At 66.8% G+C, this 57,671-nt stretch carries 49 protein-coding genes and 1 other RNA gene (1 of these 50 running past the window's edge); 35 read left to right on the top strand and 15 right to left on the bottom strand.

Annotated features, from left to right (window positions below):
* Positions 1-822, bottom strand: the 5' portion of a protein-coding gene (locus IU514_RS17875; RefSeq protein WP_228760846.1) for a penicillin-binding protein activator. Its footprint begins 579 nt before the window's first position; 822 of the gene's 1,401 nt are visible here — the first part of the coding sequence; the start codon lies at positions 820-822; the stop codon falls past the left edge of the window.
* 88 nt (positions 823-910) lie between these two features.
* On the opposite strand from IU514_RS17875, the gene rsmI reads away from it, so the two are divergent.
* The 17 genes from rsmI to lpxC all read left to right on the top strand — a co-directional run bounded on the left by rsmI (position 911) and on the right by lpxC (position 19,781).
* A complete protein-coding gene (gene rsmI / locus IU514_RS17870; protein ID WP_194932503.1) occupies positions 911-1,756 on the top strand; it encodes a 16S rRNA (cytidine(1402)-2'-O)-methyltransferase in 846 nt (281 codons plus the stop codon).
* 176 nt (positions 1,757-1,932) lie between these two features.
* Positions 1,933-2,294, top strand: an RNA gene (rnpB, locus tag IU514_RS17865) — RNase P RNA component class A.
* A gap of 550 nt (positions 2,295-2,844) precedes the next feature.
* On the top strand, positions 2,845-3,291 hold the full coding sequence (gene mraZ / locus IU514_RS17860; RefSeq protein WP_194932502.1) for a division/cell wall cluster transcriptional repressor MraZ: 447 nt from the start codon (positions 2,845-2,847) through the stop codon (positions 3,289-3,291).
* An 11-nt stretch (positions 3,292-3,302) separates the two neighbouring features.
* Entirely contained in the window at positions 3,303-4,253 is a 951-nt protein-coding gene (rsmH, locus tag IU514_RS17855; protein ID WP_228760845.1) for a 16S rRNA (cytosine(1402)-N(4))-methyltransferase RsmH, read from the top strand.
* The gene (gene ftsL, locus IU514_RS17850; RefSeq protein WP_194932500.1) at positions 4,250-4,516 is read left to right on the top strand and encodes a cell division protein FtsL; all 267 of its coding nucleotides are present in this window, start codon (positions 4,250-4,252) and stop codon (positions 4,514-4,516) included. The genes rsmH and ftsL overlap by 4 nt, the downstream gene beginning before the upstream one ends.
* Positions 4,513-6,444 carry a peptidoglycan D,D-transpeptidase FtsI family protein gene (locus tag IU514_RS17845; protein WP_194932499.1) on the top strand — a complete coding sequence of 644 codons (1,932 nt, stop codon included), beginning with the start codon at positions 4,513-4,515 and terminating at the stop codon, positions 6,442-6,444. The genes ftsL and IU514_RS17845 overlap by 4 nt, the downstream gene beginning before the upstream one ends.
* Positions 6,441-7,913 carry a UDP-N-acetylmuramoyl-L-alanyl-D-glutamate--2,6-diaminopimelate ligase gene (locus IU514_RS17840; RefSeq protein ID WP_194932498.1) on the top strand — a complete coding sequence of 491 codons (1,473 nt, stop codon included), beginning with the start codon at positions 6,441-6,443 and terminating at the stop codon, positions 7,911-7,913. The genes IU514_RS17845 and IU514_RS17840 overlap by 4 nt, the downstream gene beginning before the upstream one ends.
* Positions 7,910-9,316 carry a UDP-N-acetylmuramoyl-tripeptide--D-alanyl-D-alanine ligase gene (locus tag IU514_RS17835; RefSeq protein WP_194932497.1) on the top strand — a complete coding sequence of 469 codons (1,407 nt, stop codon included), beginning with the start codon at positions 7,910-7,912 and terminating at the stop codon, positions 9,314-9,316. Before IU514_RS17840 ends, IU514_RS17835 begins: the two co-directional genes overlap by 4 nt.
* Positions 9,306-10,391: a phospho-N-acetylmuramoyl-pentapeptide-transferase gene (gene mraY, locus IU514_RS17830; RefSeq protein ID WP_194932496.1), complete on the top strand. Its 1,086-nt coding sequence runs from the start codon at positions 9,306-9,308 to the stop codon at positions 10,389-10,391. The genes IU514_RS17835 and mraY overlap by 11 nt, the downstream gene beginning before the upstream one ends.
* The gene (gene ftsW / locus IU514_RS17825) at positions 10,391-11,722 is read left to right on the top strand and encodes a putative lipid II flippase FtsW (protein ID WP_194932495.1); all 1,332 of its coding nucleotides are present in this window, start codon (positions 10,391-10,393) and stop codon (positions 11,720-11,722) included. The genes mraY and ftsW overlap by 1 nt, the downstream gene beginning before the upstream one ends.
* A gap of 41 nt (positions 11,723-11,763) precedes the next feature.
* Entirely contained in the window at positions 11,764-12,834 is a 1,071-nt protein-coding gene (gene murG / locus IU514_RS17820) for an undecaprenyldiphospho-muramoylpentapeptide beta-N-acetylglucosaminyltransferase (RefSeq protein ID WP_194932586.1), read from the top strand.
* Positions 12,831-14,288, top strand: coding sequence for a UDP-N-acetylmuramate--L-alanine ligase (gene murC / locus IU514_RS17815; RefSeq protein WP_386760686.1), 1,458 nt, complete (start codon positions 12,831-12,833; stop codon positions 14,286-14,288). The genes murG and murC overlap by 4 nt, the downstream gene beginning before the upstream one ends.
* Complete coding sequence (locus IU514_RS17810; protein ID WP_194932494.1) at positions 14,285-15,283, top strand: D-alanine--D-alanine ligase; 999 nt, start codon at positions 14,285-14,287, stop codon at positions 15,281-15,283. Before murC ends, IU514_RS17810 begins: the two co-directional genes overlap by 4 nt.
* Entirely contained in the window at positions 15,280-16,026 is a 747-nt protein-coding gene (locus IU514_RS17805) for a cell division protein FtsQ/DivIB (RefSeq protein WP_194932493.1), read from the top strand. The genes IU514_RS17810 and IU514_RS17805 overlap by 4 nt, the downstream gene beginning before the upstream one ends.
* Positions 16,023-17,273 (top strand): cell division protein FtsA, encoded by a 1,251-nt coding sequence (gene ftsA, locus IU514_RS17800; protein ID WP_194932492.1) that lies wholly within the window; start codon positions 16,023-16,025, stop codon positions 17,271-17,273. The genes IU514_RS17805 and ftsA overlap by 4 nt, the downstream gene beginning before the upstream one ends.
* Positions 17,274-17,390: 117 nt before the next feature.
* A complete protein-coding gene (ftsZ, locus tag IU514_RS17795; RefSeq protein WP_194932491.1) occupies positions 17,391-18,608 on the top strand; it encodes a cell division protein FtsZ in 1,218 nt (405 codons plus the stop codon).
* Positions 18,609-18,872: 264 nt separating this feature from the next.
* Complete coding sequence (lpxC, locus tag IU514_RS17790; protein ID WP_194932490.1) at positions 18,873-19,781, top strand: UDP-3-O-acyl-N-acetylglucosamine deacetylase; 909 nt, start codon at positions 18,873-18,875, stop codon at positions 19,779-19,781.
* Positions 19,782-20,000: 219 nt separating this feature from the next.
* Here lpxC and IU514_RS17785 read toward each other — a convergent pair whose 3' ends face one another.
* On the bottom strand, positions 20,001-20,453 hold the full coding sequence (locus IU514_RS17785; protein WP_194932489.1) for a DciA family protein: 453 nt from the start codon (positions 20,451-20,453) through the stop codon (positions 20,001-20,003).
* A 7-nt stretch (positions 20,454-20,460) separates the two neighbouring features.
* Between IU514_RS17785 and IU514_RS17780 the strand changes: the two genes are divergently transcribed.
* From IU514_RS17780 to IU514_RS17770, 3 genes are all read left to right on the top strand, one after another.
* Complete coding sequence (locus IU514_RS17780; protein ID WP_194932584.1) at positions 20,461-21,384, top strand: M23 family metallopeptidase; 924 nt, start codon at positions 20,461-20,463, stop codon at positions 21,382-21,384.
* 540 nt (positions 21,385-21,924) lie between these two features.
* Positions 21,925-24,657 (top strand): preprotein translocase subunit SecA, encoded by a 2,733-nt coding sequence (gene secA / locus IU514_RS17775; RefSeq protein ID WP_194932488.1) that lies wholly within the window; start codon positions 21,925-21,927, stop codon positions 24,655-24,657.
* A gap of 66 nt (positions 24,658-24,723) precedes the next feature.
* A complete protein-coding gene (locus IU514_RS17770) occupies positions 24,724-25,716 on the top strand; it encodes a Nudix family hydrolase (RefSeq protein ID WP_194932583.1) in 993 nt (330 codons plus the stop codon).
* 16 nt (positions 25,717-25,732) lie between these two features.
* On the opposite strand, the gene coaE is transcribed toward IU514_RS17770, so the two are convergent.
* The 4 genes from coaE to pilB all read right to left on the bottom strand — a co-directional run bounded on the left by coaE (position 25,733) and on the right by pilB (position 30,316).
* Entirely contained in the window at positions 25,733-26,362 is a 630-nt protein-coding gene (coaE, locus tag IU514_RS17765; RefSeq protein WP_194932487.1) for a dephospho-CoA kinase, read from the bottom strand.
* 61 nt (positions 26,363-26,423) lie between these two features.
* The gene (locus IU514_RS17760; RefSeq protein ID WP_194932486.1) at positions 26,424-27,287 is read right to left on the bottom strand and encodes a prepilin peptidase; all 864 of its coding nucleotides are present in this window, start codon (positions 27,285-27,287) and stop codon (positions 26,424-26,426) included.
* Positions 27,288-27,307: 20 nt separating this feature from the next.
* On the bottom strand, positions 27,308-28,588 hold the full coding sequence (locus IU514_RS17755; protein ID WP_386760693.1) for a type II secretion system F family protein: 1,281 nt from the start codon (positions 28,586-28,588) through the stop codon (positions 27,308-27,310).
* A gap of 3 nt (positions 28,589-28,591) precedes the next feature.
* Positions 28,592-30,316 (bottom strand): type IV-A pilus assembly ATPase PilB, encoded by a 1,725-nt coding sequence (gene pilB / locus IU514_RS17750; RefSeq protein WP_194932485.1) that lies wholly within the window; start codon positions 30,314-30,316, stop codon positions 28,592-28,594.
* Positions 30,317-30,430: 114 nt separating this feature from the next.
* Between pilB and IU514_RS17745 the strand changes: the two genes are divergently transcribed.
* The 11 genes from IU514_RS17745 to IU514_RS17695 are packed head-to-tail and all read left to right on the top strand — an operon-like array spanning position 30,431 to position 41,727.
* Positions 30,431-31,291 (top strand): glycosyltransferase family 2 protein, encoded by an 861-nt coding sequence (locus tag IU514_RS17745; protein ID WP_194932484.1) that lies wholly within the window; start codon positions 30,431-30,433, stop codon positions 31,289-31,291.
* Between the two features lie 34 nt (positions 31,292-31,325).
* A complete protein-coding gene (gmd, locus tag IU514_RS17740) occupies positions 31,326-32,408 on the top strand; it encodes a GDP-mannose 4,6-dehydratase (protein WP_228760844.1) in 1,083 nt (360 codons plus the stop codon).
* A gap of 5 nt (positions 32,409-32,413) precedes the next feature.
* On the top strand, positions 32,414-33,919 hold the full coding sequence (locus tag IU514_RS17735) for a lipopolysaccharide biosynthesis protein (protein ID WP_194932482.1): 1,506 nt from the start codon (positions 32,414-32,416) through the stop codon (positions 33,917-33,919).
* The gene (locus IU514_RS17730) at positions 33,907-34,890 is read left to right on the top strand and encodes a class I SAM-dependent methyltransferase (RefSeq protein WP_194932481.1); all 984 of its coding nucleotides are present in this window, start codon (positions 33,907-33,909) and stop codon (positions 34,888-34,890) included. The genes IU514_RS17735 and IU514_RS17730 overlap by 13 nt, the downstream gene beginning before the upstream one ends.
* Positions 34,891-34,898: 8 nt before the next feature.
* The gene (locus tag IU514_RS17725) at positions 34,899-35,999 is read left to right on the top strand and encodes a DegT/DnrJ/EryC1/StrS family aminotransferase (protein WP_194932480.1); all 1,101 of its coding nucleotides are present in this window, start codon (positions 34,899-34,901) and stop codon (positions 35,997-35,999) included.
* Positions 36,000-36,006: 7 nt separating this feature from the next.
* Positions 36,007-36,483, top strand: coding sequence for a GNAT family N-acetyltransferase (locus IU514_RS17720; RefSeq protein ID WP_194932479.1), 477 nt, complete (start codon positions 36,007-36,009; stop codon positions 36,481-36,483).
* Complete coding sequence (locus IU514_RS17715) at positions 36,480-37,511, top strand: glycosyltransferase family 2 protein (RefSeq protein ID WP_194932478.1); 1,032 nt, start codon at positions 36,480-36,482, stop codon at positions 37,509-37,511. Before IU514_RS17720 ends, IU514_RS17715 begins: the two co-directional genes overlap by 4 nt.
* A gap of 10 nt (positions 37,512-37,521) precedes the next feature.
* On the top strand, positions 37,522-38,787 hold the full coding sequence (locus IU514_RS17710) for a class I SAM-dependent methyltransferase (protein ID WP_194932477.1): 1,266 nt from the start codon (positions 37,522-37,524) through the stop codon (positions 38,785-38,787).
* A gap of 14 nt (positions 38,788-38,801) precedes the next feature.
* On the top strand, positions 38,802-39,950 hold the full coding sequence (locus IU514_RS17705; protein WP_194932476.1) for a glycoside hydrolase family 99-like domain-containing protein: 1,149 nt from the start codon (positions 38,802-38,804) through the stop codon (positions 39,948-39,950).
* Positions 39,947-40,615, top strand: a complete 669-nt coding sequence (locus tag IU514_RS17700) for a class I SAM-dependent methyltransferase (RefSeq protein WP_194932475.1) — start codon at positions 39,947-39,949, stop codon at positions 40,613-40,615. Before IU514_RS17705 ends, IU514_RS17700 begins: the two co-directional genes overlap by 4 nt.
* Entirely contained in the window at positions 40,612-41,727 is a 1,116-nt protein-coding gene (locus IU514_RS17695) for an acyltransferase family protein (protein ID WP_194932474.1), read from the top strand. Before IU514_RS17700 ends, IU514_RS17695 begins: the two co-directional genes overlap by 4 nt.
* On the opposite strand, the gene IU514_RS17690 is transcribed toward IU514_RS17695, so the two are convergent.
* The 8 genes from IU514_RS17690 to IU514_RS17655 form a co-directional block, all read right to left on the bottom strand.
* Entirely contained in the window at positions 41,720-42,763 is a 1,044-nt protein-coding gene (locus IU514_RS17690; protein ID WP_194932473.1) for a glycosyltransferase family 2 protein, read from the bottom strand. The two genes, IU514_RS17695 and IU514_RS17690, sit on opposite strands and share 8 nt — an antisense overlap.
* Complete coding sequence (locus IU514_RS17685) at positions 42,754-42,894, bottom strand: hypothetical protein (RefSeq protein ID WP_194932472.1); 141 nt, start codon at positions 42,892-42,894, stop codon at positions 42,754-42,756. The genes IU514_RS17690 and IU514_RS17685 overlap by 10 nt, the downstream gene beginning before the upstream one ends.
* Positions 42,891-43,994: a glycosyltransferase family 4 protein gene (locus IU514_RS17680; RefSeq protein WP_228760842.1), complete on the bottom strand. Its 1,104-nt coding sequence runs from the start codon at positions 43,992-43,994 to the stop codon at positions 42,891-42,893. The genes IU514_RS17685 and IU514_RS17680 overlap by 4 nt, the downstream gene beginning before the upstream one ends.
* 101 nt (positions 43,995-44,095) lie before the next feature.
* The gene (locus tag IU514_RS17675) at positions 44,096-46,030 is read right to left on the bottom strand and encodes a YbbN family protein (RefSeq protein ID WP_194932470.1); all 1,935 of its coding nucleotides are present in this window, start codon (positions 46,028-46,030) and stop codon (positions 44,096-44,098) included.
* The gene (locus IU514_RS17670; protein ID WP_194932469.1) at positions 46,027-48,033 is read right to left on the bottom strand and encodes a tetratricopeptide repeat protein; all 2,007 of its coding nucleotides are present in this window, start codon (positions 48,031-48,033) and stop codon (positions 46,027-46,029) included. The genes IU514_RS17675 and IU514_RS17670 overlap by 4 nt, the downstream gene beginning before the upstream one ends.
* A gap of 121 nt (positions 48,034-48,154) precedes the next feature.
* Positions 48,155-48,583 carry a pilin gene (locus IU514_RS17665; RefSeq protein ID WP_194932468.1) on the bottom strand — a complete coding sequence of 143 codons (429 nt, stop codon included), beginning with the start codon at positions 48,581-48,583 and terminating at the stop codon, positions 48,155-48,157.
* A 306-nt stretch (positions 48,584-48,889) separates the two neighbouring features.
* Positions 48,890-50,308 carry a sigma-54-dependent transcriptional regulator gene (locus tag IU514_RS17660; RefSeq protein ID WP_194932467.1) on the bottom strand — a complete coding sequence of 473 codons (1,419 nt, stop codon included), beginning with the start codon at positions 50,306-50,308 and terminating at the stop codon, positions 48,890-48,892.
* 64 nt (positions 50,309-50,372) lie between these two features.
* On the bottom strand, positions 50,373-52,001 hold the full coding sequence (locus IU514_RS17655; RefSeq protein ID WP_228760850.1) for a sensor histidine kinase: 1,629 nt from the start codon (positions 51,999-52,001) through the stop codon (positions 50,373-50,375).
* 218 nt (positions 52,002-52,219) lie between these two features.
* Between IU514_RS17655 and sucC the strand changes: the two genes are divergently transcribed.
* The 4 genes from sucC to IU514_RS17635 all read left to right on the top strand — a co-directional run bounded on the left by sucC (position 52,220) and on the right by IU514_RS17635 (position 56,614).
* On the top strand, positions 52,220-53,386 hold the full coding sequence (gene sucC / locus IU514_RS17650; RefSeq protein WP_194932466.1) for an ADP-forming succinate--CoA ligase subunit beta: 1,167 nt from the start codon (positions 52,220-52,222) through the stop codon (positions 53,384-53,386).
* An 11-nt stretch (positions 53,387-53,397) separates the two neighbouring features.
* The gene (gene sucD / locus IU514_RS17645) at positions 53,398-54,273 is read left to right on the top strand and encodes a succinate--CoA ligase subunit alpha (RefSeq protein ID WP_194932465.1); all 876 of its coding nucleotides are present in this window, start codon (positions 53,398-53,400) and stop codon (positions 54,271-54,273) included.
* 310 nt (positions 54,274-54,583) lie between these two features.
* Positions 54,584-54,976 (top strand): endonuclease domain-containing protein, encoded by a 393-nt coding sequence (locus IU514_RS17640; protein ID WP_194932464.1) that lies wholly within the window; start codon positions 54,584-54,586, stop codon positions 54,974-54,976.
* 3 nt (positions 54,977-54,979) lie between these two features.
* Complete coding sequence (locus tag IU514_RS17635) at positions 54,980-56,614, top strand: NAD+ synthase (protein WP_194932463.1); 1,635 nt, start codon at positions 54,980-54,982, stop codon at positions 56,612-56,614.
* An 87-nt stretch (positions 56,615-56,701) separates the two neighbouring features.
* Here IU514_RS17635 and IU514_RS17630 read toward each other — a convergent pair whose 3' ends face one another.
* Entirely contained in the window at positions 56,702-57,559 is an 858-nt protein-coding gene (locus IU514_RS17630) for an outer membrane protein assembly factor BamD (RefSeq protein WP_194932462.1), read from the bottom strand.
* Positions 57,560-57,671: the final 112 nt, after the last annotated feature.

Raw genomic sequence — 57,671 nt, 5'->3', positions numbered from 1 at the left:
GTCGGCGCCACCGACGACCAGCACGCGCTTGGCTTTCAGGTTGAGCAGGTATTCGGCCGCGGCGAAGCCCTCATCCTCCGGCGACAGCGAGAAGCTGGCATTGCCGATCGGCGGTTCGTTGTTCGTGCGATTCAGCGCGAGCACCGGCACGGGCAAGGCGCCCTTGCCGTACAGCGCGCCGACTTCGTCGCGGCCGAGTGGGCCGACTACGAAGTCGCTGCCCTCGGCGACGGCGCGGTCGTACGCGGCAAGCGTGCCGCCGGCGGTGCCGAAGGTGTCGTAAAAGACGACTTCGGGGCGGCGGCGCTGTTCGCCGTAGTAGCCGGCCAGCAGGCCGTCGCGCACCGGCGAAGAGGCCACGGCGAGATCGCCCGACAGCGGCAGCAGCACCGCCATCCTGACCGGCGGGCGGTAGCCGTCGCTCTCGGCCGCGGGACGCTGGCCGAACTTCCAGCCGGTGCGGTCGAACGCGCGCGGCAGTGCCAGTCCGCGGCGCAGCAGCGCGCGTCCGGCGTAGTTGTAGAGCGGCTCGCCGACCGGCAATGCAGCGGCCTCGCGGCTGAGCGAGGCATCGTCGAGCTGCGACAACAGGCGATCGATCTCGGCGTCGTTGGCCTGGCGCGCGGGGCCGGTCAGCGTGGCGCCGCTGCGAGCGAGCTGCGCGGCCTGCACCACCAGGGGGTGGCCCGCGGTCACCGCCCCGCCGGCCTTGGGCGCGACGGTGCTGCAGCCGTTCAACGTCGCCGCGAGCACGAGCGCCGCGATCATTCCCTTGAGGGCGCCCCGGTGCATGGACCGGGCGCGTGCGGAGGCGTGCTTCATCTGCTCGATCATCGGTTTGGCGGGCGCCGCGGCGCGGCGTTGTCGGGGGACCGGTTACGATTCTACCCGCCCCCCATCCGGACATACGATGCACCCGGTCACTTCCACGCCGAGCGCTCCCGGCGTCCTCCACATCGTGGCGACGCCGATCGGCAACCTCGGCGACCTGTCGCCGCGGGCGCTGGACACGTTGCGCAACGTCGCCGCGATCTGCGCCGAGGACACGCGTCATACCCGCCAATTGCTGTCGCACTTCGGCCTGGACAAGCCGCTGGTCGCCTTGCACCAGCACAACGAGGACGCGCAGGCCGCGCAACTGATCGCACGCCTGCAGGGCGGGGACTCGCTGGCCCTGGTGTCGGATGCCGGCACGCCGCTGGTCAGCGATCCCGGTTTCCGCGTGGTCCGCGCCGCCCGCGCGGCCGGCATCCGCGTCTCGCCCGTGCCGGGCGCCTGTGCCGCGATCGCCGCGCTCAGCGTCGCAGGCCTGCCCAGCGACCGCTTCGTGTTCGAAGGTTTCCTGCCGGCCAAGGCCTCGGCGCGGCGCGAGCGGCTTACCCGGTTGGCCGCCGAGCCTCGAACGCTGATCTTCTATGAGTCCGCCCACCGCATCGACGAGGCGCTGGACGACATGATTGCCGCCTTCGGCGAGGATCGTCCGGTAGTGCTGGCGCGCGAGCTGACCAAGCTGTTCGAGACGGTGCTGGACGGCTCGCTGCGTGAGGTCCGCGAACGTGTGGGTGCCGACCCGAATCAACGCAAGGGCGAGTTCGTGGTGATGCTCGAAGGCGCCGGCGACGATGCCGACGCCCAGGTCGCCGAAGGCCGGCGCCTGTACGCGAAGCTGGTCGAACACCTGAAGCCCTCGCAGGCGGCCAAGCTCGCCGCCGAGCTCAGCGGCGCGCCTCGCAAGGCGCTGTACGGCGGCGAGTAGCCTGAACTGGCCGTTCAGCACCATCCGGCATGGTCCATGTTCCGCAAGTCGTAGCCCCCTTTAGTAAAGGGGGCGCCGCGACAGCGGCGGGGTTTTGGAGATGCGGAGCGGGGCCCGAAGTTTGCGCAGCAAACTTTGGGGGCAGTTCTGCTGCGAAGCAGTAGAATGCCCGCGGCGGAGTCGGCCAGGCAGTCGCGTCATTCGTCCTTCGGGACGAGTGCCGAGGAAAGTCCGGGCTCCACAGGGCACGGTGCCAGGTAACGCCTGGGCGGCGCGAGCCGACGGAAAGTGCAACAGAGAGCAGACCGCCGAACGGCGTCGAAAGACGTGCGTGGTAAGGGTGAAACGGTGCGGTAAGAGCGCACCGCGAGTCTGGCAACAGACCGGCACGGCAAACCCCACCGGGAGCAAGGCCAAATAGGGAGACAATGCCGCGGCCCGCGGTGTCTCCGGGTAGGCTGCTTGAGCGTAGCGGTGACGCTGCGCCTAGAGGAATGACTGTCCTAGACAGAACCCGGCTTATCGGCCGGCTCCGCCGCTCTTTTTGGCGCTTGCGCCAAAAAGAGCCCCAAAGTTTGCGGAGCAAACTTCGGGCCCCGAGCCAGCGCTGCCAATCCCCCGATCCGCGCCTTGCCCGGATCCGCCCCCTTACAAGGGGGCTCGGTCAGGTCGTTGATCCGCAAGGGCCGCGGCAGGTGGGTTGAGGCGCGGCACGGTCATGGGCGCGCGGCTCACCGGCTCGATAGTCGGGCCGTATTGATCGACTGGATTTGATCTCTCACGCATATGGATACGCGGATGCTGCGGAGCAGCATGGGCGGCGGGCCCGGCTGCGCCTCGTTTTCAGGTGGTTTCGGAGACCGCCTCAGCCTCAAAAAATGAGACTAAACAAAGGTTAGTGGATAAGTCTTGAATAAGACTCTGAAGTTCGTCGCAACCCATTGATGCGACAAGTGAAATTGCTTCTGGAAAGTTGTTGACAACCCTGTGCACCGTCCCTAAGGTGGGCATCCGAGGGAAAACCGGGTTTTTTGTGGTTTTTCAACGACCAAGCCGCCCGGCAGAGGCGGCCACAACACAGGTGCGGAATGTTCCAAGGCGAGACCGCCATCACGATCGACGACAAGGGCCGGCTGGCGGTGCCCACCGCCTACCGTGAGCTCGTCGCGCGTGAATGCGACAACCGCCTGGTCATCACCTACAACCCGTTCGAATCCGGTTCCCTCTACCTCTACCCCCATGGGGCCTGGGAGCGTCTGCGCGACCAGGTCAATGCGCTGCCGAAGGCCAAGGCGGTCAACCGCAGCATGCAGCTCAAGCTGGTCGGCGCCGCGGCGTTTGTCGAGCTCGACGGCAACGGCCGCATCAGCATTCCCGCCAGCCACCGCTCCGCGGTCGGCATCGAGAAGAAGGCGGTGCTGCTGGGCATGGGCGACAAGTTCGAGTTGTGGAGCGAGCAGGCGCACCACGCGCAGATCCGTCAGACGATCTCTGACGACGATCTGAGCGAGGAACTGCTCGGCCTGCAGCTATGACGGCGGGTGGCATGGAGCGCGGCGCGCTCTCCGGCCACCTCCCCGTGATGTACGCGCAGGTGCTGGAAGGCCTGCGTATCACCGGGAATGGAACGTACCTGGATGGCACGTTCGGGCGTGGCGGACATGCCCGTGGCGTGCTCGATCAACTCGGCGCCGGAGGCCGGCTGCTGGTGATGGACAAGGATCCCGAAGCGATCGCCGTCGCCGAACGCGAGTTCGGGGCCGATCCGCGCGTGGCGATCCATCGCGGCAGCTTCGCCGAACTGGCGGGCTGGAGCGAAACCGCCGCCGGGCTCGACGGCATCCTGTTCGACCTCGGCGTGTCCTCGCCGCAGCTCGATGTCGCCGAGCGCGGCTTCAGCTTCGGCAAGGACGGTCCGCTGGACATGCGCATGGACCCCGACAGCGGGCTCAGCGCGGCGCAGTGGCTGGCGCAGGCCGATGATCGCGAGATCGCCGACGTGCTGTGGACCTACGGCGAGGAGCGCCAGAGCCGCCGCATCGCACGTGCCATCGTCGCGCGCCGCAGCGAGCAGCCCCTCGTGCGCACCGCGCAACTGGCCGAACTGATCGCGCAGGTGATGCCGCGCGGCGACAGCAAGATCCATCCGGCCACGCGCAGCTTCCAGGCGATCCGCATCTTCATCAATCGCGAACTGGCCGACCTCGAAACCGGTCTCGACGCGGCGATGGCGCGGCTCAAGCCCGGCGGCCGGCTCGCCGTGATCAGCTTCCACTCGCTGGAAGACCGCATCGTCAAGCAGTTCATCGCCCGCCACAGCAAGGCGCCACCGGCCAATCGCCGCATGCCGGTGGAAGTGGCCTTCACGCCGACACTGCTCGCCATTGGCGCCGCGCAGAAGGCCGACGAAGCCGAGACCTCGGCCAACCCGCGCGCCCGCAGCGCCGTGCTGCGCGTCGCCGAGAAGCTCGCCGCCGGCGGCAGGGAGGCGGCATGACCCTGCGCCTGCTGCTGACCGTGCTGGTGGCCGCCAACATCGTCTCGGCGCTGGCGGTCGTGCACGCGCGCCACCAGCATCGCCAGTTGTTCGGCCAGCTCAGCCGGCTCGAGCGCGGCCGCGACGAACTCAACATCGAGTTCGGCCGCCTGCAGCTCGAGCAGGCGACATGGGCCGAAAGCAATCGCATCGACCAGGTCGCGCGCGACCGCCTCGGCATGAAGTTTCCCGAAGGCGGTGAAACCGTGGTGATCCGCCCATGAGCGACCGCACCACGCGCCCGCGCAACGCCAACAAGGACAACGGCGGCCGCCCGTCGCTGAAGGCGTTGCTGGCACAACTGCGTGGCGGCGGCAATGACGCGCCGCGCTCGCGCAACCGCGCCTCGTTCAATCTGCGCAACCGCCTGCTGCTGGTCGGCGGCACGCTAGGCCTGTGCTCGCTCGCGCTGGTCGGCCGTGCCTTCACGCTGCAGGTGGTCAACGACGATTTCTACCGACAGCAGGGCGATGCGCGCTTCGTCCGCGAGATCCCGATCCCGACCTCGCGCGGCATGATCACCGACCGCAACGGCGAACCGCTTGCCGTGTCCACGCCGGTCGAATCGATCTGGGGCAACCCGCAGGAACTGCTGAAGAATCCGGCGCGCATCCCAGAGCTGGCGCGCGCGCTGGGCGTGCCGCCGGACTACCTGACGCGCAAGCTGAGCCAGCGCGCGGACAAGGAGTTCCTGTACCTCAAGCGCCGCATCAATCCGGACCAGGCCCGCAGGATCCTCGCCCACAACATCCCGGGCGTGTTCTCGCAGCGCGAGTTCCGCCGCTTCTACCCGCAGGGTGAAGCGATGGCGCACATCCTCGGGTTCACCAACATCGACGACCGCGGCCAGGAAGGTCTGGAGCTCGCGTTCGACGACTGGCTGCGCGGCAAGGCTGGCGCCAAGCGCGTGATCCGCGACCGCCAGGGCCGCATCGTCGAGAGCATCGACCTGGTGCGCGCGGCCGAGCCGGGCCAGGACCTGACGCTGACGATCGACCGTCGCATCCAGTACCTCGCGTTCCGCGAGCTGCGTTCGCAGCTGCTCACCACCGGTGCCAGCAGCGGTTCGGCGGTCGTGCTCGACGTCGCCACCGGCGAAGTGCTGGCGATGGCCAACCTGCCGGCCTACAACCCCAATGCGGTCGGGCTCGGCAATCCCGAGACGCATCGCAATCGCGCCGTCACCGACGTGATCGAGCCGGGTTCGACGATGAAGCCGCTGACCGTGGCCGCTGCGCTCGAGGCGGGCACGATCACGACGCGCACGATCTTCGACACCAACCCGGGCTGGATCCCGAACGGCCGCTACCGCACCACCGACCACCATAACTATGGTGTGCTCGACACCACCGGCGTGATCACCAAGAGCTCCAACGTCGGCGTGGCCAAGATCGTCGCCAAGCTGCCGAGCCAGGGGTATTACGATTTCCTGCGCCGCTTCGGCTATGGCCGCAGCACGCACAGCGGATTCCCCGGCGAGTCCTCGGGCGTGCTGATGCCGCCCAGCCGCTGGAGCGGCACCACCAAGCAGACCATGTCTTACGGCTACGGCCTGTCGGCGACGCCGCTGCAGATCGCGCAGGCCTATGCCGCGCTCGGCAACGGCGGCAAGCTGATCACGCCGACGTTCGTGAAGGGCGAGCGCCACGAGCCCAAGCAGGTGCTCGCCCCGGCGATCGCGCACGAGATCATGCGCATGATGCAGACGGTGACCGAGCCCGGCGGCACCGCCACGCAGGCTGCGATCCTCGGCTACCACGTCGCCGGCAAGACCGGCACGGCGCGCAAGTTCAACGAGAGCGGCGGCTACTCGCGCCGCTACGTGTCGTTCTTCGCCGGCGTGGTGCCGGTGCAGAACCCGCGCTTCTCGATGGTGGTCGTCGTCAACGATCCCGATCCGGAGAAGGGCTACTTCGGCGGCCTCGTCTCCGGCCCGGTGTTCAAGAACGTCATGGACGGCGCGTTGCGCCTGATGGACGTTGCGCCGGACGACATCGACACGTGGCTGGCAGTGCAGGCCGCGGCCGAGGCCAAGCGCAGCAAGGCCAACGGCGGCAAGCCGACCGGCCCGGTGCTGCCTGCCGTCGCCGCCAATGTCACCGCACTGCCTGCAGGAACGCTGACGGCCCCCGCGCAGGGAGGCCTGCAATGAGCCGCGCGATGCTGCTGTCCGAACTGCTGCCTGACGTGCCGGGCATTTCTTCGGACCTGGCGATCACCGGTCTGGTGATGGACAGCCGCGTCGTGCGCCTGGGCGATGCGTTCGTCGCGATCGCAGGATTCGGCGCGCACGGCCTGGGCTTCGTCGAGCAGGCGCGTGCCGCGGGCGCGAGCGCGATCCTGTTCGAGCCGCCGGCCCCCGCCGGACTGCCGACGCCGGCTGATGCCATCGCCGTACCGAATCTGCGCGCGCGCCTGGGCGAGATGGCCGACCGCTTCCATGGCCATCCGTCGAAGGCGATGACGATGGTCGGCGTGACCGGTACCAGCGGCAAGACGTCGACCGTGCAGTTGCTGGCGCAGGCGCTGGAAGCGCGCGGCCGCCGCACCGGCACCATCGGCACCCTCGGTGCCGGTCTGTACGGTGCAATAGAGCCCACCGGCTTCACCACGCCGCTGGTATTGCCGATGCATGAACTGCTGGCGCAGATGCGCGACGCCGGCGCCACCGCAGTGGCGATGGAAGTGAGTTCGCACGCGCTCGACCAGGGTCGCGTGGACGCCGTGCATTACGACGTCGGCGTGTTCACCAACCTCACCCGCGACCATCTCGACTACCACGGCGACATGGACACCTATGGCGCGGCCAAGGCGAAGCTGTTCGTTCGCCCGGGTCTCGATGCCGCGGTGATCAATATCGACGACGCCTTCGGCGCGGCGCTGCTGGCGCAGCTGCCACAGACGGTGCGCGGCATCGGCGTGAGCGCGCGCGGCGACCTGCGGGGACAGGTGCGGGCCGAGGCGGTTTCGCTGGACGTGTCCGGCATCGTGTTCGACCTGATCGTCGGCGACGAGCGCCATAAGATTCGCTCACCGCTGCTGGGCCGCTTCAATGTCGACAACCTGCTGACGGTCGCGGGCGTGCTGCATGCGCTGGGCGAATCCGCCCAGGTGATCGCACAGACACTGCCGCAACTGAGCCCGATCCCGGGTCGCATGAACCGCCTCGGCGGCGATGGCCGCCTGCCGCTGGTCGTCATCGACTATTCGCACAAGCCCGACCCGCTGCAACAGGCACTGGAGTCGCTGCGCGGACACCTGCGCGGCCGCCTGATCTGCGTGTTCGGCTGCGGTGGCGAACGCGACCGCGGCAAGCGCCCGGTCATGGCCGCGATCGCCGAGGCCAACGCCGAGCGTGTCTACGTGACCGACGACAACCCGCGTGGCGAGGACGGTGACGGCATCGTTGCCGACATCGTCGCCGGCTTCGCCCATCCGGAGCGCGCCGTGGTCGAGCGCGACCGCGCCGCCGCCATCGCCCGCGCGATTGCGGAGGCCGGTCCTGACGACATCGTGCTGATCGCCGGCAAGGGTCACGAAACCTACCAGGACGTCCACGGCGTGCTGCATCCGTTCGACGACACCGAGGTCGCACGCGCGGCCCTGGGAGGGCGGGCATGAAGCCGCTGCGCCTGAGCGAGATCGCGCGCATGACTTCGGGCCGCCTGCACGGCGAGGACCGCGTCATCGACGTCGTCGCGACCGACACGCGCGCACTGCCCAAGGGTGCGCCGCTGTTCGTCGCGCTCAAGGGCGAGCGCTTCGATGGCCATGACCACGTTGACGTCGCGGCCGCGGCCGGGGCCGTCGCGGCGCTGGTATCGCGCCAGGTCGACACGCCGGTTCCGCAGGTCATCGTCGCCGATACCGAGCGTGCGCTCGCCGACTTCGCCACGGCGATGCAGCGCGAGCGCACCAGCAAAGTCGTGGCGATCACAGGCAGCAACGGCAAGACCAGCGTCAAGGCGCTGACCCAGGCGATCCTCGAGCGCGCCGGCCGTACCTACGCGACGCCGGGCAACCGCAACAATGAAATCGGCATGCCGCTGGCGGTGCTGGAAGCGCCCGATGACACGCAGTTCGCCATCTACGAGATGGGCACCGGCAAACCAGGCGACATCGCCTACCTGACCGCGATCGCGCGTCCCGATATCGGCCTCGTCAACAACGTCGCGCCCGCGCATATCGAGCGCATGGGCAGCCTGCTCGCCATCGCTGACACCAAGGCGGCGGTGTACGACGATCTGTCGTCGGGCGGAGTGGCGGTGATCAATGCCGACGATGCGTTCGCACCGTATTTCGCCGAGCGCGCACACGGCCGCCGCTTGATCCATTTCGGCCTGGACCACAGCGCCGACGTCACCGCGCGCGACATCGTGCCCGGCGACACGGGCTCGCGCTTCATGATGGTGACGCCGATCGGTGAAGCCCAGGTGGAAGTGGAGATGCCGGGCCGTCACAACGTGCGCAATGCCCTGGCCGCCGCGTCGATCGCGCTCGGTGCCGGCGTGCCGTTGGCCACGATCGTGGAAGGACTGGCCGCGGCCCGCCCGGTTGCAGGTCGACTGGTCACCCACGTGCTGCGCACTGGCGCGCGCCTGATCGACGACAGCTACAACGCAAACCCGGGTTCGCTTGCAGCCGCCATCGACACGCTGGCCGACGCCTGCCGCGCCGCCAGCGACCGCGCCTGGATGGTGCTGGGCGACATGCGCGAGCTCGGCGACGACGCCGCGGCGATGCACGCCGAAGTCGGCCGTCGCGCCAAGGCTGCCGGCATTGACCGGGTGTTCGCGCTGGGGCCGCTGAGCGCGCACACCGCGCAGGCGTTCGGCGAGGGTGCGGGACATTTCGAATCGCACGAAGCGCTCGCCGCGACGTTGCGCGACGGGATCGTGGAAGCGGGCGCGCAGCTGCGCGTCCTGGTTAAGGGATCGCGCGGCAGCGCGATGGACAAGATCGTGAAGGCGCTGATGTCGGACGAAACTCTAGGCGCGGAACAAGGGGGAACCCATGCTGCTTGAACTCGCGCGCTGGCTCGAACAACTGCAAAGTCTGTTCGGCCTGTTCGGCTACCTGACTTTCCGCGGCATCCTCAGCGCACTGACCGCGCTGGCGCTGTCGCTGTGGTGGGGGCCTGCGGTGATCCGCAGGCTCGGCCAGCTCAAGGGTGGCCAGCCGATCCGCAAGGAAGGCCCGCAGTCGCACTTCTCCAAGGCTGGTACGCCGACCATGGGCGGCGCGCTGATCCTGCTGACGGTGATGGCCTCCGTGCTGCTGTGGGGCGACCTGCGCAACAAGTACGTCTGGGTCGTGCTGCTGGTGATGCTGGCGTTCGGTGCGATCGGCTGGTACGACGACTGGATCAAGATCGTCAAGCGTGACCCCAACGGCCTGAAGTCGCGCTGGAAGTACCTGGCGCAGTCGGTGTTCGGCCTCGCCGCCGCCATCTACCTGTACGTCTACGCCGACGTGCCGGCCGCGACGACCTTCTACGTGCCGTTCTTCAAGTCGATCGCGCTGCCGCTGGCCGGCATCGGTTTCATCGCGATCGCCTACTTCTGGATCGTCGGTTTCTCCAACGCGGTCAACCTGACTGACGGACTGGATGGCCTGGCGATCATGCCGACGGTACTGGTTGCCTGCGCGCTGGGCATCTTCGCCTACGCCTCGGGCAATGCGGTGTTCTCCAACTACCTGCAGATCCCGCAGGTGCCGGGCGCCGGTGAGCTGGTGGTCATCTGCGCGGCGATTGCCGGTGCGGGACTCGGCTTCCTCTGGTTCAACACCTATCCGGCGATGGTGTTCATGGGCGACATCGGCGCACTCGCGCTCGGCGCGGTGCTCGGCACCATCGCCGTGATCGTGCGCCAGGAACTGGTGCTCGTGGTGATGGGCGGCCTATTCGTGGTCGAAACCCTGTCGGTGATGATCCAGGTCGCCTCGTTCAAGCTCACCGGCAAGCGCGTCTTCCGCATGGCGCCGATCCACCATCACTTCGAATTGAAGGGCTGGCCCGAGCCGCGCGTGATCGTGCGCTTCTGGATCATCTCGGTCGTGCTCGTCCTCGTGGGTCTCGCAACCCTGAAGGTGCGCTGATGAACGACGCCTCCATCACCAAGTCCGCGAGCCAGGCGACACGGCTCGATGCCATCGGCGGCCGCTTCGATCCGTGGCTGCTCGGCATCGCCTGCACGCTGGCGAGCCTGGGCATGGTGATGGTGGGCTCGGCGTCGATCGGCATTGCCGACAACCTCGAGGTCGGTCCGTTCTACTTCCTGACCAAGCACGCTGTGTTCCTGGCCGGCGGCGTCGCGCTGGCGGTGTGGCTGATGCGCACCGAACTCAAGACCATCGAGCAGCACAGCCAGTGGATGCTGCTGGCCTGCTTCGTGCTGCTGCTGCTGGTGTTCGTGCCCGGCATCGGCAAGAGCGTCAACGGCGCCAAGCGCTGGTTGAACCTGGGTATCTCCAGCTTCCAGGCGGTCGAGGCGGTCAAGCTGATCTACATCGTCTGGATGGCCAGCTACCTCAAGCGTTACAGCGAGGAAGTGACCGCGACCTGGTCGGCGATGCTGAAGCCGCTCGGCGTCGCCATCGCGCTGGTGGCGCTGCTGCTGATGCAGCCGGACTTCGGTTCCTCGTCGCTGGTGCTGGCGATCACCGCGGGCATGCTGGTGCTGGGTGGCGTCAACATGCCGCGCATGTTCGGCCCGGTGCTGGTCGGACTGCCGGTGCTGGCGGCGATCGCGATCGCCGAGCCGTACCGCATGCGCCGCATCACTTCTTTCACCGACCCGTTCAAGGACCCGTTCGGCGACGGCTACCAGCTTGCGAACGCGCTGATGGCGATCGGCCGCGGTGAATGGACCGGCGTCGGTCTGGGCGCATCGGTGCAGAAGCTCTCCTACCTGCCGGAAGCGCACACCGACTTCATTCTCGCGGTGATCGGCGAGGAACTCGGGTTCATCGGCATCTGCCTGGTGATTGCGCTGTATGCCGGCCTGGTGGGTCGCGCGCTGTGGCTGGGGCTGAAGTGCGTGGAGATGCGGCGCCATTTCGCCGGCTACTGCGCCTTCGGCATCGCCCTGTGGATCGGCATGCAGAGCTTCGTCTCGATCGGCGTGAACCTCGGGCTGCTGCCGACCAAGGGCCTGACGCTGCCGCTGATTTCCTCCGGCGGTTCCAGCGTGATGATGACCTGCGCCGCGGTCGGACTGCTGCTGCGCGTGACCTACGAACTCGACCGCGCCCAACGCCAGGTCGCACGCCTGCGTGGCGAAGCGCAGCAGCCGTCGGTCGGCGTGCCGGCGACGACCAATCCGCTGCCGGCCGCCGCCGTGCCGGCCGCCGCACGCACGTCCGACGCGGCGCGCGGCACCAGCCGCCTGCGCCAGCGCATCGAACCGATTCTCGGGAGGACGGCGTGAAGGTTGATCTGGCCGCCACCGACTCCGACCTGCACCCGGTGATGATCCTCGCCGGTGGCACCGGCGGGCACATCTTCCCGGGCCTGGCGGTCGCGCATGCATTGCAGGCACGCGGCGAACCGGTGCTGTGGCTGGGCGCCGACGGCGGCATGGAAACGCGCCTGGTGCCGCAACATGGCATCGCCATCGACACCATTGCCGTGAGCGGCATGCGCGGCAAGGGCCTGCGCACTTTGATCGCAGGGCCGTTCAAGCTCATCGGCTCGGTGCGCGCGGCGCGGCAGACGCTGCGCGAGCGCCAGCCGCGCGCGGTGATCAGTTTCGGTGGATTCGCCGCAGGTCCCGGTGGTCTTGCGGCGAAGCTCGCCGGCATTCCGTTGATCGTGCACGAGCAGAACCGTGCGCCGGGGCTCACCAACCGCGTGCTGGCGAGGCTGGCGCGTCACGTGCTGACCGGCTTCCCGGATACGTTCCCGGGCGCCCGCGAGGAAGTCGTCGGCAACCCGGTGCGCAACGAGATCGCCGCGCTGCCGCCGCCGGAGCAGCGCTTCGCCGGCCGTGAAGGTCCGTTGCGGCTGCTGGTGCTCGGTGGCAGCCAGGGGGCGCGCGCGTTGAATGCGGCCGTGCCGAAGGCGCTGAAGGCGCTGCACGGAACGCTGCAATTCGACGTACGCCACCAGTGCGGCGAGAAGATGCGCGAGGACGCGGTCAAGGCCTATGCCGATGCCGGTATCGACGCGTCCGTCGAGCCGTTCATCGCCGACATGGCGGCCGCCTATGGCTGGGCCGACATCGTGATCTGCCGTTCCGGCGCGCTGACGCTGGCGGAACTGTGCGCGGCCGGTGTCGGCAGCGTGCTGGTGCCGTTCCCGCAGGCCGTGGACGACCACCAGACCAAGAATGCACAGTACCTGGTCGACCGTGGCGCCGCGCACTTGTTGCCGCAGGGCGAGACCCTGGCCGAACGCATCAGCGCCACCCTCGAAATCCTCGGCGAGCGCGAGCTCCTGCTGCCGCTGGCGCAGGCCGCGCGCGCGCTCGCCAAACCCGATGCGGCCGACCGAGTCGCCGCGATAGTCCTGGAGTCCACTTCGATGAAGGAGTCGGCATGAGCGCCGCCCTGCGCCGCCGCCTGCAGCACACCGGCGATCTCGCCAAGGCCTTCCCGCGCGTGCATTTCGTCGGCATCGGCGGCGTCGGCATGAGTGGCATCGCCGAGGTCATGTGCACGCTGGGTTACCAGGTGTCCGGTTCCGACAACGCCGACAACGCCGTCACGCGCCGCCTGTCATCGCTGGGTGTCGACGTGCGCCGCGGCCATGCCGCCGCGAACGTGCTCGGCGCCGACTGCGTGGTGGTGTCGAGCGCGATCCGCGCCGACAACCCGGAACTGATGGAGGCGCACGCGCAGCGCATCCCGGTGGTGCCGCGCGCGGAAATGCTGGCCGAACTGATGCGCTTCAAGCGCGGCATCGCGGTGGCCGGCACGCACGGCAAGACCACGACAACCTCGCTGACCGCAAGCGTGCTGGGCGAGGGCGGCATCGACCCGACCTTCGTCATTGGCGGGCAGTTGCTCGCCGCGGGCGCCAACGCGCGCCTGGGCAAGGGCGACTGGCTGGTGGCCGAAGCTGACGAGAGCGACGGCAGCTTCCTGCGCTTGAACCCGCAGATCGCCATCATCACCAACATCGATGCCGACCACCTGGAAAACTACGGTGGCGATTTCGCCAACGTGCAGAAGGCGTTCGAGGAGTTCATGCACCGCCTGCCGTTCTACGGCCTGGCGGTGCTGTGCATCGACGATCCGGAAGTCGCGGCACTGGCGGCGAAGACCCCGCGCCATGTCATGACCTACGGCCTCAACGAGGCCGCCGACGTGCGCGCCGAGGACGTCGAGCAGAGCGGCGGCTGCATGCGTTTCACGCTGTGCCTGCCGGACGCGACCCGCACGCGTGTCGAACTCGCGCTGCCGGGCCATCACAACGTGCTCAACGCACTGGCGGCCGCGTCGGTCGGCTGGCAATTGGGCATCAGCCCCGAAGCGATCGCGCGCGCACTCAAGCAGTTCGCCGGCGTCGGCCGCCGCTTCAACCTGCTCGCCACGCCGGCCACCGCCAAGGGTGCGCGCGTGCAACTGGTCGACGACTACGGTCACCACCCGAAGGAACTGGAGGCGGTGTTCGCGGCTGCGCGCGGTGGCTGGCCGGACAAGCGTCTGGTCGTGGCGTTCCAGCCGCACCGTTACAGCCGCACGCGCGATCTGTTCGACGAGTTCGCCGCGGTGCTGTCGAGTGTTGACGTGCTGGTGCTGACCGAGGTCTACCCGGCCGGCGAAGCGCCGATCGCGGGTGCCGACGCGAAGTCGCTGGCGCGTGCAATCCGCGCGCGTGGACGCATCGATCCGGTCGTCGTCGGCGGCGCCGGCGATCTCGGCGGCGTGCTGTCCGACATCCTCAACGACGGCGACCTGCTGCTGATGATGGGCGCCGGCGATATCGGCCATGCCGCGCAGCAGATCGCCGCGCACGGCTTCAACGGTAGTTCTGACGGAGAGCGCAAGTGAGCCTGCAGTTCCCACCGCCGCGAGTGAGCGATCCGGCCGTCTTCGGCCGCGTCGCCGTGCTGATGGGCGGTACCAGCGCCGAGCGCGAGGTGTCGCTCGATTCCGGACGCAATGTCCTCGAGGCGCTGCTGTCGCGCGGCATCGACGCGTTCGCGGTCGATGGCATTCCGGCCCTGGTCGAAGCGATCCGCGCTGGCAGCGTCGATCGCGTCTTCAACATCCTCCATGGCAACAAGGGTGGCGGCGAAGACGGCGTGCTGCAGGGGCTGTGCGAAGCATTGCAGGTGCCGTACACCGGCTCCGGCGTGCTGGGCTCGGCGCTGACGATGGACAAGATCCGCACCAAGCAGGTGTGGCTCAGCGAAGGCCTGCCGACGCCGCGCTACGTGCGCCTGCCGCCCGGCGCCGACGTGCACGCCGCCGCGCGCGAGCTGGGCCTGCCGGTATTCATCAAGCCGTCGAGCGAAGGCTCCAGCGTCGGCGTCTCGCGCGTGCTGGCCGAGGCCGATCTCGATGCCGCGGTCGAGCATGCTTCGCGCTATCCCGGCGAACTGCTGATGGAGCAGCTGATCTCGGGCGAGGAGCTGACCGTGCCGGTACTGGGCACCGCCGACGGCCACGTCGCATTGCCGTCGATCCGCATCGTGCCCAAGGGCGAGTGGTACGACTACAACGCCAAGTACCTCGCCGACGACACGCAGTACCTGTGCCCCGGACTGGAGGGCGCGGACGAGGAAGAGATCCGCCGCATCGCGGCTGCCGCGTTCGTCTCGGCGGGTTGCAACGGCTGGGGCCGTGTCGACTTCATGCGTGACCGTGCGAGCGGCCAGCTGTACCTGCTGGAGGTCAACACCGCGCCGGGCATGACCAGCCACTCGCTGGTGCCAAAGGCGGCACGCCAGGTCGGCATCCCGTTCGAAGAACTGTGCTGGCGCGTGCTCGAGTCGAGCCTCGCTCCGGCAACCACCGACAACACGGGAGGTGTGGTGGCGTGAACGCCATGCTTCGCCTCGCCGGATGGATCCTCGCGCTGGCCCTGGTCGCGCTGCCGGTCGTTGCCGTGCTCAACGGCTGGATCGGCGCGAACCAGTGGCCGCTGACGAAGCTGCGCGTGACCGGGGAGTTTGAACGCGTGGATGCGGCGCTGCTGCAGAAGACGCTGATGCCCTACGCAAAGCGCGGGTTCTTCGCCGTCGACCTGGCAGCTGCCCGCAATGCGGTGGCGAAGCTCCCGTGGGTCGAGCACGCCGAGGTCAGCAAGCGTTGGCCGGACGTGCTGCAGGTGCAGGTGGTCGAGCACCGCCCGTTCGCGCGCTGGGGCAAGGATCGCCTGCTGTCCGAGCAGGGCAGGCTGTTTCCGGCCAAGGGGATCGTGGTGCCGAAGGGGCTGCCGCAGTTTGGTGGTCCCGAGGCGCGCGTGCCCGACGTGGTCGCGCTGTACAACGAGTCGCGCGCGATGTTCACCCCGATCGGCCTGGGCGTGCGCGAAGTGCAACTGGATCCGCGCGGGAGCTGGACGCTCGGCCTCGACAACGGCGCACAGGTCGTGGTCGGCCGCAACGAAGCCCGTGCGCGGATCGGACGCTTCGTGCGCCTGATGCCGCAACTGCTCGCGCAGCAGTCGCAGGACCTCAAGCGCGCAGATCTTCGCTACACCAACGGATTCGCACTGACGTGGGCGCCCAAGGCGCCGGCGCCGGTCGCGACGGCATCGAACAACATCAACGGCTCCATATGAATCGCAAGGGTGACAAATCGCTGATCGTCGGGCTCGACATCGGCACCTCGAAGGTGGTGGCGCTGGTCGGCGAGTACACGCCCGACAACGGCCGCCCCGGTAATCCGATCGAGGTGATCGGCATCGGTTCGCACGAATCGCGCGGCCTCAAGCGCGGCGTGGTGGTGGACATCGAGTCGACGGTGCAGTCGATCCAGCGCGCGATCGAGGAGGCCGAGCTGATGGCCGGCTGCGAGATCCGCTCGGTCTACGCATCGATCTCGGGCAACCACGTGCAGTGCCGCAACTCCCAGGGCATCGCGCCGATTCGCGACGGCGAGGTGAGTTACGGCGATCTCGACCGCGTGCTGGAGGCGGCCAAGGCCGTGGCGATCCCAGCCGACCAGAAGATCCTGCATGCGATTCCGCGCGATTACGTCCTCGACGACTCGCAGGAAGGCATCCGCAATCCGGTCGGCATGACCGGCGTTCGCCTGGAAGTGCACGCGCACCTGGTGGTCTGCGCGCAGTCGGCGGCGGCCAACATCAGCAAGTGCGTGCAGCGCTGCGGCCTGCAGGTCGACGATCTGGTGCTGAGCGTGCTCGCGTCCAGCCAGGCGGTACTGACCTCCGACGAGCGCGAGCTTGGCGTGGTGCTGGTCGACATCGGTGCCGGCACCACCGACATCGCGGTGTTCGTGCAGGGCGCGATCGCGCACAGCGCGAGCCTGCCGATCGCCGGCGACAAGGTGACCGAGGACATCGCGCACATGTTGCGCACGCCGACGCCCGAGGCCGAGCAGATCAAGGTCCGCTACGCGTGCGCGCTGGCGCAGATGGCGACTGCGGAGGAAAGCATCCAGGTGCCCAGCGTCGGCGACCGTCCGCCGCGGCGCATGCCGCGCGCTTCGCTGGCGCAGGCAGTGCAGGCGCGCTACGAGGAAATCTTCGAGATGGTGCAGGCCGAGCTGCGCCGCAGCGGCTTCGAACAGCACGTGCGCGCCGGCATGGTCCTGACCGGCGGCGCCGCAAAGATGGAAGGCGTGGTCGAGCTGGCGGAGGAAATGCTGCAGATGCCGGTGCGCGTGGGCATCCCGCAGCACGTCACTGGCCTGGGCGAGGTGGTGGGCAACCCGGTGCACGCCACCGGCGTCGGCCTGCTGCTGATGGGCAGCCAGATCGAACACCCGCGCCGCCCGGTGATCTCCACCGGTCGCGCAGGGACGTTCCTGAGCAAGCTGAAGAACTGGTATCGCGGCGAGTTTTGAGCGCAAGGGCGGACAAGGAGATTCGGAGCAACGCTTCGCTTCCGCCTGGTGGTAAGGGCAACGGCAGTACCGAAAGACCTGGATCGACAACTAGCAACACATAACGAGGACGACGACATGGCACATTTCGAACTGGTTGAAAAAATGGCCCCGAACGCGGTGATCAAGGTCATCGGCGTGGGCGGTGGCGGCGGCAACGCCGTGGCGCACATGGTCAACGGCAGCGTGGACGGCGTGGAGTTCATCACCGCCAACACCGACTCGCAGGCGATCAAGAACTGCGGCGCCAAGCTGCAGCTGCAGCTCGGCGGCAACGTCACCAAGGGCCTGGGCGCAGGCGCGAATCCGGAAGTCGGCCGCCAGGCCGCGCTGGAAGATCGCGAGCGCATCATGGACGCGCTGCAGGGCGCCGACATGGTCTTCATCACCGCAGGCATGGGCGGCGGCACGGGTACCGGCGCAGCGCCGGTCGTGGCGCAGCTCGCCAAGGAGATGGGCATCCTGACCGTGGCCGTGGTGACCAAGCCGTTCCCGTTCGAAGGCCGTCGCCGCATGCAGGTCGCGCTGAAGGGCATCGAGGAACTGAGCCACCACTGCGACTCGCTGATCACCATCCCCAACGAAAAGCTGATCACCGTGCTCGGCCGCAACGCCACGATGATCCAGGCCTTCCGTGCCGCGAACGACGTGCTGCTCGGCGCGGTGCAGGGCATCGCCGACCTCATCGTGCGTCCGGGCCTGATCAACGTCGACTTCGCCGACGTGCGCACCGTGATGAGCGAGATGGGCCTGGCCATGATGGGTACCGGCGCCGCCCGTGGCGACGACCGTGCCCAGGCTGCCGCTGAAGCGGCAATCCAGAACCCGTTGCTGGACGACGTCAACCTGTCCGGCGCCAACGGCATCCTGGTCAACATCACCGCCGGTCCGGACTTCACGATGGCCGAGTTCGACGAAGTTGGCCGCACCATCGAGAACTTCGCCTCCGAAGACGCCACCGTCGTCATCGGCACCGTGCTCGATCCGGACATGCAGGACGAGGTCAAGGTCACCGTCGTGGCGACCGGCCTCAACCGTGCGGTGGCCCGCCAGTCTGTGCGCGGCAGCGAGCGCGAAGCGCATCGCGCGCCGATCCAGCTGGTCCGCAATGCCACCACCGGCCTGCCGGAGTTCTCGGCGATGGACGCCGTGGCCCCGGCGGCACCGAGCTTCGGCGGCAGCCTGCGCGGCAGCAGCGTGCGTTCGTCCGAACCGGCGGCGCCTGCCGTGGCCGATTTCGGCAGCGACAGCAGCTACCTGGATATCCCGGCGTTCCTGCGCCGCCAGGCCGACTGATCTTCACGTAACTCGTACGTCCTCACGCCCTGGGGCGCCATCCCCGGGGCCTTGGGCCGGTCGGCGCCTGCCGACTGGCCGGTTTCAGTCGCTTTCGGCGGATGCATCGGCGCAACGATCCAGGCCGGAGCGTTGCATCGGGGATGTGACGGTTTCCATTAAGATTCAGGGAACCGGGTGGTATCCTTCCCGGCCGATTCAGGCAGGCCGGTCCGCGAGCCTTCGCGAACCAACTGCCATAGCAACCTGGACCCTGCTTTTCGAATGCTGCGCCAGCGCACCCTCAAGAACGTGATCCGCGCCACCGGCGTGGGCCTGCACAGCGGTGAGAAGGTCTATCTCACGCTGCGTCCGGCCCCGGTCGATGCCGGCATCGTGTTCCGCCGTGTCGACCTCGACCCGGTGGTGGAGGTTCCTGCGCAGGCCGAGCTGGTCACCGAGACCACGCTGTGCACCGGTCTGAGCTGCGGCCCGGCGAAGATCCAGACCGTCGAGCACCTGCTGTCGGCACTGGCGGGCCTGGGGATCGACAACATCTATGTCGAGCTGTCGGCGCCCGAGGTGCCGATCATGGACGGCTCCTCCGGTCCGTTCGTGTTCCTGCTGCAGTCGGCCGGTATCGCCGAACAGGAAGCGCCGAAGCGTTTCATCCGCATCCGCAAGCCCGTTGAAGTGCGCGACGGCGACAAGATCGCCCGGTTCGAGCCGTTCGACGGCTTCCGCCTGGACTTCACCGTCCAGTTCGACCACCCGGCCATTCCGGCCGCGCAGTCGCGGGCGCAGGTCGAGTTCTCGACCGCCAACTACATCAAGGAAGTCAGCCGCGCGCGCACCTTCGGCTTCATGCGCGACCTGGAGTACATGCGCGAGCGCAACCTCGGCCTCGGCGGCTCGATGGACAACGCGATCGTGCTGGACGAGTTCCGCGTCCTCAACGACGACGGCCTGCGTTACGCGGACGAGTTCGTCCGCCACAAGATCCTCGATGCGATCGGCGACCTCTATCTCGCCGGCCACCCGATCGTCGGCACCTACGTCGGTTACAAGTCGGGCCACGCGCTCAACAACAAGCTCGTGCGTGCCCTGCTGGCCGAGCGCTCGGCGTGGGACGAGGTGACCTTTACAGACCCGGACGAAGTCCCGGTCGCCTACGGCGAACCCGCGGCCGTCTGAGCCAGCGGCGTGACTCCCTCCGCTCGTCGGGGAACCGTTTCCAGAATTCGTGCGCATGTCACAGACGTGAACGTCGAGTGACGGTTTAACGTTTTTCTAACGGTTTATTTCCGATTTTTTAGCCCTTGTTTAACAAATACAAGGGGTTACGCAAGTAGCATGCCTCCCGGCCCGGCTCTGCCTGGCTGCCGGACCTCGCGGTCCGCAGTCGTTCAGAAGTCAGGCGGCGTCCTCAGGGTCAGGCGACCCGGGGTCTTTCAAGGACGCCAAGGCCGCTTGCAGCGCCTGCTGTGCAGCGGCCGACATGGGTGTGGCTTTCCGGATCGGTTGTGCGGATGCAGCCAGGGGGGCGCTGGCCGTTTTGACGACCAGCTCGGTCGCATCCAGTCCGATGGAGCGGGCAACGTTGAGCAGTTCCGGGGCGGCGAGCCGTAACTTGGCGCGCCACACCGGTGTATCGACGACAAACACGAGCCTGCCGTTGTCGAAGTTGGCCAAGCGCGCATGCGCAGCCAGCGGGTGGGGCAGGTGGGGGTGCAGCCGTCGGTCCAGTTCGTCGAGCCAGAGCGCGCGACGGATGGGACCTCCCGAAGGCTCCGCAAGCAGCGCATCGAGTGCGGCTTGGGGCGTCGAGGGGCGAGGGCGGTTGGACCTGGGCTTGGAATCAGACATCGGACACATGACCTATTTCGCCATCGTAAACAAATCGCGCGCCCAGCTGGCGACGATGCTCCAGGGCGCCGGCCAGCAAGGCGGCCGCCGACCGGTTATCGCCATCGCGCTGCTGCTGTGTGCCGGCCTCGCCCTCGGCGCCGGAATCGGCATTGCCGACAATGCCCTGCTGCGCGCCAAGGTGCAGAGCCAGCAGACGCAGCTCGACCTGGCCCGCCGTGACGCGCAGCGCGAAGTCAACGCGCTGGCCGCGCGCCTCGGCGAGCTGCAGGCCGAGGCCAACCGCCTCAACGCCCTCGGCGAGCGCCTGACCCGCATCGGGCAGCTGCAGGACGGCGAATTCGATTTCAACAAGCCGGTCGGCGTCGGTGGCGCCGGCCCGGTGCGCGACATGTCCAAGGCCGAGCTCGACAGCGGCCTCGCCACGCTGGATGCGCAGTTCAAGGCCTCCGGCGACCAGTTGTCGGTGCTGGAAGCGCTGCTGTTCAACCGCCAGCTCGACATGAATGCGGTGCCGTCGCGCGAGCCGATCGCCAACAGCTACATCACCTCCGGCTTCGGTGGCCGCGCCGACCCCATCGTCGGCGGCAAGCAGTTCCACAAGGGCATCGACTTCGAGGCCGACGTCGGAGACCCGGTCCTGGCCGTGGCCGATGGCGTGGTCAGCTACTCCGGCGTGCGCTCGGGCTACGGCAACGTGATCGAGATCGATCACGGCAACGGCTACGTGACCCGCTATGCCCACAACTCGCGCCTGACCCGCAAGGTCGGCGAGCTGGTCCGTGCCGGCCAGGAAGTGGCCAAGGCCGGCTCCACCGGCCGTTCGACCGGTGCGCACGTGCACTTCGAGGTCTGGGAGCGCGGCCGGGTGGTGAATCCGCGCAACTTCCTGAGCCAGCAGTCGCCGCTGCAGCTGAAGATCAAGGGCTGATCCAGGCCGCGGCAGTATCCGGAAGGCGTAGGCCACAAGCCTGCGCCTTTTCTGTTTTTGGGCCCCGGATACTTTCCCGGCCAGCTCCGGCGGCACGCCAGGCGCTCGACCCGGTACCAACCAATGGCTTGTGAGCATCGGGCCTCGGTCCGGCCCTTCGGCCGTAGGCCTCCGGGCGCTCGTCGAGGCACAAGCCTGTCGGCTTGTATGCGCCTCTCCTCGATCCGGCCCTCCGGCGGCACGCCTCCGGGCGCTCAGGTACGTACAAGCCTGCGGCTTGTGAGCACGTACCTTCGGTCCGGCCCTCCGCCGTAGGCTCCGGGCGCTCGGCCCGGTACAAGCCAGTGGCTTGTGAGCACCGGGCCTCGCCCCCACGCTAGAATGGGCGTGGCCACAGACCAGGCTCGACACGATCGGGGCGCACGTCGCTCCGATCTCGTTTCTGGTTCCCAGTTTCCGGATTAACCGGGGAACTTGCCGGCGATCACGCGTTCCTAACGCGTTCCGCCCGGTTTCCCGTCTCGCTTCTCGGACCCGTACATGATCAACAGTTTGCTTACCCGCGTTTTCGGCAGCCGCAACGAGCGCCTGCTGCGCCAACTGCAACGTTCCGTCGGCAGGATCAACGCACTCGAAGCGGAGATGGAGAAGCTCTCCGACGCCGAGCTCCAGGCCAAGACCCCCGTGTTCCAGCAGCGCATCGCCGGTGGCGAGGCATTGGACAAGATCCTGCCGGAGGCGTTTGCGGTCTGCCGCGAAGCATCAAAGCGCGTGCTCGGCATGCGTCATTACGACGTGCAGCTGATCGGCGGCATGGTGCTGCACCTGGGCAAGATCGCCGAGATGCGCACCGGTGAAGGCAAGACCCTGGTGGCGACGCTGCCGGTGTACCTGAATGCCCTCGAAGGCAAGGGCGTGCACGTGGTCACCGTCAACGACTACCTGGCACGCCGCGACGCCGCGTGGATGGGCAAGCTCTACAGCTGGCTCGGCCTGAGCGTCGGCGTGGTCTATCCGGGCATGCCGCATAGCGACAAGCACGCCGCCTACGCCGCGGACATCACCTACGGCACCAACAACGAGTTCGGCTTCGACTACCTGCGCGACAACATGGCGCTGTCGAAGGACGACCGCTTCCAGCGTGGCCTGCATTACGCGATCGTCGACGAGGTCGACTCGATCCTGATCGACGAGGCACGCACGCCGTTGATCATCTCCGGCCCCGCCGACGAATCGCCTGACCTCTACATCAAGGTCAACCGCATCGTGCCGAAGCTGACCCGCCAGACCGTCGAGGACGGCGAAGGCGACTACTGGGTCGACGAGAAGAGCAAGCAGGTGCACCTGTCCGAAGCCGGTCAGGAGCATGCCGAGGAGCTGCTGCGCCAGGCCGGCATCCTGGAAGGCGAAGACGACAGCCTCTACGCCGGTTCCAATCTTGGCGTCGTCCACCACCTCAACGCCGCGATGCGCGCGCACGCGATCTACCAGCGCGACGTCGATTACATCGTGCGCGACGGCGAAGTCATCATCGTCGACGAGTTCACCGGCCGCACGCTGGCAGGTCGCCGCTGGTCCGACGGCCTGCACCAGGCGGTGGAAGCGAAGGAAGGCGTGCCGGTCCAGCGTGAGAACCAGACGCTGGCGAGCATCACCTTCCAGAACCTGTTCCGCATGTACAAGAAGCTGTCCGGCATGACCGGTACGGCGGATACCGAGGCTTACGAGTTCCAGAGCATCTACGGCCTGGAAGTGATCGTGATCCCGACCCATATGCCGGTGCAGCGCAAGGATCACTCCGATGCCGTGTTCCTCAACCGCGCCGGCAAGTACCGCGCGGTGTTGAACGAGATCAGGGACGCCAACGCGCGCCAGCAGCCGGTACTGGTCGGCACGACGTCGATCGAAGTGTCGGAAATGCTGAGCCAGCAGCTGAGCGACGCCGGCATCCACCACGAGGTGCTCAACGCCAAGCAGCACGAGCGCGAAGCGCACATCGTCGCGCAGGCCGGTCGCCCGGGCGCGATCACCATCGCCACCAACATGGCCGGCCGCGGTACCGACATCGTGCTCGGCGGCTCGCTCGAAGCCGAACTGGCCGCGCTCGAAGCGGAAGGCAATGAAATCGACGAGGTCACCAGGGCGCGCCTGAAGTCGGAATGGCAGCAGCGCCACGAGGCGGTCAAGACCGCCGGCGGCCTGCACATCGTCGGCACCGAGCGCCACGAAAGCCGCCGCATCGACAACCAGCTGCGCGGTCGCGCCGGCCGCCAGGGCGACCCGGGCTCCTCGCGCTTCTACCTGTCGCTCGAAGACAACCTGATGCGCATCTTCGCGGCCGACTGGGTGCAGCGCGTGATGGCGCGCATGGGCCTGAAGGAAGACGACATCATCGAAAGCCCGCTGGTGACGAAGCAGATCGCCAACGCGCAGCGCAAGGTCGAGGCCCATAACTTCGACATCCGAAAGAACCTGCTCGACTTCGATGACGTCAACAACGACCAGCGCAAGGTGATCTACGGCCAGCGCGACGAACTGCTCGAAGCCGAAAGCGTGCAGGAGAACGTCGAGGGCATCCGCGACGACGTCGTGGTCGACACCGTGGTCAAGTTCGTGCCGCCGAACTCGATCGACGAGCAGTGGGACCTGCCGGGCCTGGAAGCCGCGCTTGCCGAGGAATTCGGCGTGCAGATGGGCCTGGTGGCGATGGCGCAGCAGAGCGAGGAGCTCGACGCCGAGACCATCGAGGAGCGCGTGCAGGAAGCGATCCGCAACCACTTCGCGCAGCGCGAGGAACAGCTCGGCGGCGAAACCATGCGCATGCTCGAGAAGCACATCATGCTCAACGTGCTCGACCAGAACTGGAAGGAGCACCTGGCGCGCATGGACTACCTGCGCCAGGGCATCCACCTGCGCGGCTATGCGCAGAAGCAGCCGAAGCAGGAGTACAAGAAGGAAGCGTTCGAGCTGTTCTCCGACATGCTGGAGAAGGTCAAGCGCGAAGTGGTGACGCTGCTCGCGCGCGTGCGCATCCGCAGCGAGGAAGAGATCGCCCTGATGGAAGCGCAGGAACGCGCCGCGGCCGAGGCCCAGGCCCGCCAGATGCAGTTCCAGCATGCCGATGCCGGCGGCTTCGGTGCCGACGAGGAAGCGGCACAGGCCCAGGCCGCGCGCAGCGGCGAGCAGGATGCCTTCGCCAACGTCGGCCGCAACGATCCCTGCCCTTGCGGCAGCGGCAAGAAGTACAAGCACTGCCATGGGCAGCTGGCGTAAGCCAAGCCGCCGATTCGATCTCCTCTCCCGGATGCGGGAGAGGAGATGGGGTGAGGGCAGCCTTTGCTGAAGCAGCCTCCCCAACCCGACGTCTCGGCGCACAGGCGGACCGAGGCTTGCCGCCACGTCGAAGTCGTCGCCGGCGTCATCCGCGACACGCGAGGCCGCATCTTGCTGGCCCGTCGCACCGAAGGCCGCGACCTTGCCGGCCTTTGGGAGTTCCCGGGCGGCAAGCATGAGCCCGGCGAGTCCGCCGAGGCGGCGCTGATTCGCGAGCTGCACGAGGAACTCGGCATCGACATCGACGTCGGTGCGCCGTTGATTGCCGTGCCGCAGGCCTATCCCGACAAGCGCCTGCGCCTGGACGTGCGCGAAGTGAAGGCGTGGCGCGGCGCCGTGCGAGGCCGCGAAGGGCAGGCGCTGGCATGGGTGCCGCCGGCCCAGCTGGCGCGCTATGCGATGCCGCCCGCCGACCGTCCCGTCGTGGCCGCGCTGCAACAGCCTGATCGCTATCTGGTCACGCCGTCACCGGGCGAGGACGATGCCGCATGGCTGTCGGCGCTGGAGCGTGCGCTCGCGTCGGGCGTGCGCCGCGTGCAATTGCGCGCGCCGGGCTGCGAGGCGGCACGCTGGAAACGTCTGGTGGAGGCAGCCATCGCGGTCTGCCGCGACGCCGATGCGCAGGTCCTAGTCAACGACGACGTAGAGCTGGCCCAGCGCCATCAGATCGGTGTGCACCTGCGCGCCGCGCAGCTTCCCGGCCTCACCGCCAGGCCGTTGCCGGATGCGCTGCCGGTGGCAGCGTCCTGCCACGACGCGCAGGAGCTGAGGCTGGCACAGGCGTTGGGATGCGATTTCGCCGTGGTCGGGACCGTGCATCCGACCCCGAGTCATCCCGGTGGGCCCACACTGGGTTGGGACGGCTTTGCCGCGTTGCGCGAGTCGGTATCCATTCCGATCTATGCCATCGGCGGGCTTGGACCCGACGACCTCGCCGAGGCGCGGAGTCACGGTGCCCAAGGTATCGCCGCAATCCGCGGGTTGTGGCCGGGCGTTTGAAGGCCCTGCTGCCGTTCTATCCGGATCGAGCCGTCTTTTTCTCTTCCGCCAGACGGCGATAGCGCCGGTCCAGGGCGGCGATGTGGCCGGCCAGCGCGTCCAGCGGCCCGTCATTGACGATCACGTCGTCGGCGATGCCCAGCCTGGCGTCGCGCGTGGCCTGCGCGGCGATCATGCGGTTGGCCAGTTCCGCATCGATGTCATCGCGCCGCATCAGCCGCGCCCGCTGCACGTCGATGTGCACGTCCACCACCAGCACCCGGTCGAGCCACGGGTAGGCTTCGCGCCCGCCCTCGGTCAGCAATGGAATGGCGGCCATGGCATAGGCGCCGGCTGCGGTTGCGCACTGCGCCTGCATCGATGCGCGGACGCGGGGATGGATGATCGCCTCGAGCCGACGCCGGGCCGGCTCGTCGTGGAATACGCGCGCCCGCATGGCGACGCGATCGAGGGCGCCGCTACCGTCCAGCACGCCCGAGCCAAACACCTCGACGACCTCGGTCAGCCCGGGCGACCCCACGGCCACGGCTTCACGCGCGGCGACATCGGCATCGGCGATGAACACGCCCAGCTGCTCGAAACGGCGCGTGACCTCGCTCTTGCCCGAGGCCACGCCACCGGTCACGCCGACGATGAAGTTACTCATTCTGGACTGGAGGGCGCGGCCGTTGATCGCGCTAGCGTAGCGAAGTGCGGTGCGAAACGCGTCAGCGAAGCCCAGCGACGCGCATGTAGGCGCCGATCAGGTCCTGTCCCCAGAAGAAGACGATCCATCCCGCGATGGCCAGGTAGGGGCCGAACGGGATCGGCGTCGCCTTGTCGCGGCCCTTCGCCGCCAGCCAGATCGAGCCGATGATCGCGCCGACCAGCGACGACAGCAGGACGGTCGGCAACACGCCTTTCAGGCCGACCCAGGCGCCGATGGCCGCGAGCAGCTTGAAGTCGCCATGGCCCATGCCTTCCTTGCCGGTGAGCTGCTTGAACAGCCACCACACGATCCAGAGGCTGAGGTAGCCGGCGACCGCACCCAGCAGGGCGGGCTTGACCGGGAAGTACAGGTTGTCCGATGCCGCGATCAAGCCCAGCCACATCAGCGGCAGAGTCAATTGATCCGGCAGCAGTTGCGTCCGCAGGTCGATGCCGGACAGCGCGATCAGGAAGGTGGTGAACACCATCGCCCCGAACCCCTGCCAGCCGAAGCCGAAGCGCCACACGCAGGCCAGCATCAGCACCATGGTCAGCAGTTCGACCAGCGGGTACTGCAGCGAGATCTTCGTGCCGCAATTGCGGCAGCGCCCGCGCAGGGCGAGGTAACTGAAGACCGGGATGTTCTCGTACCAGCTGAGCTGGTGCTTGCAGTGCGGGCAATGCGAGCGCTCGACCACGATGCCGGGCGGAGGCGGGTCGTAGGTTTCAGGCTCGCCGAGGATCTCGCGGCTGTCGCGCTGCCACTGCCATTCCAGGCGCTTGGGCAGGCGCAGGATCACCACGTTGAGGAAACTGCCGAGCAGCAGGCCGAAACCGGCCGCGAGCGGATAGCCGAGGCCGGGGTTCTGGTCGAGGAATGCCATTCAGTAAACGATGTCCCGGATCAGATCGCGGCGGCGAGCTTGAAGATAGGCAAGTACATGCCGACCACCATGCCGCCGACGACCACGCCGAGGAAGATCATGATCAGCGGCTCCAGCAGGCTGGCCAGCGCGTCGACCGCGTTGTTGACCTCCTGCTCGTAGAACTCGGCGACCTTGAACAGCATCGCATCGAGCGCGCCGGCCTCTTCGCCAATCGCGACCATCTGGATCACCATGTGCGGGAACAGGTTGACCTGCTTCATCGCCATGTTGACCTGGTAGCCGACAGAAACGTCGTCCTTGATGCGGTTCACGGCCTGTTCGTAGACCACGTTGCCGGTCGCGCCAGCAACGGTGTCGAGCGCCTCCACTAGCGGGACGCCGGCCTTGAAGGTGACCGCGAGCGTGCGCGAGAAGCGGGCGATGGCCGCGTTGTGCAGGACCTGGCCCACGACCGGCAGTTTGAGCATCATCCTGTCGAGGAAGTGCGCGAACTTCGGAGAGCGGTTCTTCGCCATGATGAAGGCAACGCCGGCGGCGATGGCCATCAACAGCATGGCCCACCAATAGCTGATCATGAAATCGCTGGCCGCGATGATCATCTTGGTGAAGGCAGGCAGGTCGGCGCCAAAGCTCTGGAATACCTGCTGGAACTGAGGCACTACGAAGATAAGCAGAATGGCGCTGACCAGGATTGCCACGGCCACGACGGTCGCCGGGTAGAACAGCGCCTTCTTGATCTTGCCCTTCAGGCTCTCGATGTTTTCCTTGTAGGTCGCTACCGTGTCCAGCACGGTTTCGAGCACACCGGCGGACTCGCCGGCCTTGACCAGATTGCAGTACAACTCATCGAACTGCACCGGGTGCTTGCTCAGCGCTTCATTCATCGACGAGCCGCTCTCGATGTCGGAACGGATCGAGTTGATCAGTTCCTTCATCCGCGGATTCTTCTGACCGCCGGCCATGATTTCCAGGGACGTGACGATCGGCACGCCCGACTTCATCATCGTGGCGACCTGGCGGCTGAAGACGGCGATGTCGCGAGGCGTAACGCGCTTGCCTGCGCTGCCGAACAGCGGTTTCGGCTTGACCTTCACCACCTGTGGGGTGATGCCCTGGCGGCGCAGGTCTGCGCGCACCAGGTTGGCGTTCTTGGCGGGCTGTTCGCCCTTCATCTTGACGCCGCGCTTGTCGGTGCCCTCCCATACGAAGGTCGGCATCGCGTCGGGGCGCCGAGCGGGGGCGGCCGGCTTGGTGGCGGTGCGGGCAGCGGTGCGTGTGGCGGTACGGGTCGCGGACATGGTTTAGTCCTTGGTGACGCGGTTGATTTCGGCGAGGCTGGTGACGCCGTTCTTGACCTTGAGCAAGGCCGACTGGCGCAGGTCGCGCACGCCGGCTCGCTGGGCAGCCTCGGCGATGTGCATGGCGCTTCCGCCGGCCAGGACGATCGACTGGATCTCGTCGTTCATCGGCATGACCTGGTAGATGCCGGTGCGGCCCTTATAGCCCTCGGTGCAATCCGGGCAGCCGACGGCGTCGTAGATCTTGAGGCCGCCGGCGATTTCCTCGTGGGTGAAGCCCTCGGCCAGCAGCGCATGCTCTGGCAGGGTGACTTCGCGCTTGCAGTCGTGGAGGCGGCGCGCCAGGCGCTGGGCGATGACCAGCGTCACCGACGAAGTGATGTTGAACGGCGCCACGCCCATGTTCATCAGGCGGGCGATGGTCTGCGGGGCATCGTTGGTGTGCAGCGTGGACAGCACCATGTGGCCGGTCTGGGCGGCCTTGACGCCGATTTCCGCTGTTTCCAGGTCGCGGATTTCGCCGACCATGATCACGTCCGGATCCTGGCGCAGGAAGCTGCGCAGCGCGGCGGCGAAGGTCATGCCGCGCTTGATGTTCATCTGCACCTGGTTGATGCCCGGTACGCGGATTTCGACCGGGTCCTCGACGGTGGAGATGTTGCGATGTTCGTCGTTGAGGATGTTGAGTGCGGTGTACAGCGACACCGTCTTGCCCGAACCGGTGGGGCCCGTGACCAGCACCATGCCGTAGGGCTTGAGTACCGCATTGACGAACAGCTGCTTCTGGTCGTCCTCGTAACCGAGCTTGTCGACGCCGAGCTTGGCGGCGCTGCCGTCGAGGATACGCAGCACCACCTTCTCGCCGAACAGGGTCGGCAGCGTGCTCACGCGGAAGTCGATCTGCTTGGTCTTGCTCAGGTTGAGCTTGATGCGGCCGTCCTGCGGGACGCGCTTTTCGGCGATATCCAACTGCGCCATCACCTTCAGGCGGGCGGCGATGCGCGCCTGAAGCTTCACCGGCACCTTGGCGACCTGCTTGAGCAGGCCGTCGATGCGCAAGCGAACCCGGTAATCGGTTTCGTAGGGTTCGAAGTGGATGTCCGAGGCGCCACGGCGGATGGCGTCCACCAGCACCTTGTTGACGAACTTCACGACGGGGGTGTCGTCGCCCTTGGCGTCGATGCCCGAGTCGCCGAGCTCCTCGTCACCGCCCGCGCTGACATCGAGGTTATCCAGCCCCTCGCCATCGCCCATGCTGTCGTTCAGGGCATCGGCGGTGGCCAGCCACTGGTCGATGGTGCGGCGGATGCGGTCCTCGTCGACCAGCACGGCCTCAACGACCATGTTTGTCTGGAACTTGATCTCGTCCAGCGCCTGCGTATTGGTCGGATCGGCAACACCGACGAACAGCCGGTTGCCGCGCCTGAACAGCGGCAGCGCATCGTGCTTGCGGACCAGCTCTTCGCTGACCAGCTTGATCGCGGACTGGGACGGGTCGAGGGCGCCCACGTCGAAGACCGGCACGCCGAACTCGATGGAGTTGGCAGCCGCCAGTTGGGCCGAGGTGACCAGGCGCTTCTCGGCGAGGAAGACCGACATCGGCCGGCGCTCCGCCGACGCCGAGGCCATGGCCTCGCGGGCGGCCTGCTCTTCCAGAACCCCGTCCAGCACCAGGCGACGGGCGATGCCGGTGATTCCCACCAGATTGGCCGTGGCGACGCTGCTCACTTGATGCCCCTTGATGCTTCCCCTGGGGGACTTTACCCCATTCTGCGACCGCGGCGCATTGCGCCACGTCCTGCTTTTTCGCAATCTAGGCCCGCCGTTGGGTAGGGGAACTAGATGCGCATCACAGTAGTGCTTCCAGCTAAAAACGAGGAAGCGGGTTTGGAGCGGACGTTGCCGAAGCTGAAGGCGGAGTTGCCCGAGGCCGAGGTCATCGTCGTGGACGACGGTTCCACCGACGGGACAGCCCGGATCGCGGCCGATCACGGGGTCCGGGTGCTTTCTTCGCCTTATTCCATGGGCAATGGGGCGGCCATCAAGCGCGGTGCCCGGGCGGCCAGCGGCCAGGTCATCGTATTCATGGATGCCGACGGCCAGCACGACCCGGCCCTGATCCACGGCCTCCTCGCCAAGTTGGACGAGGGGTTCGACATGGTGGTCGGTGCCCGCGACTCGTCAGGCCAGGCCAATGTCGGCCGGGGTGCGGCCAATGCCTTCTACAACCGGCTGGCGACCTGGATGACCGGGCATCGCATCGACGACCTGACGTCCGGCTTCCGCGCCGTACGCGCCGGGAAATTTCGCGAGTTCCTGCACCTGCTGCCGAACGGATTCTCCTATCCCACCACCAGCACGATGGCGTTCTTCCGCAGCGCCTACCCGGTCGCCTACGTGCCGGTGCCGGTGACCAAGCGCATCGGCACCAACAGCCATATTCGCCCGCTTCGCGACGGTATCCGTTTTTTGCTCATCATCTTTAAGATTGCGACCCTCTATTCGCCGCTCAAATTGTTTGCGCCCACTGCTGTCCTGTTCAGCTTGGTCGGGCTGGCGCACTACGCATATACGTTCCTCACCATGGGCCGCTTCACGAACATGAGCGTCCTCCTGCTCAGCGCATCGGTGATCATCTTCCTGATCGGCCTGGTGTCCGAGCAGATCACCGCACTCACCTACCTACGGATTCACAACGAATGATCCAATGCCTATTCCAAAGCGTAGGGTGGCGGGCTTGAAGCGTGCGCTCATCACCGGCGTGACAGGGCAGGACGGCGCGTACCTCGCCGAACTCTTGCTCGAGAAGGGCTACGAAGTCCACGGCATCAAGCGCCGCGCCTCGTCGTTCAACACTAAGCGCATCGACCACCTGTACCGGGATCCGCACGAAGCGGGCGTCCGTTTCTTCCTGCACCACGGCGACGTGACCGATTCGTCGAGCCTGATCCGCATCATGCAGCAGACACAGCCCGACGAGGTTTACAACCTCGCGGCGCAGAGCCACGTCGCGGTGTCCTTCGAACAGCCTGAATACACCGCCGACACCAATGCACTCGGTACGCTGCGCCTGCTCGAAGCGATCCGCATCCTCGGCATGGAGGACCGCACGCGCTTCTACCAGGCATCGACGTCCGAGATGTACGGCATGGTGCAGGAAGTGCCGCAGCGCGAGACCACTCCGTTCTATCCGCGTTCGCCGTACGCGGCCGCCAAGCTCTACGCGTACTGGATCACGGTGAACTATCGCGAAGCCCGCGGCATGCACGCGAGCAACGGCATCCTGTTCAACCACGAGTCGCCGGTGCGTGGTGAAAACTTCGTCACTCGCAAGATTACCCGCGGCCTGGCGCGCATCAAGCTGGGCCTGCAGAACTGCCTGTACCTCGGCAACCTCGACGCGAAGCGCGACTGGGGTCACGCGCGCGATTACGTCGTCGCGCAGTGGCTGATCCTGCAACAGGACAACCCGGGCGATTACGTCATCGCATCGGGCCATCAGTACAGCGTGCGCGAATTTGTCAGTGCGGTCGCTCGCGAGATGGGCATCGAGCTCACGTGGCGCGGCAGCGGCTTGCAAGAGCAGGGCATGGACGGCGAAGGGCGCGTCATCGTCGCGGTCGATCCGCGTTACTTCCGGCCGGCAGAAGTTGACACGCTGCTCGGCGATGCGACCAAAGCCAAGCGCGAACTTGGCTGGGAGCCAAAGATCGCCTTCGCAGAGCTCGTGCGCGAGATGACGGAGGCCGACCTGCGCGCCGCGCAGCGCGATGCCCTCATCACGCAGCACGGCTATCGCGCCGACGACTTCAACGAGTAGCGCGCGTGCGTCTTGCCTGGAACATGGTGGCGGGGATGGCCAACTCGGTCGTCCTGGTGCTGGTCAGCCTGGTTGCACTGCCTTTCTACCTGCGCTTCCTGGGCATGGAGGCGTACGGCCTCATCGGCTTTTACGCAACACTGCAGGCGGTGCTGCAGGTGCTCGACCTCGGCCTTGCGCCGACCGTCAGCCGCGAAATCGCGCACGGAGCGGAAACCGGGCAGCGGCGTCGCTCGGCCTCGATGCTGCGCACGCTCGGCGTGGTGTACATCGGCGTCGCACTGCTCATCGCCGCGATCGTCGCGCTCGCCGCACCGTGGATCGGTGCGCATTGGCTGCAGGCAAAGGCGCTGCCGGACGCCACCGTTGCGCAGGCTGTCGCGTTGATGGGCGTGAACCTAGCGTGCCGCTGGCCCATCAGTCTCTACCACGGTGCGCTGGTCGGCGCGCACCGGCTCGCGCGTTCAGCGGCGACGAGCATGGCGATCAACATCCTCGCCGCGATCACCACGATCGCTGTGCTCGCGTGGGGTGAATGCAGCATCCAGGCGTTCTTCGTCGTGCAGGCGGCGTTCGGGCTGCTGCAGGCGATCGTGCTGCGGGTGCTGGCCCGGCGCGCGGTGGGGGAGCGTGATGCGCCGTACGATTTTGCCGATCTGAAGCGGGTTTGGCATTTTTCCGCGTGGATGTCGGGGGTCGCGATCACTTCGCTCGTGTTTACCCAGCTCGACAAAGCGCTGCTCTCGCGCCTCATCGACCTCAGCGCCTTCGGTCACTACATGCTCGCCGCGCTGCTCGTCAGCGGCCTGTCGGTGCTGACCGGCCCCTCGTTCAACGTGATCTATCCGAAGTTCACGACGCTGCACGCGCGCGGCGACGACGTGGCCCTGGCCAAGTTCTACTCCGACACGAGCCGCATGTACGCCGCGGCGATCTTCTCGCTTGCGCTGGCGCTCTCCCTGCACGTCGAAGCGCTGGTGACGCTGTGGACCGGGCGCGCGGATGTGGCGCTGCACGTCGCGCCGATCGTCGGGTTGCTCGCGATCGGATCCGCGTTGAACGGCGTGATGTATTTTCCGTATGCGCTGCAGCTGGCGAAGGGGCGGCCGCGCATCCCCTTGGGCATCAACCTTGGGCTGCTGGTGCTCGCTTTGCCGGTGATAGTGTGGCTGGCGACGCATTACGGTGCGATCGGCGGTGCGCTGTCGTGGGCCCTGCTCGGCGTCGCATACCTGTTCGTCGGCACCATCGTCACCGGGCACAAGGTGGCGGGATTCGCGGGCATCGCGTGGCTCGCGCGCGACATCGCAGTGCCCTTGCTGATCGCGCTCATGCCAGCACTCGCCGGCGCGTGGGTGTCGCGTGCGTTCAGCCTGTCGCCGTGGACGGAGACCGCGATCGCAATCCTGGCGGCCTGCGTTGGCATCGCCGTCGGTGCGCTCTACAGCCCCTTCGCGCGCCAGCAGGTGCTGGCATTTGTCGGAGGGCGTACGCGGCTATGTCCGAACTGATCGATCCTGCGCTCGCGGCTGACGGTGTGCGTCGCCGGCGCCTCAGCTTTCATCTGCCCGCGCGGCCGCCGACGGGCTGGCGTCGTATCGCGTATCTGATGGCCGGACTGGTTTTGTTCCCGTTCTATTGGGGCGCCGGTGCGTTGCTGGGCGTGCCGGGCATGCGATTCCGCTTCGCGTGCCTTGCTGCGGGCGTACGCCTGCTGTTCGCAGGGCATGCGGCCGACGCCTATCATTGCGTTGTGTCGCCGCTCGACTCGGTGCGGCACTTCGAGATGGACTTCTTTTGGAGGCGCCTGCGCACGCTGCGCCCGGCGCGCGTGCTCGACGTGTCGTCACCGCGCTTGCTGACGCTGCTGATGTTGCGTGCAGACATGCGCGCGCATGCGGATCTGGTCAACCCCGACAGCAATGACCTCGCCCGCACGCGTTCAATGGCGCAAGGCCTGGGTGTCGACAGCCGCTGCCGCTTCTTCGACGTTCTCATCGACACGCTCCCCGCCGATGCGCGCGACTATCCGCTGGTCACGTGCATGTCAGTGCTCGAGCACATCGTGGACGACCTCGGCGCGGTGCGCACGATGTGGGACCGCGTCGCGCCCGGAGGCCGCCTGCTGCTGTCGGTGCCGTGTGCCGCCGAGGCGATGGAGGAGTTCACGAACATCGACGAATACGGTTTGCTGGAGTCGGACGAGGCCGGTTTCGTGTTCTGGCAGCGCTACTACGATGAGGCGCGCCTGCAGGCGATCTTCGCCATCACCGGTGCCCCTTCGGCCCGCGCGCTCTACGCCGAGCGCGTGCCGGGCGCCTACGACGCAGACGTGCTGGCCAAGCGCACAGACCCTTTCTACCCCCGCTGGCGCGAGCCCTTGGCCACAGCCCGGGCTTACGCCCGTCGGGATAATTCCGCTACCCTGTCTGGAATGGGCGTCGTGGCCCTTGAATTCGCCAAGCCCGCGATCGAGCGATGACGGTACACATGCGCAACACGATCCCGTGGGCCGAGCCCACTTTGTGGGGCCGCGAGGAGGAGTACGCGGTCGACGCCCTGCGCTCGACGTGGATCTCCGGTGGCCCCTATGTCGACCGGCTCGAGGCCGACTTCGCACGCTACGCCGATGCGCGCAACGTGCTCGCAGTGGCGAACGGCACGGCCGCGCTGCACCTTGCCTATCTGGGCGCAGGTATAGGCGCGGGCGATGAAGTCATCGTGCCCGGCTTCGCGTTCATGGCTGCTGCCAATATGGCGCGCATGGTCGGTGCCACGCCCGTGTTCGCCGACATCGATCCCGATACGTGGTGCATCACCGCCGAGACGGTCGCGCCGCTGATCACGTCCCGCACGCGCGCGATCGTGCCAGTGCACACCTACGGTAATGTTTGCGCGCTCGAGCCGCTGCTCGCCCTCGGCGACGAAAGCGGCGTGCTGGTAATCGAGGATGCGGCAGAGTCGATCGGATCGAAGTATCGCGGTCGCATGTCCGGCACGATCGCGCCGATGGGTACGTACAGCTTCCACGCCACCAAGACCATCACGACGGGCGAGGGCGGTGCGGTGACCACCGGCGACGACGCGCTCGCCGACCGCATGCGCCTGTACCGCAGTCACGGCATGGCGCGCACACGCTACATGCATGAGGTCGCGGGCCATAATTTCCGCCTCACCAACCTGCAGGCGGCAATCGGTTGCGCGCAACTCGAGCAGATCGATCGCATCGTCGCCAAGCGCGGCGGAGTGTGGGCCGCATACACCACGCGCCTGCAGGCGATGCCGGGGCTGTCGATGCAGAAGATCGAAATGGACGTCGACCCGGTGATGTGGGCTGTTGGCGTGCGCCTGGATCCCGCGCACTATCCGCAGGGCCGCGACGCGGTGATGGGTCAGATGGACGCGCTCGGTATCGAAACCCGACCCGGCTTTTATCCAGCAAGTGCGATGCCCCATCTCTATGGCCCTCAGTCGCACCTGCCGGTGAGCGATGCGCTGGCCGCGTCGATGCTCGTGCTGCCGTCGAGTCCGAGCCTTGACGATGCGCGCATCCACCGCATCTGCGACGCGCTCGCCTCGCTCGCGGGGTGACATGGACATGCCCGCAGCAATCGAATGCGTGTTGCTTAGGCCAGGTCGCGAAGCCGCGCTTGCGCGCTTCTTCACAGATCTCGCGGCCGCAGGCGACGACGCGTACTTCCACCCGCATGCGGGCGATGTCGCGACGTTGCGTGTCATCGCCGAGCAAGCTGGCTTGGACCTGTACGTCGTGTTCGTAGAAGGTGAGGCGGTGCGCGCCTACGGCTTGTTGCGCGGCTGGAACGAGGGTTACGCGATCCCCAGTCTCGGCATCGCTGTGCATCCGGATGCGCGTGCCTGCGGCCTCGGTAGTCTGATGATGGAGTACCTGGAAACGATGGCGCGCCACCGCGGAGCTCCCGCGATACGCCTGCGTGTGCACCAGGACAACGCGCGGGCGATCGCGATGTACAAGCGCCGCGGCTACGCGCTCACGCCCGAAAATGACGGTGCTCGCCTGCTGGTCGGAGTGAAGCCGTTAGGAGATGTAGCGTGAGCGTCGAACTCAGCATTTGCATCCCCACGCTCAATCGCGCCGCGTTTATCGTTGAGACGCTCGACAGCATAGTCTCGCAGCTTACGCCAGGCGTGGAGATCGTCATCGTCGACGGAGGGTCGACTGACGGCAGCGACCAGGTAGTCGCGCCTTACGTTGAGCGTTTTCCGAATCAGATCCGCTACGTGCGTAAGGGCGAGGGAACGAAGGCGTCGAACGCCGGCTTCGATCGCGACTGCAACCACGCGGTCGAACTCGCTGCTGGCACACACTGTTGGCTGATGACCGACGACGACGTGCTCAACCCGGGAGCCGTGTCGCGCGTGCTCGCCGCCGTACGCGAGGGGCATGACTTGGCGATCGTCAGCTGCGAGGTGCGCGACCTGCATCTGCGCGAACAGCTTGTGCGCGCGCGCCCAGGCTTCGCGAAGGATCGCTTGTACGCCGCCGCAGAGTGGGACGATTTCTTCCGCGACGTCATCGTCCACCTGACCTTCGTCGGTGCGGTCGTCGTGCGCCGTTCGCTGTGGCTGGAACGCAACCCTGGGGATTACTTCGGCAGCGGGTTCGTGCACGTCGGAGTGCTGTTCCGCAGGCCGATCGCTGGCACCGCAGTCGTGCTGGCCGAGCCGTTGATCGTGATTCGCAATGGCAACGGTCAGTGGAACGCGCGCGCCTTCGATATCTTCATGCTGCGCTGGCCGCAACTGTTGTGGTCGTTCGAAGGCGTGTCGGACGAAGCCAAGCGCGCCGTGACTCCACGCGAACCGTGGCGCCTGCTTCGCGTGCTGTTACTGCAGCGTGCGTTCGGTCGCTATTCGATGCGCGAATACGATGCGCTGCACGAGCGCTTTGGCTCTGCGTGGAAGCGAGCGGCCGCGCACTCGATCGCGCGCCTGCCGCTGGGGCTGCTGTACTGGCCCGCACGCCTGTACGGTCACTTCAAGCATGCCGACCCGCGTTACTTCATCGACACCCTCGATGAGGCAATGCGCTTCTCCGCGGCGCGCCGGCGCACGACTTCCTAGACGAGATTCCATGGCCCGACATTCGTACACGCCCATCGACCGCTGCCGCATCTGCAGCAATCCGCACCTCGTGCAGGTCCTCGACCTCGGCGATCAGATGCTGACGGGCGTCTTCCCGCGCACGCGGGATGCGCAGGTGACTACCGGTCCGCTGCGCCTGGTGAAGTGCGTGGGCGATGAGGCGTGCGGGCTGCTGCAGCTCGCACATTCCTACGACCTCGGGGAGATGTACGGCGACAATTACGGCTATCGCTCCGGGCTCAACGCGAGCATGGTGCGCCACCTCCACGCTAAAGTCGCGCGAGTGCTCGGCCTGTTGGCGCTGCGCGAAGGGGACCTCGTCGTCGACGTCGGCGCGAATGATGGCACGACGCTCGGCGCCTATCCGGATGGTATCGGCGCGGACCTGCTCGGCATCGATCCCACGGGCGCCAAGTTTCGCCAGTACTACAAGCCGCACGTCGATCTTTGCGCCGATTTCTTCACCGCCGATACGCTGCGCACGGTGCGTCCTGGCAAGCGCGTGCGCGTGTTGACCTCGTTCTCGATGTTCTACGACCTCGAGTCGCCGATGGCCTTCATGCAGGACGTCCATGACGTGCTGGCCGACGACGGCGTGTGGGTGTTCGAGCAGAGTTACATGCCAGCGATGCTGGATGCGCTGTCCTACGACACCGTGTGCCATGAGCACCTGGAGTACTACGCGCTTAAGCAGGTAAAGTGGATGGCAGACCGTGCCGGCTTCACCATCGTCGATGTCGAGTTCAACGACGTGAACGGCGGAAGCTTCTCGGTGACGGCGGCCAAGTCGTCGTCGGGCATGCAGGAGAGCCCTGAGGTCGCGCGCATCCTCAAGGACGAAGCGGCGCGCGGGCTCGAGACGCTTGCGCCGTTCGAAGACTTCGCGCGTAGCACCGCCGAATCGCGCGACGGCCTGCGAGCCTTCATTCAGCAGGCGAAAGCCCAAGGCAAGACCATCGCCGCGCTCGGTGCGTCGACCAAGGGCAACGTGCTGCTGCAGTACTGCGGCATCACGCAGGACGACATCATTGAGGTCGGCGAGGTGAATCCCGACAAGTTCGGCGCAATGACGCCAGGCACGTTCCTTCCGATCTGCGCCGAAGCCGACGTGCTTGCCCACGGGCATGAGTACCACCTCGTGCTGCCGTGGCATTTCCGCCGCCACTTCCTCGCCAATCCCGCTTACGCGGGGCGTGCGCTGGTGTTCCCGTTGCCCACGCTGCAGGTTGTGTACGCCGGGGGCGTGCCCGCTTGACACTGCACGCTTCCATGTCCGGCGACGCGCCTCGCGCTCGCGCGATCGCGTTCTACCTTCCGCAGTTCCATCCGATTCCGGAGAACGACGCCTGGTGGGGCAAGGGCTTCACGGAATGGACCAATGTTGTCTCCGGCAAGCCGCGCTTCGAAGGACACGGCCAGCCGCACCTGCCTGCGGATTTGGGCTTCTACGACCTGCGCGTGCCGGAAACGCGGCAACAACAAGCGGATCTCGCGCGTGCCGCCGGGATCGAGGCATTCTGCTATTACCACTACTGGTTCGAGGGCAAGCGTCTGTTGAACCGGCCGCTGGATGAAGTGCTCGCCTCTGGAGAGCCCGACTTCCCGTTCTGCCTGTGCTGGGCGAACCAGACCTGGTCGCGCGCCTGGAGCGGCCGCGAGCACGACGTGCTGATCAGCCAGGGCTACGACGAGGATGATCACGCTAGGCACATCGCGTGGTTGTGCGAGGTGTTCGCCGATCCGCGTTACCTGACAGTCGATGGCCAGCCGCTGTTCCTTGTGTACCTGCCCGAAGACATTCCCGACGTGTCACGCATGCTCGACACATGGCGACGCCACTGCGCCGCAACGCTGGGCGTCGCGCCCTGGTTCTGCGGCGTGCGCACGGGATTCTCGAAGCTGGACAGCGCGGGCCTGCGCGCGCTCGGCTTCGACGGCGTCGTCGAGTTCGAGCCTAACCGCAAGCATTTTCCCGCGACGAAGAACGCCACGGGACACGCCATCTCGCTGCTGCAGCGCCTGCTGCCGACGACGTGGTACGACGCGCTGCGCAACAGCCGCTGGCTCGGCGAACGCAACCTCAACACCATCGTCGACTACGCCGCCTACGTCGATCGTTCGCTCGCGCGGCCCCCGCTGGACGACGCCACGTACCCGGTTGTGTTCCCTAGCTGGGACAACACGGTGCGGCGAACGTCGGCGACCATCATTGAGAACCACGACGCCGGACAGTACAAGCGCTGGCTCGACGATGCGGTTGCGCGCGTCGCGCCGCGCGGACCGGACCAACGGCTGGTCTTCATTAACGCGTGGAACGAATGGGCCGAGGGCTGCCACCTCGAACCCGACCAGGTGCACGGCCACGCCTTCCTAGATGCCAATGCCGACGCGCTCGCTCTGCGCGAGGTGACGCCGTGACGACCGCGGGCGTCGACGTGTATGCGCACGCGAACCCGGTGTTCGTGCGTGCCGTGCGCGCGCATCCGGGACGCGCCGAAGTGCTGGATGTCGGATGCTGGAACGGCACGCTCGGCCGCATGCTGGTGCAGGAAAGCCAGGCGATCGTCGACGGCATCGAGCGCGATGCGGTGCAGGCCGAACACGCGCGCGCCGCGGGCTATCGGCGCGTGGACGTTGCGGACCTTGACCGCGGCGTGCCGCCGGCCGACGGGCGCAGCTACGACTTCCTCCTGTTCGGCGACGTGCTCGAACACCTCGTGCATCCCGAGCGCGTGCTCGGCGACCTCGTTCCACGACTGAAGCCCGGTGGCCGCGCGCTCCTCTCGCTGCCCAACATCGCGTTCGCCGCGAACCGGCTCACGCACCTGCTGGGTCGCTGGGACTACAAGGACTACGGCATCCTCGACCGCACGCACCTGCGCTTCTTCACGAAGGACGCGATGGTCGCGCTGGCCGAAGGCGCGGGCCTGCGCGTCGTGCGCATCGACGGTTATGTCGGCCTGCACAGGTACCCTGCGCTGATACGCGAACCGCTGCGCTGGCTGGGACGCACCTGGCCGAGCCTGTTCGCGATCCAGATCGTGCTCGAAGCCGTCCCCTTGCAAGGGAACGCAACCGGATGAGCGTCGTAGAGGAACAGGTCGCCGCACCCGCGATCTCGGCCACGGTCCCGGCCGATCGCCTCATCCCCGGAATCCACGGACTGCGAGGCTTGGCGGCGATGGCCGTCGTGCTGTTCCACTTCACGCAACTGACCTCGATCGTGTTGCCCGACGCCTTGCGCTTCGTGGCCTCGGACTTCGCGAAGGGTGTCTACCTGTTCTTCGTGCTGAGCGCGTTCGCGCTGCTGCATTCGACCGAACGCCACCTTGGTCGTCCGCAATGGGGCGCCACGTTCTTCACCAAGCGTTTCTGGCGCATCGCGCCGCTGTTCTACCTGATCCTCTTCCTCATCGTCGGCTTCCAACTCGCGGGCGGGAACGCGGTCGATCCGTGGCGCGTGGTGTTGAACCTGGCGTTCTCCACGGCGTTCTCGCCGCAGGACGGCTTGGTGCCGGCCGGTTGGACCGTGGGGGTGGAAATGCTGTTCTACGCGATGTTCCCGGTCCTGCTGCTCACCGTGCGCTCGATGCGCGCGGCCATCGTGTTGTCGATCATGGCGACCGTCGCGACCTGCGCGGGCCGTATCCTCTTGTTCCGCGAGCATGGCGACTGGGCGAACTTCATGCTACCCAGCAATCTATGTTTCTTCGCGTACGGGATTCTGGCATACCGCGTCGCGTTGTCCGATTCGCAGGGAAGCCGATCAATCCGGCGCGTTGCGCCCGTAGTCTCGCTGCTCGCGATCGCCGCGCTGCTCGCTTTGCCGGAAGACCACGCGTTGCGGCGCGGCGCGGGGCTGGTGACGATCCTATGGGGGCTCGCCTTCGCGGTGCTGTGCGTCTGGCGCGGCGTCGCGACCTCGCGCCGCGGCAATCCTGCGATGCATTACCTCGGCGAACGCAGCTACAGTATCTACCTGCTGCATCCTCTGGTGATCTGGCTGATGCGCCCGCGCCTCCAGGGCATGTACGAGTTGTTGGTTGGCAGCATCGGCGCATTCGGGGCGTGGATGGCCTGCGCGGCGGTACTGCTGGCGGTGCTGCTGGTGCTGTGCGAGGCGTCCTACCGATTGGTGGAGCTGCCGGGCATCCAACTGGGCGGCTGGTTCAATCGCCGCCGGCAGCTCAGGTGACCGTCGGCACGCCGTAGCGCCGCAACATCGCCAGCTTGCGCAACTGCCAGCGCACCGCGGAGAACCACTTCCTTGTCGACACCGTGCGGGATTCCTGCGCTTCGCGCCTGCGCACGCGCAGCACCGCGCATTCGCGGAAGGGCGTGGCGAGTGCGGGCAGGTAGACCTCGCGCAACAGGGTCGCGTCGCGACGCAACAGTGACAGCGCGATCCCTTCGCACGCGAGCGCGGCGAGGTGCGCGGCGAGCAACGGCCACATGCTGACGCCCGGCGCGAGCACCATCAACGCACGCGTCTTGTTCCGTTCGCTCAGGCGGCGGCGACGGATCGACGTGCGCAGGCCGCCGTCGGCGCGATTGCCTCCGAAGGTCGCGCCCTGGCGGTGGCGGTAGTGGCTCTCGCGCAAGGCGCGCACGGGCATGCCGCGCAGGCGCGCGAGGTTGCACAGGTACAGATCCTCGCCGATCGATTCCATCCACTCCGGGAACCCACCGAGCGCATGCCAGGCCTCGCGCGGACACCACAGGCATGCGCCGATGACGTAGGCGACGTCGTCGCGCGTGGGATCGACGTTCGGGATCGGATTGAAGAATGGATCGAGCAGGCAGCCGCGATCCACCAATGCATTCGTCTCCCAATCGAGCTGCGGCAAGGTGAGGATCGCGGGCCTGCCCGTCAGTTCCGCCATTTCGAGCAGGCGGCCGATCGCATCAGGCGCTAGTGCCGCGTCGTTGTTCAGCAATAGCACGTAGTCGCCGCGTGCGCGCGCGACAATGCGATTGTTGCCGACGCAGAAGCCGACGTTCTCGGTCGAGGCCAGTACGTGTACCTGCGGGTAGCGCGCCTGCAGCAGTGCGAGCGAGCCGTCGTGCGAGGCGTCGTCGTGCACGAGGATCTCTATCGCCGCGTGCGTCTGCTGCGCGAGCACCGAATCCAGGCACGTCGGTAGCAGTGCCTCGCCGTCGTAGTTGGCGATGCAGACCGAGACGCGCGGGCGCGCCAGTGGGTTCAGGCCTGGATGGAAAATCACTGCCATGTGCGGTGTAGGCCTTCGTCGTCCAGGGCCATGGGCGACCAGCCGAAGGTCACTCGCCCCGCGGTGGTGTCGGCGGTGATGCTGCGGATATCGAAGCCGCTCGCACCGAGGAGAAAAAACGTATCGCTCATCGGTGCGCTTGATCCTGCAGGTGGCGATAGAGCGACACGTAACGCTCGGCGCAATCGTCCCAGGTGCCTATGTCGGCCTGTATGCGCGCGCGGCCGCGCTGGCCCAGTGCACGATTGACGGTGGGATCGGCGAGCGCGTGAAGCGCGGCCTGCACCGCTTCGGGCGAATCGCACAGCACGCCACCGTCACCGCCGGTGAGCAGGTCGTCGTGCGCCGGGAGGCGCGAGGCGATGATCGGCAACCCTGACGCGAGCGCTTCCAGCATGACCTGCGGTCGGCCTTCGGCATGCTGGCTGAGCGTGATCAGACCATGCGCTTGCGGGAACCACGACTCGCTCAGGACCTCGGGAGGGGCCGGCCCGTGCCAGTGCGCCCAAGATGGAAGCGCGATCTGTTCCTGCATCGGGCCGAACAGATGCAGTTCCGCGCGCCCGTTCGCGAATACCGGCTCGGTCCAGTCGAACAGCGGGCCGATCTTGTTCGCGGTCAGACGGGAGACGCACAACCACTTCGGCGTCGCGTTCGTTTCGAAGCGGCGCTCCAGCGCATACCAGCGCGGGTCGATGCCGAAGGGCACGAAGCGCACAGTGGCCAGGTCACCGAAAGCCGCGTCGAGTTCGGATAGCATCCAGTCGGCGTTTGGGCAGATTGCAACAGGACGGCCGCGGAACGCATGGCGTAACAGCATGCGCATGCCCGGCAAGCGCAGCATCTGCATGTCCGTGCCAAGGACAGTGACCAGCGCGGGGCGCGGATTGCGTGGAAGCGCCAGAGCGTTCTGCAGCCAGTTCACATGGTAGATGCCCGCGCTGCTGCGATGAAACGCGCGATGTTGACGCCAAAGCAATGAAGCTGCCGAAGCGAGTCCTTGTGCGCGTTGGTGGCGCAGCTGATGCGCGATGCCGCCGCGCTCCATCAGGGATTTGGTCCATGCGTCATCGCCAGCGCTTGTAGCGCGCTGTACAGGAGGCGGAAGCGGTCCGGGCGGCCCCCAGAATGACAGGTTGACATCGTCGCGCCGTGCCAGTGACTGGACCATGCTCCTGATGAACAGGCCCTTCCAATCCTGTTCGGACGCGGGATACGAGGTCGCGGTCAATAACAGGTCCATTTTCGATTATTCACGTGTGACGGACTGAGGGCCTGGTCGGAAACTGCGATCGTTCTCGCGGGCAAGCGGCAGGAACATGAACGAACCTGCTAGTGCCTGTTGGGCTGTGGAAAGGCAGCAGCTTGTTCGCCAAGTTGCTCGAGTTCGCGTGCCAACAGTTCGTTTTGTCCTAGTTTGCCCATGCGTCGTAGTTCTTCGATGCTGGCATGGGCCCGTTCGGGTTGCCCGCTTGCGAAATAGAGCCTGGCTAGCGTGATCTGGTACTCGGCGACATTTGGCGCAAGACGAGCGGCCTCTTCCCATAGTTGGGCTGCCAGCGAAGGATCGCCCAGAGTGTTCAACGCGTAGTTGCCTTGGATGCTAAGGACCTCGGGGTCGCGGCCATGGCTGAGTGCAGCCGCAAACATGGCGCGCATTTCTGGAGCCGGCAAGTTGCAGTGGTGCTGCAGGCTGCAATTGACCAGAGAAGCGAGAGCGCTGCGTGGTTGCGGCCCGGGCGGGGTGTCGCGTAGGCGATCTTGCAGGTTGTCCCACCAGTGCGGGTTCGCCGGCAAGCCGCTACGGCTGGCTGCAATGATGGCAGTAGCCGCTGGCAATGGTGTGGCGCCATCGACTTGCATGGCCCGTTCGAGTGCTGCCAGCGCAGGCTTCAGGTAGGGCGACTCTGGACTGTAGTCGCTCAATACGACCAGATCCCAGGCCAGGCCGTAGGTTGCCCGTGGCGAAGCCGGATGCCTTGCCGCTTCGGTCATCGAATGGAGTAGAGGGTTGCTCCACTCGCGCGCGCGCAGCGTAGCAAGGCTTCCGTACAGCACGACCAATAGAAGGGCAATCGCCCAGGCTCCATTGCGCTGACCAATCCGGCCTGTCGCAAATTGCAGCGGAACACCCAGCACAAGGAACAGGGCAAACGAGGAGAAGTAATTCCGGTGCTCATACACCAACTCAAGCGGAACCACCGTGGCGGTGAGCAGGTGGGCACAGAAAAACCAGACGATGCCCAGTGCCGCTAATGGCCAGCGACGCCGCAGCAGTACGGCGGCGACGAGCAAGGCCGCGATGATCAGGAGTGAGAGCAGGGTGGAGGCGGGTGCCAACAATCCGCGCGATACCAGGTAGTCGTCGTGATAGAGGCTGAGCTGGCCAAGGTCAGGCAACAGGGTCCAGCGCAGATAACTCATCAAGACACGCGCCTCGGTCATCAGGCGCTCGATCAGGCCGAAATCCCTGCCGGGAAAGTGCTCATCCACGGGCAGGCTGGGCAACAGCCAGGCCAAGCCGAACAGTCCCGGCAACACCAGGACCAGCATGTATGCGGCCCACAGGCGCCAATCGCGTTGGCCATTGAGGCCACGGAAACGTAGCAATGCCCATTCGATGCAGAGTGCGTACAGAGGCAGCAGCAGCGCTGACTCCTTGGCGGTCAGGCCGACGATGGTGCAGCCGATCAATCCCGCAAGCAGTCGAGTCCAGCCTTTGCCCTGTGCAATGAGTTGCTGGCGACCATCCAGGTACAGGCACAGGCCGAGGAACACGAACGTGTGGCTCAGGCTTTCCATGCGCTGCACTACGAACAGCACAGCAGTGAGGTTGATCGGATTCAACGCCCAGATCGCCGCGACCCACAGGGCGATGCGGTCGTGGCGGCTCGCATCCGGCTTGTCGATGACCGCAAGCAGACGTCGGGCGAGGCCGAACACCAGGCAGGTGTTCAGCATGTGGATCGCGATGTTGGTGAGCTTCATCCAGCCCGGGTCCAGCCCGGCTGCGGCGATGTTGAGGGCGAAGCTGAGCGACGCCAATGGGCGCTGCAGGATGGATGAGTTGGACGAGAAAGCGGCCGCCAGCCAGGCGCGCCAGCCGCTGTCCCAATGAACTTGCAACCGCGTGTTGTGGACGATGTTCGGATAGTCGTCGAACACGAATCCCCCGCCGAGGCCGGTGGCATACACGGCTGCGACCAGGGCAAGCAGGCCCAGCAAGGCCAGGAGAGAGAAACGATCCGGGCGGGATAGCCGACTCACGACGACTTCATCGGTCGGGGCCGATTCGCATCAGCTTCGAGTTGCTGGTGCAGTCGGGTCAATTCGTTTTCGTAGTAGCGATAATGGCGCAACAACCAGCGATGCAGGCCGTTTATGTCCCGGATGCGAGTTTGGGACTGCTGCCATTCCTGACGGCGGAATTCGTCCAGGTGCGCCACGCCCAGGTGGGGTGCCCCCGCACTGCCCAGCGCTGCGGCCTGTACGAGTGCATAGTCGGCGTCCGGTTCAAGCGCCAAGGCGGCGTTGAACCAGCGCAATGCCTGGTCGGGATCGTTACGGGCCAAGGAGATCTGGCCGCGTACATGCAAGAAACCACGCTTGCGCACGGTTGCTGTGCTCTGCGGGTTCGACTCCGCTGCTGTCACCAGCCGTTCCAGCCCGGCCAGGCCCAGGCCGGTACAGTTGAGTGCGTCCGGATTGCGGGCAGCATCCTGGAGCCATTGGAACAGGCCGTAATTCCATCGCTGTGCAACGGTCAGCGTGCGCAGCGCGCGTTGCAGCGTGACGTCGTGCAGTCGGCCCGTGGCCTGGCATTCCAGGCCGACGGCGCTGATCGCCACGTCGATGTCGTCCGGCGCGGAACGCTGGGCCCGGTGCAGCCGTTCCAGGGCGGCTTGCGTGCGGCCGATCTGCAGTTCCTGCGTGGCCGCACTGACCTGGGCGCGGGCGGAATCGTGTTCGTAGTTGCTGGAAACCAGGCCCAGCAGGGTCGGGTTACCCCAGGTGGTGGCGCGGGCATGGGTCAGCAGCAGCAGTGCGGCCAGCAGCAGGCTTGCCGCGGCGGCGCGATAGCGTGGATGAGGGCCGGGGCCCATCAGGAAGTGCGCCAATGGCCAGCCGAACAGGGCCATGGGCAGGTAGTTGCGATGTTCGAAGTACAGTTCCAGCGGGATCGTCGTGCTTTCCAGCAAGTGTGAAGTGAGAAAAAAAAGCACAGCCAAGCTAAGGATCGGGAAGCGGCGACGCAGCATGACGGCGCCGGTGCCGCAGGCCAGCAGGCCCAGCATCGCCGGCAGCGTGGTCCATGGTTCCAGCCAGCCGCGCGAAGGCGCGAAGCCTTCGACGTAGACGCCGCCGCCGCCAGCACGCGGCAGCAGCCACTGGCCCAGGTAGGACCACAGCGCGCGCGGTTCGCTGAGCAGGCGTTCCGACAAGGTCCAGTCGCGGTTGTGCAATACCGGCAATGGCCACAGCTGCCAAGCCGTGTGCGCCAGGTAGCCAAGGATTGCCAAGGTGGGCAAGCCCAGGCACAGCCACGCGGCGAGGTCGGCCTGCCGTCGGCCGACGATCGAATCCTGCGACGGCCGCAGGCATAACAGGTAGGCAAGCCCCGCCAAGGTGGGTGCAAGGAAACCATTGGCCTTGGACAGTCCGGCCAGCAGGGTGGCCGTGCCCACGCCGAGTGTCGTCCAACACCATCCGCGCGCGGTGTGGCGGGCAGCGAACGCCAGCACGGCGCGGTCCCAGGCCAGCAGCGCCAGCAGGGTGAAGGTCATTGGCAGCATCGCTTCGCGCTGTACGACGTACAGCGTGGTGGAGACGAAGAACGGATGCGCGGTCCACAGTGCGGCGGCCAGCAGCGGAATCCACGGCGATGCATTGAGGGTCGGATAGCGGCGCAGCATTCCGGCCTGCAGGCGGGCGATGGCCCAGGCCAGCAGGATGCCGTTGAGCAGGTGCAACAGCAGGTTGGTGCGTTTGAATGGCCAAGGGTCGGCCGGCCAGTCGCGGCCGTCCAGCAGGAAACTGAGCAGGGCGACCGGACGGCCGGTGGGGTCGGCCTTGCCGGAGGTCAGGTAGTAAAGAAAGGTCGGCCAGTCGTGGATGCGGCCGTAGGCGCCCAGCACGTCCAGGTTGCCGAAATCATCGAACAGGAACGGTCCGGCCAGGCCCGGCCAGTAGGCCCAGGCGACCAGCAGGGGCAACACGAAACCGACAACCAGCAACTGCAGACGCGAGGGGCGAACGAATGGGGATGTCATGAAGGCGGGCGAGCAGAGCGCCGGGATGGTATGCCCGTAAGGAAATGGGCTGATGACATCAGCAAAAAAGAAGGGCCGCTTACGCAGCCCTTCCCGGTTCCATCCTGGCAATCAGGCAGGATCAGTTGCGGCACTCGGACGGCAGGTACTTGTCCTGGATGCCAGTACCCTTCTTGCACTTCCAACGCACCGAGCCGGCGGTGGTCGAAGCCGACAGGATCAGGGTGTTGCCACTGATCTTCGGTTCGGCGCCGCTATAGGTGATGGTAACCACGCCAGAGGAGCTACCGACGGAAGTCACGTACTTGCCGGTGATGGTGTTCGCCGCCGGCAGGCCGTAGCTGCCCTGAGTTGCCGGGAATACACCGGTAGCGGAGAAGGTTTCGGCAACGGCGAGCTTGGAGGCGCCGGCGAGGTTGATGCCTTCCGAGACCTTGGAGCGCACAGCGTAGTCCTGGTAGGCCGGGATGGCGATGGCCATCAGGATGCCCAGGATCGCGATGACGATCATCAGTTCGATCAGGGTGAAGCCTTGCATGTTCTTCTTCATTGCATTTCCCCTAGGAGTGGTTTGGAACTTCACGTGCCTGCAGGGCCGGCTTCCCCGGTCCGTCGGCTTCGCCGTGCTGACTGCACGTGCACGTAGAGCTTACGCATAACGCATGCCAATGGTGTTTCGGCGGGATCGAATGTTCAAATCTGGACAAATGATCACGATTGGACGGTTGGCGAAGCGCTTGGGCCTGACGTTTTTGGTCACCCCGGTGAGCTGGGGTTGACCCAAAATGTCACAAAATCAGGGCTGGCCCGTACCCTGGGCCCGTCCCAGGTGGGGCGGGCTTGAGCGGTCGAGCGGTCAGTCGATCCCGAGCTTCTTCAGCTTGTATCGCAGCGCCCGGAAGGTGATGCCCAGGGCGGCGGCGGTGCGGGTCTTGTTGTAGCGGTTTTCCTGCAGGGCCTGCTGGATCGCCGTGCGCTCGATCTCCTCTATATACGAGGGGAGCGGGCTGCTGGCCGTGTCGCGCGGGCTGAGGGTGCGAGGGTCGATGCCGCTGACCACGGCCGGCGCGGACTGGGCGAGGGGCCCGGGACCGGCGGTCGCGGCGACGGTCGTCGGGTGCGCGCGCGTCGGCAGGCGCAGATCGGACGCGGCCAGGCGGTCGCCGTCGGACAGGGCGAGGGCACGCTCGAGGATGTTCTCAAGCTCGCGGACGTTGCCGGGGAACGGGTACTCGCGCAGGGCGACCAGTGCGTCGGGCTCGAGGGTGGGCACCGGGCGCCCCTGATGGGCGGCCAGGCGGGCGAGGATCTTGGCCGACAGGCCGGACAGGTCCTCCAGGCGCTCGCGCAGCGGCGGCACGCCCAGCTCGATCACGTTGATGCGGTAGTACAGGTCCTGGCGGAAGCGGCCGTCGGCCACCAGCGCGGACAGGTCCTTGTGGGTCGCCGACAGGATGCGGACGTCGACGTTGACCTCGGCGTTGGCGCCGACCGGGCGCACCGACTTCTCCTGGATCGCGCGCAGCAGCTTGACCTGCATGGCCAGCGGCAGTTCGGCGATCTCGTCCAGGAACAGGGTGCCGCCGTCGGCCGTCTGGAACAGGCCTGGCTTGTCGGCGTGGGCGCCGGTGAAGCTGCCCTTCTTGTGGCCGAAGAACTCGCTTTCCATCAGCTCGGCCGGGATCGCGCCGCAGTTGACCGGCACGAACGGCCCGTTGGCGCGGCCGCTTTCGGAATGGATGGTGCGGGCGACCAGCTCCTTGCCGACGCCGGACTCGCCGCCGATGTAGACCGGGGCCTGGCTGCGCGCGACCTTGGCGATGGTCCCGCGCAGGGTCGCCATGGCCGGCGACTCGCCGTAGAGGCGGGTGGCGACCGAATCGGTGCCGTTGGTGCGGCGCCCTTCGTGCAGCTCAAGCGCGTGACGGACCAGGTCGCGCAGCACGACCAGGTCGACCGGCTTGGCGACGAAATCGAACGCACCGGCCTTCAGTGCCTCGACCGCGGCTTCGACATTGCCGAACGCCGTGATCATCGCCACCGGAGTGTTGGGGTGACGCACGCTGATCTCGCCGACCAGCTCGATGCCCGAGCCGTCCGGCAGGCGCATGTCGGTCAGGCAAAGCTCATAGGTATTGCGCTGCAGCTGGCTGCGCGCTTCGGAAAGTGTGGAAGCGGTGTCGCAACGCAGGCCCATCCGGCCCAACGCCATGACGAGCAGTTCGCGAATATCGCGCTCGTCGTCGACCACCAGTGCACTACGATTTTCGGCCATCCCGTCCTCCCCGCTGTCACAATATCCGAAGGGGGTGGTTGCGGCCAAGCGCGCACGCCCCTGTTCAGGCAGTCAACAGTGCATTCACACCGGGAAGGCGGATGCGGAAACAACCGCCGCCGCCGGGCAGCGGGACGTAATCCAGCGTGGACTGGTTGGCGCGACAGAGCTCGCGGGCGATGTACAGGCCCAGGCCGGTGCCGTGCCCGGATGTGGTGAAGAACGGTCTGAACAACTGCGTCGCGACCGACTCGGGGATACCCGGACCACGGTCCATCACCTCGATCACCGGCGCATTGCCGATGTCGACGCTGACATGCAGCGTGACCTTCGCGGGCTGGCCCGGCATGCGCCCGTACGTCAGCGCGTTGTGGACGAGTGCGGTCAGTACCTGGTGCAGCTGGCGCGGATCCGCCAGCGCGGACACGCGCGGCAGCGTACCGCTCGCGCGCAGGCTGTCGTGCTCGAGCGGGTGACCGGCGACGTACTCGTCGATGAACTGGTGGGCGAAGCCGATCAGTTCCACGTGTTCGGGCTGCGCCGGTTCGCGGCGGGCGAGGCCGAGCACGTTCTCGACGATGCCGTTCATGCGCACGCCCTGCTGGCGGATGATCTCGAGCAGGCGGCGGTCGGCCGTCGGCAGGTCGTGCGACTCCTCCAGCAACTGGACCGCGTAGTTGATCGCGGCCAGCGGGTTGCGGATCTCATGGGCGAGGCTGGCGGAAAAGCGCCCCAGTGTCGCCAGCGTCATCGACTCGGCGCGGCGGGACACCAGCGAGGTGTCGTCGAGGAAGATCAGGGTCTGGTCGCTGCCGGCGCTCATCCGGGTGAAGCGCGGCACCACCTCGGGCATGTCCGGCACGAGCTGCAACGGGGTCTCGTCGGGCAGGCCTTCGGCGCGCCACTTGGCGAGGCGCCGCGCGAGCTCCGGGGCCGCGAGCAGGATGTTGCGATGGCCGTCGATGGGCGCGTCGCCGGCGTCGCCGAGCAGCAGCATCGCCGCCTCGTTGGCCAGGCGCAGGCGGTTGTCGCCGTCGACCAGCAGCACGCCGGTGCGCATGCGCCGGATGATCAGCTCGCTCACTTCGGCCAGGCCCGCGGCCTCCTGGCCGCGCTTTTCGGCGAGGTCGTGGCTGGCGCGCATCTGCCGGCCGACGAAGTTGGTGAGCAGGGCGATGGCGACGAAGCCGAGCGTGAACATCACCGGTTCGGCCGCCGTGCGCCCGGCCGGCTCCCCGGCCAGGTCGGTCCAGGCGAACTCGCCGACCACCGCCATCGCGGCCGTGATCGCCGCGCCCAGGCCGAGGGACAGCGGCAGCAGCAGCGCCGCAGAAGCGACGTTGAACAGCAGCATCAGCGCGATGCCGGTGCCGACCGCGGGCAGCGCGTGCATGGCCAGCATGCCGAAGGCGATGTCGCAGGCGACGCCGACCAGCGCCTGGACGCGAAGGTCGCCGCGCCGGCCCGTGATGAACAAAACGCCCGCCACCACCAGATAGAGCGACGCGACCATCTTGCCCAGCGCAGGGTGGCGCGGAGCCTCGATCAGGCCGTCGACCGGGCCGAAGACCAGCAGCGCCAGCAGCGCCGCCTCGAGCAGGCGGTACAGCGTGAAGAAGTAAAGCTCGCGCCGCAGGGCCTGGTCGGCCTCGGTGTCGTCGATGAAGTCGTGTCGTGCGGCGAAGCGGCTCAGCAAGCGGACGTCCGGCGGCGGCAGGTGTTGGGGGCGAGTATAGGGGCGGCGATGCTCCGTCACCCGCCCCGGCAAAGCGGGTGATATCCAGGTACCGGCCCGAAGCGGCACATCCGGGTTTTGCCCGGGCCGCCGCGATCGGCGACAATACGGCCCCCTCGCGCTCGGCCCGGTCTGGTCCTGACCGCGGGGATTCTTTTCATTCCCCTCGGTGACGCATGAATTTCCACGAATATCAGGCCAAGCAGCTGTTTGCCGATTACGGCATCGCGGTGCCGGCCGGGCGCGTAGCGCGCACTCCCGAAGAGGCGGTCGATGCCGCCAAGGCGATCGGCGGCGACTTCTGGGTGGTCAAAGCCCAGATCCATGCGGGCGGCCGCGGCAAGGCCGGTGGCGTGAAGCTCGCCAAGACCTTCGACGAGGTCCGGGACTACGCCAAGGGCATGCTCGGCACCAAGATGGCGACCTACCAGACCGCCGGCGTCGAGCTGCCGGTCGACAGCGTGCTGGTCACGCAGGCCACCGATATCGCCAAGGAGCTGTACCTGTCGGTGCTCGTCGACCGCAGCACCCGTTCGATCACGTACATCGCTTCGGCTGAAGGCGGCATGGACATCGAGCAGGTCGCGCACGAGAAGCCGGAGGCGATCAAGACGCTCAACGTGAACTTCGTGCAGGGCCTGCAGCCGTTCGAATGCCGCAACCTCGGCTTCGCGCTCGGCCTGAACGCCAAGCAGGTCGGCCAGCTGACCAAGATCATGCTGGGCCTGTACAAGCTGTTCAACGAGAAGGACCTGGCGCTGGTCGAGCTGAATCCGCTCGCCATCATGACCAGCGGCGACCTCGCCGTGCTCGACGGCAAGATCAACTCCGACGACAACGCGACCTTCCGTCATCCGGAACTGGCCGCGATGCGCGACATCCGCCAGGAAGACGAGACCGAGGTCAAGGCCAGCCAGCACGACCTCAACTACGTCACGATGGACGGCAACATCGGCTGCATGGTCAACGGCGCGGGCCTCGCGATGGCGACGATGGACGTGATCTCGCTCAACGGCGGTTCGCCGGCCAACTTCCTCGACGTCGGCGGCGGCGCCACCAAGGAGCGCGTGACCGAGGCGTTCAAGCTGATCCTGTCGAGCGACAAGGTGAAAGCGATCTTCGTCAACATCTTCGGCGGCATCGTCCGCTGCGACATGATCGCCGAAGGCATCATCGGCGCGGTCAAGGAAGTCGACGTCAAGGTTCCCGTCATCGTCCGCCTCGAAGGCACGAACGTGGAAGCCGGCAAGGAACTGCTGAAGAACTCGGGTCTGGCCATCACTCCGGCCGACGACATCAATGACGGTGCCAAGAAGGCGGTTGCAGCCGTCGCCGGCAAGTGAGGCTCTAAGACATGTCCGTTTTGATCAACAAGAACACCAAGGTCATCGTGCAGGGCTTCACCGGCTCGCAGGGCACCTTCCACGCCGAGCAGATGCTCGATTACGGCACCCAGGTCGTCGGTGGCGTGACCCCGGGCAAGGGCGGCACCACCCATCTCGGCCTGCCGGTGTTCAACACCGTTGCCGATGCGGTCGATGCGACCGGCGCCGACGCTTCTGTCATCTACGTGCCGCCGCCGTTCGCGGCCGACGCGATCCTCGAAGCGGCCGATGCCGGCATCAAGGTCATCGTCTGCATCACCGAGGGCATCCCGGTGCTGGACATGCTGCGCGTGAAGAACGTGCTCAACGGCTACGACGACGTCGTGCTGGTCGGTCCGAACTGCCCGGGCGTCATCACTCCGGGCGAGTGCAAGATCGGCATCATGCCGGGGCACATCCACATGCCGGGCAAGATCGGCATCGTGTCGCGCTCGGGCACGCTGACCTATGAAGCCGTGAAGCAGACCACCGACGTCGGCCTCGGCCAGTCGACCTGCATCGGCATCGGCGGTGACCCGATCAACGGCACCAACTTCATCGACGCGCTGAAGTGGTTCCAGGACGACCCGCAGACCGAAGGCATCATCATGGTCGGCGAGATCGGCGGTTCGGCGGAGGAAGAAGCGGCCGAGTTCATCTCCCAGTACGTCACCAAGCCGGTGGTCGGCTTCATCGCCGGCGCCTCGGCCCCGAAGGGCAAGCGCATGGGCCACGCCGGTGCGATCGCTTCGGGCGGTTCGGGCACGGCCGAAGGCAAGTTCGCCGCGATGGAAGCGGCCGGTGTCACCACGGTGAAGTCGCCGGGCGACCTGGGCGCGGCGATCGCCAAGCGCCTGGCGAAGTAATCGCGTAATCGCGCCTTCGGGCGCTGATGCAAAAAAGCCACCTTCGGGTGGCTTTTTTGTTTCTGGCGAAGAGCGGCCCTCACCCCAACCCCTCTCACCTCTGGACACCCTTCGGGCGCCGCAGGCGGGAGAGGGGCTCGAAGCCGGCGATGAGTGAGCTTCGAATCGAGGCGCATCTGGGTCGACCCTTCTCCCGCATGCGGGAGAAGGTGGCCCGATAGGGCCGGATGAGGGCGCTTTGTGGGATTTCCCGATAGCGCGCCCGTGAGGTGGCGGCGACGCTCGCTTGCACCGAGTATCGGAGCGCAAGATGCGCAACGGGCAGAAGCGCAACTTCGCCAGAAGCCTGAGAAGGCGCATGACGGACGCGGAGGTCCGCCTGTGGTTCCACCTGCGCAATCGCGCATTCATGGGCTGCAAGTTCAGGCGCCAGCATCCGGTCGGTCCGTACATTGCCGACTTCACCTGCATCGAGGCGCGCCTGATCATCGAGCTCGATGGCGGCCAGCACGCAGGCTCGGGCCGTGATGCCTCAAGAACAGCCAGTCTTGAGAACGAGGGCTACCGCGTCCTCAGATTCTGGAACAATGATGTCCTGACGCAGACCGATGCGGTGCTCGCGGCCATCGTTGCCGAACTCTCCGCGCGTGCTGCCCTCACCCCAGCCCTCTCCCGCAAGCGGGAGAGGGGGCTCAGAGGCTGAAGCATGTCCAACCCCCTTCGCATCGCCCTTGCCCAGTTCGACTTCCCGGTCGGCGCCGTGCACCAGAACGCCGAGCGCATCGCCGAGATGATCGCGCAGGCGCGCGACGAGTACGGTGCCGATGTCGTGCTGTTTCCGGAGTTGGCGCTGAGTGGCTATCCACCGGAAGACCTCCTGTTGCGACCGGGCTTCCTGGCCGATTGCGAGCAGGCGATGCAGCGTATAGCCACTGCGACACGAGGCATCGTCGCGGTGGTCGGCTGGCCGGAGGCGGCCGGCAGCATCGTCTACAACGCCGCCAGCGTATTGCGCGATGGCCATGTGTCGCACACCTACCGCAAGCGGGAGTTGCCCAACTACGCGGTGTTCGACGAGCGCCGCTACTTCGACGTCGATCCCGATCGCGAGGACTGCGTGTTCGACGTCGACGGCGTGCAGGTCGGGCTGATCATCTGCGAGGACCTGTGGTTCGCCGAACCGCTGGCCAGTACCGCGGCCAAGGGCGCGGAGATCGTGCTGGTACCCAACGCGTCGCCGTTCGAGCGCGACAAGCACCTGCAGCGCGATTCGCTGTTGGCGCAGCGGGTGCAGGAAACCGGCGTGGCGCTGGCTTACCTGAATGTCGTCGGCGGGCAGGACGCGCTGGTGTTCGACGGAGCCTCGGTCGTGGCCGATGGCGACGGCATCGTGCATCCGGCGGCCGCGGCCTTCACCGATCAATGGCTGGTCGTGGAGTTCGATCCGGATACGCGCCGTTTCACGCCTCTGGAATGGATGGAAGACGGCGACGAAAGCCGCGATGCGCTGGCGTGGCGCGCGGTGGTGCGCGGCACGCGCGACTACTTCAGCAAGAACGGCTTCACCCAGGCGTGGCTGGGGTTGTCCGGCGGCATCGATTCATCGCTGGTGCTGGCGATCGCCGTCGATGCGCTGGGCGCCGAGAACATCACCGCGGTTCGCATGCCATCGCGCTACACCGCCGACCTCTCCAACGACCTGGCCGAGGAGCAATGCCGCATGCAGGGCGTGCGCCTGCTGACGCTGCCGATTGAGAAACCGTTCCAGGGTTACCTCGATGCACTGGCCGAACACTTCGCCGATCGCCCGGTGGATACCACCGAAGAGAACCTGCAGTCGCGCGCGCGGGGCGCGCTGATGATGGCGATGACCAACAAGTTCGGCGGACTGCTGCTGACCACCGGCAACAAGAGCGAATACGCAGTCGGCTACGCCACGATCTACGGCGACATGTGCGGCGGGTACGCACCGCTGAAGGACCTGTACAAGACCGAGGTGTTCGCGCTGGCGCGCTGGCGCAACACCGTCGGCGACCGCGTCATCCCGCAGGGCGTCATCGACCGGCCGCCCTCGGCCGAATTGCGCGAGAACCAGAAGGACCAGGATTCGCTGCCGCCGTACGACGTGCTCGACGCGATCCTGCTGCGTCATGTCGACCAGGAGCAGTCGCGCGACGAGATCGTCGCCGCCGGCTTCGATGCCGCGACCGTGGACAGGGTGCTGCGGCTGGTGCGCATCTCCGAATGGAAACGCCACCAGGCGGCGCCCGGGCCGAAGGTGTCACGGCGTGCGTTCGGGCGCGAGCGGCGTTATCCGATCAGCAACGGGTATCGCGGTTGAGGGACGCTGGCCGCGGCCGCATTCCGCACCGATCAAACAAAAACGCCGCCCTCAGGGCGGCGTTCTTGTTTGTGGTGACAGGCTGGATCAGTCGTTGTCCAGCGCCGACTTCTCGCCCGCGAACGGGTTGAGCTTGCGCCAGTTGCTCGGGTAGTCCGGCCACTTGCCCGTCAGGTACGGGTGATCCGGCTGGTTCTGCTGCAGCACGCGCTTGGCATCGGCGGCGAGCGCCTCGTTGCCCAGGCCCGTGTAGGCGGCGGCCAGCGTGGCGACGGCGTCGTTCTGGTACTGGCTCTGCGGATAGGTTTCCAGCAGGAACTTGGCCCGGCTGGCCGCGGCGACGTAGGCCGTGCGGCGCAGGTAGTACAGCGCGGTATCGAGCTCGTGGCGGGCGAACATGTCGCGCAGGCCGCGCATGCGCTTGCGGGCATCTTCGGCGTAGCGGCTGTTCGGGTAGCGGTCGGCAACGATGGAGAAGTCGTTGAACGCCTGCAACGGCGTGGCCAGGTCGCGGCGGCTGGCGTCCAGGCTCCAGACCTGCTGCAGGAACACCGTATCGCGGTTGGAGTTCGACAGGCCGCGCAGGTAGTACATGTACGCGATGTTCTTGTGCGTCGGGTAGGTGCGGATGAAGCGGTCGATCGTGCTGATCGCATCGTCCTGCTTGCCCGACTTGTACTGGGCGTAGGCGCTCTCGACCAGGGCCTGCTCGGTGTACGGGCCGTACGGGTACTGGGCGACCAGGCGCTTGAAGGTGGCCTCGCCGGCGGACCAGTTGCCGTGGGTCATCGACTTGTGGGCTTTCTGGTAGAGCTCCTCGACCGGCACGCCCTCGTCTTCGTCCTTCTTGGTGAACTTGCTGCAGCCGGTGCCGGCGACGGCCACGGCGAGGGCGATGCTCAGGAACTGGATCAGCAGGCGCGAAGAGGCGGAGCGTTGGGTCATGACGGGTCGACGGGCGCCGAAGGTACGAAGACCGGATAATAGCAGTCCCGACGTGGGGCGGCCGGCCCCCCCCCCGCCCCCGGGCGGGCCCCCGCCCCCGCGCGGGCCCCCG

It is taken from the genome of Lysobacter niastensis (assembly GCF_015453285.1).
GTDB lineage: Bacteria > Pseudomonadota > Gammaproteobacteria > Xanthomonadales > Xanthomonadaceae > Lysobacter_J > Lysobacter_J niastensis.
The sequence above is the reverse complement of the archived record's forward strand: the minus strand, read 5'-3'. Positions and strand labels throughout refer to the sequence as shown.

Coding starts and splice junctions, on each gene's coding strand:
- IU514_RS17690 (WP_194932473.1), bottom strand. CDS start 42,763: ATGGCAGTGATTTTCCATCCAGGCCTGAACCCACTGGCGCGCCCGCGC.
- IU514_RS17670 (WP_194932469.1), bottom strand. CDS start 48,033: ATGACATCCCCATTCGTTCGCCCCTCGCGTCTGCAGTTGCTGGTTGTC.
- IU514_RS17780 (WP_194932584.1), top strand. CDS start 20,461: ATGACCTATTTCGCCATCGTAAACAAATCGCGCGCCCAGCTGGCGACG.
- rsmH (WP_228760845.1), top strand. CDS start 3,303: ATGGAGCGCGGCGCGCTCTCCGGCCACCTCCCCGTGATGTACGCGCAG.
- IU514_RS17695 (WP_194932474.1), top strand. CDS start 40,612: ATGAGCGTCGTAGAGGAACAGGTCGCCGCACCCGCGATCTCGGCCACG.
- IU514_RS17725 (WP_194932480.1), top strand. CDS start 34,899: ATGCGCAACACGATCCCGTGGGCCGAGCCCACTTTGTGGGGCCGCGAG.
- sucD (WP_194932465.1), top strand. CDS start 53,398: ATGTCCGTTTTGATCAACAAGAACACCAAGGTCATCGTGCAGGGCTTC.
- secA (WP_194932488.1), top strand. CDS start 21,925: ATGATCAACAGTTTGCTTACCCGCGTTTTCGGCAGCCGCAACGAGCGC.
- IU514_RS17835 (WP_194932497.1), top strand. CDS start 7,910: ATGAAGCCGCTGCGCCTGAGCGAGATCGCGCGCATGACTTCGGGCCGC.
- IU514_RS17635 (WP_194932463.1), top strand. CDS start 54,980: ATGTCCAACCCCCTTCGCATCGCCCTTGCCCAGTTCGACTTCCCGGTC.
- ftsZ (WP_194932491.1), top strand. CDS start 17,391: ATGGCACATTTCGAACTGGTTGAAAAAATGGCCCCGAACGCGGTGATC.
- IU514_RS17640 (WP_194932464.1), top strand. CDS start 54,584: ATGCGCAACGGGCAGAAGCGCAACTTCGCCAGAAGCCTGAGAAGGCGC.
- IU514_RS17705 (WP_194932476.1), top strand. CDS start 38,802: ATGTCCGGCGACGCGCCTCGCGCTCGCGCGATCGCGTTCTACCTTCCG.
- IU514_RS17745 (WP_194932484.1), top strand. CDS start 30,431: ATGCGCATCACAGTAGTGCTTCCAGCTAAAAACGAGGAAGCGGGTTTG.
- IU514_RS17630 (WP_194932462.1), bottom strand. CDS start 57,559: ATGACCCAACGCTCCGCCTCTTCGCGCCTGCTGATCCAGTTCCTGAGC.
- IU514_RS17730 (WP_194932481.1), top strand. CDS start 33,907: ATGTCCGAACTGATCGATCCTGCGCTCGCGGCTGACGGTGTGCGTCGC.
- mraY (WP_194932496.1), top strand. CDS start 9,306: ATGCTGCTTGAACTCGCGCGCTGGCTCGAACAACTGCAAAGTCTGTTC.
- IU514_RS17720 (WP_194932479.1), top strand. CDS start 36,007: ATGCCCGCAGCAATCGAATGCGTGTTGCTTAGGCCAGGTCGCGAAGCC.
- rsmI (WP_194932503.1), top strand. CDS start 911: ATGCACCCGGTCACTTCCACGCCGAGCGCTCCCGGCGTCCTCCACATC.
- IU514_RS17845 (WP_194932499.1), top strand. CDS start 4,513: ATGAGCGACCGCACCACGCGCCCGCGCAACGCCAACAAGGACAACGGC.
- IU514_RS17660 (WP_194932467.1), bottom strand. CDS start 50,308: ATGGCCGAAAATCGTAGTGCACTGGTGGTCGACGACGAGCGCGATATT.
- IU514_RS17840 (WP_194932498.1), top strand. CDS start 6,441: ATGAGCCGCGCGATGCTGCTGTCCGAACTGCTGCCTGACGTGCCGGGC.
- ftsL (WP_194932500.1), top strand. CDS start 4,250: ATGACCCTGCGCCTGCTGCTGACCGTGCTGGTGGCCGCCAACATCGTC.
- murG (WP_194932586.1), top strand. CDS start 11,764: ATGATCCTCGCCGGTGGCACCGGCGGGCACATCTTCCCGGGCCTGGCG.
- IU514_RS17685 (WP_194932472.1), bottom strand. CDS start 42,894: ATGAGCGATACGTTTTTTCTCCTCGGTGCGAGCGGCTTCGATATCCGC.
- ftsA (WP_194932492.1), top strand. CDS start 16,023: ATGAATCGCAAGGGTGACAAATCGCTGATCGTCGGGCTCGACATCGGC.
- IU514_RS17665 (WP_194932468.1), bottom strand. CDS start 48,583: ATGAAGAAGAACATGCAAGGCTTCACCCTGATCGAACTGATGATCGTC.
- sucC (WP_194932466.1), top strand. CDS start 52,220: ATGAATTTCCACGAATATCAGGCCAAGCAGCTGTTTGCCGATTACGGC.
- lpxC (WP_194932490.1), top strand. CDS start 18,873: ATGCTGCGCCAGCGCACCCTCAAGAACGTGATCCGCGCCACCGGCGTG.
- IU514_RS17785 (WP_194932489.1), bottom strand. CDS start 20,453: ATGTCTGATTCCAAGCCCAGGTCCAACCGCCCTCGCCCCTCGACGCCC.
- mraZ (WP_194932502.1), top strand. CDS start 2,845: ATGTTCCAAGGCGAGACCGCCATCACGATCGACGACAAGGGCCGGCTG.
- murC (WP_386760686.1), top strand. CDS start 12,831: ATGAGCGCCGCCCTGCGCCGCCGCCTGCAGCACACCGGCGATCTCGCC.
- IU514_RS17760 (WP_194932486.1), bottom strand. CDS start 27,287: ATGGCATTCCTCGACCAGAACCCCGGCCTCGGCTATCCGCTCGCGGCC.
- coaE (WP_194932487.1), bottom strand. CDS start 26,362: ATGAGTAACTTCATCGTCGGCGTGACCGGTGGCGTGGCCTCGGGCAAG.
- IU514_RS17755 (WP_386760693.1), bottom strand. CDS start 28,588: ATGTCCGCGACCCGTACCGCCACACGCACCGCTGCCCGCACCGCCACC.
- ftsW (WP_194932495.1), top strand. CDS start 10,391: ATGAACGACGCCTCCATCACCAAGTCCGCGAGCCAGGCGACACGGCTC.
- IU514_RS17710 (WP_194932477.1), top strand. CDS start 37,522: ATGGCCCGACATTCGTACACGCCCATCGACCGCTGCCGCATCTGCAGC.